Source organism: Streptomyces sp. NPDC101152, from assembly GCF_044768275.1.
Classification (GTDB): Bacteria; Actinomycetota; Actinomycetes; order Streptomycetales; family Streptomycetaceae; genus Streptomyces.
This window is the reverse complement of sequence record NZ_JBIWPO010000008.1, coordinates 114862-169464: the sequence shown is the minus strand read 5'-3', so window position 1 is coordinate 169464 and position 54603 is coordinate 114862. Positions and strand designations below refer to the sequence as shown.

Below are 54603 nucleotides of genomic sequence, written 5' to 3'. Positions count from 1 at the left end.
CGGGGTCGGCTGCTGCTGCGCCAGCTTGGCGAGCTCCATCGCGGCGAACGCCAGCTGCACGGCGGCTGTGTCGGTGGAGGCTTCTCGCACCGCGGCCTCGGCCTTGTCGAGCGGGGTGGGCTCGGTCATCGCGCCCACCTCCGATGGGTCAGGTGCGGGCGGGCGACCAGGCCCAGGCCGAGGCCGACCAGGAGCGGTTTCGCCAGGAGCCAGGCGACAGCGGCCGCGACGGCGGTGAGGAGCGGCGGGAAGAGGATCAGCAGCCCGAGGAGGGCGCCGAGGATGAGCCACTTCATGACCGGTCTCCTTCGAGGATTTCGTGCCGCAGGTCGGTGGCTTCGCGGCGGGACAGGCCGAGTGCGTCTTGGAGGGTTTTGATGGTCACCGGCCGGTTCGTCGACCTGACCGCCTTGCGGTTCAGTCGGCGGGCGCGTCGGCGCAGCTCAGACGGGGTGATCGTCACGGTCGCGGTGACCACCTGCCGGGGCTGCTCGGCCGGTAGCGCGGTGGTCATCTTGTTGGCCGCGTCGGGGTCGTTGACGTCCTCCCAGCGGAACGGGGCGGCCGTCAGTTCCGCGACGGGCGGCATGACCAGTTCCGGGGCGTTCGGGGCGTCCGCCTCTTGGTCGTCGTCGGCGCGTTCCACCGTGGTGGATACGGGCTGCGCGGCGAGGACCAGGGCGACCGCGACGGGGTCGACGGTGATGCCGTAGGTGTCGAGGATGACGGCGAGTTCGACGGCGTCCGCGTCCGGGCGGGCATCGGCCGCGAACCGGATGGCGTCGGCCGGGTCCATGCCCGTGAGGTGCGCCCGCAACTTCTCCGTCGCAGAAGCCCGATCCCCACTCACTTCCTTCGGGGAAGTCTGTGGCGCGGCCGTGCCGCCGTACATGCCGGCCAGGGCAGCGTCGGCGCCTTCGCGGACCCGGTGGCGCTGGACGTCGACGAGGCCGGCGCCGAGTTCCGTGTCGCCGACGCCCACGTACTTCGCGAGCCTCCAGTACCGGCGCACGGCCGCCTTCTGCTTGCGCTCGTCGGGGTGCCCGTCGGCGACGGCCCGGTTGAACGCCAACTGGCGGGCAGCGTCCGCGTTCCTGCGCATCACCTCGGCGTCAACGCCGGTGCGGTACACGACCACGGACCGGGCGATGAACCCGAGCCCTTCGGCGGCCCCGGACATCGCCAGCGGGGTGACGGCGTACACGGCGGCCTCGCGGGGACTGTTGGCGATCGCCACGCCGATGCTGGACGCGGACACCGGGGCGAGCCACAGGCCGCCCCGTACGACGGCGGGGGCGGCCTGGCCGAGCATGGTGCGGCCGAGGAGGACCAGGGCGAGGATCAGCGTCAATCCCTCGCCCGCGGCGACCACGCCGGCCGCCGTGGCTTGCCGGTGGAACGCGGAGACGGCGTTGGAGTAGGTGCCGACGCTGCCGACGGCTCCCACGGCGACCATCGCGACGGCCGCCGCGCCGAGCACAACGGCCTGGCCCCACGTCAGTTTTCTGGTGCTGGTCACTTCTTCCTGTCCTCACGGAATGTGGCGTAATCGCCGGGCGGGTGGACGTAGTTGGTGAGGGCGCCCTCGGCGGCCACGGCGGCGGCGCCGAGACTGGCGATCGCGGCGGCGGTCGTGGTGTGCCCGTGGTGGGCTGCGGCCTGGGCGAGGACCGATGCGGCCTGGGTGGCGCGGCGGGCGCCGGCCGGGCTGTCGTCGCTGGTGGTGGCCGCGTTGTACGCGGCATCCCGGATGCGGTCTCGGATGCTCACTCGCCCACCCCCGACGTCGCTGAGCGCACGACGCGGTGCGCAGCCAGGCAGACACCTTCACGGTCACGCCGGTCGTTCGCGTCGAGCAGCGCCGCCATCAAGGCCGGGACGGGCGGCAGGCGGCGCGCGGCGCGCTCGCAGGCCCGCAGGGCAGCCCGCTCCGTCGGGCGCGGCACGGTCACATAGCGCTTCACGCCTCGGCCCTCCGGATGCGGTCGAGCTCGTTCGCCTTGGAGTAGAGGCGGCCGACGTGCAGGCCGAGTTCGGCGCCCAGCTCACGCAGTTCGTCGGGCGTCATGCTGGGGAACTCGTCGACATCCGCCAGCGGCAATGGCTCCGGCCGCAGCTCGGCGAACGGGGCCCACGAGATGCGGGCCGGCAGGAACTCGACGCCCGCGTACTCGCCGGTCACCGTCACACCGACGTGCGTCACATCCGCGCGGTGCACGATCTGCTCGCCGTCATGGCCCGTGCACCAGATCGGCTCGTCGATGGTGATCCGGCCGTGGTCGAGGGTGTCGAGGGTGACCGTGCCGTCGTCGTACACCGGGCGTTGCACCGCGGCCGGCGGCGGACCCGACACGGGATAGGCCCGGTCCATAGCGCGACGCAGGGCCTCGAACTGCGCATGGTCCTCGCCGCGCTCGACCTTCGACGCCACTTCCTCGACCATGGCGTCCAAGTCGCGGGCGGACGTGTCGGCGAAGAACGCCTCAACGTCGTAACGGATCTCGGCGACCGTCATCGTGTCCGGGTCCTGCATCTCGTTCGCCGTGGCGTATCCGGCCGCCAGCGCGGCCAGCAACTCGAAGCGGGACACCCGGTAGCCGACGCGGACCGTCACCCACGGCTCGGGCTGGTCATCGTGGTCGTTCTGCGGCTCCGTCGGCCCATAGACCGGGGCCGGGCCCTCGCCGCGCTCGGCGGCGAGGAACGCGGCGGCCTGCGGGAAGTGGCGCTCGACGAACGTGCGCGCCCTGTCCTGCTCGTCGCTCACCGGTCCTCACCCCCGCGACGGTTCTCGGCGCGGGAGAGCTGCTCGTCACGGGTACGCGGGCCGGGCACCCACGGGAAGGGGCGGATGCCGTCCGCGGCCCTGAAGACATGAATCGCGCTGCCCTCGGGAGCGTCGGGCAGGCCGTACACGCGGCCACCCTCCAACGAGGCGAGGAGGCGCGCCGCGTGGTGCTCGCACCCGTCCGCGCCCGCGTTCGTACGGTCGAGGACGGTCACGACGACCGGACCCCCGCACGGGGTGGGGTCGTTGGGGTGCGCGGCCGGGCAGCGCTGGTCACCGCCAGGGGTGCGGCAAATCGCGGTACCCTTCTCGCCCTCGTCGAGGAGTGCCTGTTCCTCGGCCGCGGCCTGCTCGGCGCGGGCCTGCCACGTCGGGTACAGCACGGGGTTCTGAGCAGTCCACTCACGCAGCCGCATCGCCGTGCGGGTGAGGTCGCCGTGGACCAAGCAGAGTTCGAGAAGGACCTTGGTGTCGGCCGCGCGGCGGGTGAGGAGGTCGGCGCGCTGCCGGTCGTCGGCCGGCCGGTCCGCCAACGGCACGTCGAGCGCGGCGTGGATCGCGGCCAGCAGGTTCGCGACGGGCCCGGGCAGGGCGCCCACCGGGGAGGTGGGCGCCTGCCGGATGCTGGACTCAGCCACGGCCGACCCCCGACTGAGCGCCATGCCAGGCCAGCAGCGCCTTACGGGTCTCGTCCTCCCGCAGCTGCTGCGGCAGCGCCGGGTGCACCTGCAGCAACATCTCGCCCGGCTCCCCGTACAGGGCGGCCACGGCCTCACGGCCGACGTCCTCGGTCTCGACGACCGTCACCCCGAACGTGCGGACCAGGTACGCAATCGGCATCGACATCAGGTCGGTGCGGGTCAGGGACGCCCACGGGGCCTCGTCACTCTGGTGGATACGGGCGTGGTCGTCGGCCTGCGCCTCGGCGAGCCGGTCGGCCATTTCCTTCAGCGCCCGCAGATGCCCGCGGACCTTGCGGATCTCCTCGTCGAGGACGAGTGGACTGTCACAGATCCGGCCGACACCGGTACGGCCCTCGGGGATCAGCTCGACGTAGGGCGCCGTGTCGCCGTCCCGGTCGAACGGCCACGAGACGATCCGCGCCTGCAGGATGGACTGCTCGATGCCCTCGATGCCGTAGTCGAGGCCGGCCTTGTCGCCCTGGTGCATCAGGTCGGTGCGGTTGATGCCCTGGGTGACGTCGTCGGTGTGGTCGTAGGTGCAGAAGTCGGGGCAGGTGTGGGTGAGGGTCCCGCCCGTCTTCAGCGGGTAGGTGATGGTGCGCGATTCCTCGGCCGGGACGCTGGTCGCGTGGGTTCCCGCGCGGAGGCGGGCGGCCATGTGGTCGGCGAACTGGCGGGCCAGCTCGGGCGTGTAGCCGGCCCAGGTCTCACGCATGGCCTCGTCGAGCGCGGCGGGCAGTTCAGCGATGACGCGGTCGAGCTGGAGGCTGGCGGCGGGCGCGGGCGTGATGGTCTCGTTGCTGCTCATGGTGGTGATCCCCCGGTTCAGGCTGCGGTGTTGGCGAAGGCGGCGATCAGCGCGACCGCGGCGACGTACTCGGCCTTACGAGGCCGGTAGGCGGCGGTCAGCGTGCAGATCTGGCCGAGGGTCCAGCGGCTCACCGGGTGGCTGCGGCGGCCGTGGCCGCGGGTGACGGTCCGCTTGGTGCGGGCCGTGGCGGCGGGGGTGAGGTTGCAGCGCTTCGCCACGGAGCGGAGGCCGTTCGCGATGCCGGGGACGACGTCCTTGGTGACGCCGGCCGCGATGGCGACGGTGGCGAGGGAGCGGGGGCGGCGGCGGCACGAGGCAGCGAGACGAGTCGCAGCCGAACGGCGGCGAAGCTCAGCAGAGAGGACACGCCGCGTAGCGCGGCGCTCACGACGAATGGCAGCATGTGCCATAGCGGGCTCCTTGGTTGAGTCAAGGTGTTCCGTCAGGCCCCGGCTGGTGCTGGTAACACCGCCGTGGGCCGTTTGTGCTTAAGAAGCGTCTCAGCTCAACTGTTGCCCTGGCCGTGGCCTGCGCCGTGCTGGGCGCCTCCGAGCGCATCGACCCGCGGGTGCTGGCGGACATCGTGATGATCGGCGAGCTGGGCCTGGACGGCCGGGTACGTCCGGTGCGGGGCATCCTGCCGGCGGTGCTGGCCGCGGCGGACGCGGGCTACGAACAGGTGGTCGTCCCCGAGTGCGCGGCGGCCGAGGCCTCGCTGGTGCCCGATGTGTCCGTCCTGGGGGTGCGCAGTCTGCGCCAGCTGATCGCCGTGCTGGCGGACGAGCCCGTCCCCGACGAGGAACCCGATGAACCGGGCCGTCCCGATCCGCTCCTCGCCGGCCTGCGGATGCCCGGTACGGGCGCGGCCACGGGCATGCACAGCATGGGCGCGGCCCAGCACGACCAGGGCCACGACCTGGCCGACGTGGTGGGCCAGATCTCGGCCAGGACGGCGGTGGAGGTCTGCGCGGCGGGCGGTCATCACCTCTTCCTGGAGGGGCCGCCGGGAGCGGGCAAGACGATGCTCGCGGAACGGCTGCCGGCCATCCTGCCCCCGCTCGACCGGACGGAATCGCTGGAGGTCACCGCCGTCCATTCGGTGGCCGGCCTGCTGCCTCCGGGCAAACCCCTGATCGACGTCGCCCCGTACTGCGCCCCGCACCATTCGGCGACCATGCAGGCCCTGGTGGGCGGCGGGCCGGGCATCGCCAGGCCGGGAGCCGTGTCGCTGGCGCATCGCGGTGTCCTCTTCCTGGACGAGACACCCGAGTTCAGCAGCCACGCCCTCGACGCCCTGCGGCAGCCGCTGGAGGCCGGGCACGTGGTGATCGCGCGCAGCGCGGGGGTGGTCCGGTTCCCGGCGAGGTTCCTGATGGTGCTCGCCGCCAACCCCTGCCCTTGTGGACGCTTCTCCCAGGCCGACGACTTCTGCGAGTGCCCGCCCTCGGCCGTCCGCCGCTACCAGGCACGGCTGTCCGGACCACTGCTCGACCGGGTCGACCTGAGGGTCGAGGTCGACCGCGTCACGCGCGGCGAGCTGACCGGCCGCGGGGCGCGGGGCGAGTCCACGGCGACGGTCGCCGACCGGGTGCGGGCGGCCAGGGAACGCGCCGCCGCGCGGCTCGCCGGCACCCCGTGGCGGACCAACAGCGAGGTCCCCGGCCGGGAGCTGCGCAGCAGTTGGCACGCCATGAGCGGCGCCATGGACGAGGCCGAACGCAACCTGGAGCGAGGTGTGCTCACCGCCCGGGGACTCGACCGGGTCCTGCGCGTCGCCTGGACCGTCGCCGACCTCGTCGGCCACGACCGCCCCGACGCGACCGACGTCGCGCTGGCGCTGCAACTGCGCACGGGCGTGCCGCGTGGCGTGCCGATGGCCATCGGAGCGCTGACGTGAGCGCGGCCGACGCCCCCGGCCGCGAGGTACTCGCCAGGGTGTTCCTCAGTCGCGTCCTCGAACCCGGCGACGAGGTCGCGGGGCGGTGGGTACGGGAGCGGGGCGCCGTCGAGGTGGCCCGGTGCCTGCGCGCGGGCGGACCTCAGCTCGTCGGGGTGACGGACAAGCGGTGGGGCGGGCTGCTGACCCGGGCGCAGGAAGCCGACGCCGCACGGGACCTCGAGGTGGCCCGGGACGCCGGCGTGCGGTTCGTGGTGCCCGGGGACGCGGAGTGGCCCGGGCAGCTCGACGACCTCGGGGACGGGCGGCCGCTGGGACTGTGGGTGCGGGGACCGGCCAGTCTGCGGATGTGGGCGCTCAGGTCCGTCGCCGTGGTCGGCGCCCGCGCCTGCACCGAGTACGGGGCGCACATGGCGGCCACCCTCGCGGCCGGGCTCGCCGAACGGGGATGGGTGGTCGTGTCCGGCGGAGCGTACGGGGTCGACGGTGCCGCGCACCGGGGAGCCCTCGGCGCCGGCGGGGCCACCGTGGCCGTGCTCGCCTGCGGGGTCGACCAGGCCTACCCGCGCGGGCACACCCAGCTGATCAACCGGATTGCGGAACAGGGAGTCGTGGTCGGCGAGCTGCCGCCCGGCGACCACCCGACGGCCAGCAGGTTCATCGTCCGCAACCGGGTGATCGCCGCCCTCACCCGGGGCACCGTGGTCGTCGAGGCCGCCCACCGCAGCGGCTCCCTCGTCACGGCACGCGCGGCGCGGCGGCTCGGCCGGCACACCATGGGCGTGCCGGGGCCCGCCACCAGCAGCCTGTCGGCCGGTGTGCACGAACTGCTGCGCGACGACGCCGTCCTCGTCACCGACGCCGCGGAGGTCGTCGAGCTGGTCGGCGACATGGGCGAGCTGGCCCCGCAGCGGCGCGGGCCCGTGCTGCCCCGGGACCTGCTGGAACCCGGCGCCCGGCGCGTGCTCGCCGCGCTGCCCGGGCGGGGTACCGCGTCGGTCGCCGCGGTCGCGCGCGGCGCGCAGACCACGCCGGACGACGCGATCGCGAGACTGTACGAGCTCCGGGCACTTGGTTACGTCGAACGACATGGCGACAGCTGGAAGTTGACACGCCAGGCGATGATCTCCGTACGCGGCGGCCGGAGCTGATGCTGACCGAGCGTGTTCGGCCGTCCGGGGGAAGCCCCGCACCTGTGCAAACAGCCGCAGTCGGCGTCCGACGTCGATCACACAGCGCGACTGTTGTGACACGGAGGGACGCCTCGCGGAACGTATCTGCGCACGAGTCCCCCGTCGTCGTTCGCGCACCGCGACACTCCAGTCACGCTACGCTCACGGGGATTCCGACGCAGTACGCACTTCACGGCAGAACGGCACAAGGCGACGAATGCCCCAGCACACCTCCGGCTCCGACCGGGCGGCGATCCCCCCAGCCGCCCGTGACGGTGGCAGCGTGCGGCCGCCGGCTCCCTCGACGCTCGACGAACTGTGGCGGTCGTACAAGGACACGGGGGACGAGCGGCTGCGGGAGCAGCTGATCCTGCACTACTCACCGCTGGTCAAGTACGTGGCGGGGCGGGTGAGCGTCGGCCTGCCGTCCAATGTGGAGCAGGCCGACTTCGTGTCCTCCGGGGTGTTCGGGCTGATCGACGCGATCGAGAAGTTCGACATCGACCGGGAGATCAAGTTCGAGACCTACGCGATCACGCGGATCCGGGGCGCGATGATCGACGAGCTGCGGGCACTGGACTGGATCCCGCGGTCGGTGCGGCAGAAGGCGCGGAACGTGGAACGGGCCTACGCGACCCTGGAGGCGCGGCTGCGGCGGACGCCGACGGAGGGGGAGGTGGCCGCCGAGATGGGTATCGCGGTCGACGAACTCCACGCGGTGTTCAGCCAGTTGTCGCTGGCCAACGTGGTGGCGCTGGAGGAACTGCTGCACGTCGGCGGGGAGGGCGGGGACCGGCTGAGCCTCATGGACACGCTCGAGGACACCGCCGCCGACAACCCCGTCGAGGTGGCCGAGGACCGGGAGCTGCGCCGCTTCCTCGCGCGGGCGATCAACACCCTGCCCGACCGGGAGAAGACCGTGGTCACCCTGTACTACTACGAAGGGCTCACCCTCGCCGAGATCGGCAACGTGCTCGGGGTGACCGAGAGCCGGGTGAGCCAGATCCACACCAAGTCCGTGCTGCAGCTGCGGGCGAAGCTGGCCGGTTTCGGGCGCTGAGCCGAATGTGCGAGTCACTCCCGTCCGGGGTGGCACGTCCGTAAAGTGGTTGACGTGCCAAGGATTCGAGCGGCCTCCGTGGCCGAGCACCGGTCGATGCAGCGAGCCGCCCTGCTGGACGCGGCCCGGTCCTTGCTCTCCGAGGGCGGAACGGAGGCGCTGACGTTCCCGGCGCTCGCCGAGCGGACGGGGCTGGCGCGCTCGTCCGTGTACGAGTACTTCCGGTCCCGGGCGGCCGTCGTCGAGGAGCTGTGCCAGGTCGACTTCCCGGTGTGGGCGGCCGAGGTCGGCGCCGCGATGGAGGGGGCCGGGTCTGCCGAGGGCAGGGTCGAGGCCTATGTGCGGCGGCAACTGGAACTGGTCGGGGACCGGCGGCACCGGGCCGTCGTGGCCATCTCGGCGAGTGAGCTCGACGCGGGAGCCCGGGAGAAGATCCGGGCCGCGCACGGCGGGCTCGTGGCGATGATCGTCGATGCGCTGGGGGAGCTGGGGCACCCGGAGCCCCGGCTCGGCGCGCTGCTCGTCCAGGGCGTGGTGGACGCGGCCGTGCGGCGGATCGAACTCGGCGCGGCCGAGGACCCCACGGTGATCGCCGACGCGGCTGTGGCTCTGGTCCTGCGAGGCGCCCGCGGCTGAGAGCCCTCGGCCCGGTCGGCCCCCGAGCTACCCGGGCGACGGCACTCCCAGCACCGGCAGCAGTCTCGACGGCCCCCTGTGCAGCAGCCACGGAGGCAGCAGCGACAGCGGGTCCAGATAGGTGTCGCCCCTCAGCAGGCCCCAGTGCACGCAGGCGGTCGGGCAGTGCGACCCCGTCGGCTCCACCACTCCGACGACCTCTCCCGCCTCCACCTCGTCACCCTCCTGCACCGACGCGCCCACCGGTTCGTACGTCGTGCGCAGATCCGTGCCCGCCAGCTCCACGGAGACCACACCCCGTCCCGCCACGCGGCCGGCGAAGGAGACCCGGCCGGCCGCCACGGCTCGAACCGGTGTGCCCGCGGGGGCGGAGAGGTCGACGCCCCGGTGCCCGGGGGCGTAGACCGTCGCCGGGGGTTCCCAGCCCCGCAGGACCACGGGGTGGGTGCCGACCGGCCAGGCGCGGGCGACGGCGGGGACCCGCGGGCCCGGATCCGCCGGTGGAGGTGACGGGTCCGCCCATGCCCAGGGAGTCAGGACCGCCCAGGTCGAAGCCAGTAGTGCCGTCACCGTCAGACGCACGTATCGGTTCGCTCGCATGAGGGAAACCCTCCCGCGACCGCGCCGATCATGGCCGGGATCTGTGGACGACCGCCCGGTTGTGGACAGCGGCGTCACCCGGTGCCTCGCGGGTCCCGTACACTTCTTCTGGCGATCCGGGTCACCGGGTCGACTTCGCACGCCCCGACACCAGGCCGTGAAACAGCCGGTGTCAGCGCCTCTCGGTCCTCTGCGGCACGGCGCGTCGCGGGCGTCAGGCGCGGGTGCCCTCCGGTACCCGCGGTACAACCGAGAACACCAAGGAGAACGGCCATGGCCGTCGTCACGATGCGGGAGCTGCTGGAGAGCGGCGTCCACTTCGGTCACCAGACCCGTCGCTGGAACCCGAAGATGAAGCGCTTCATCTTCACCGAGCGCAACGGCATCTACATCATCGACCTGCTCCAGTCGCTGTCGTACATCGACCGCGCCTACGAGTTCGTCAAGGAGACCGTCGCCCACGGCGGCACGGTCATGTTCGTCGGCACGAAGAAGCAGGCGCAGGAGGCCATCGCCGAGCAGGCCACCCGCGTCGGCATGCCCTACGTGAACCAGCGCTGGCTGGGCGGCATGCTCACCAACTTCTCCACCGTCTACAAGCGTCTGCAGCGCCTCAAGGAGCTCGAGCAGATCGACTTCGAGGACGTCGCCGCGTCCGGTCTGACCAAGAAGGAGCTTCTCGTGCTCTCGCGCGAGAAGGCCAAGCTGGAGAAGACCCTCGGCGGTATCCGCGAGATGCAGAAGGTGCCCAGCGCCGTCTGGATCGTGGACACCAAGAAGGAGCACATCGCGGTCGGTGAGGCCCGGAAGCTCAACATCCCGGTCGTCGCGATCCTCGACACCAACTGCGACCCCGACGAGGTCGACTACAAGATCCCGGGCAACGACGACGCCATCCGCTCCGTCACCCTGCTCACCCGTGTGATCGCCGACGCCGTCGCCGAGGGCCTCATCGCCCGCAGCGGTGTCGCCACCGAGGGCAAGGAGAAGGCCGCGGGCGAGCCGCTCGCGGAGTGGGAGCGCGACCTGCTCGAGGGCGAGAAGAAGGCGGACTCCGAAGAGGCCGCCGAGAAGCCGGCCGAGGCCGCTGCCGAGGCTCCGGCCGCCGAGGCCGAGGCGCCCGCCGCCGAGGCGCCCGCCGCCGAGGCCCCCGCCGCCGAGGCGCCCGCCGCGGACGCCGAGCAGGCCTGATCAGTCAGCGTTGACGGCGGGGGCGGCGACATCCGGGTCGCCCCCGCCGTTCACCCGTAGGTCAGCGGAGAGTCGGCGGTCCCCGCTACATGAGGGCCGTGGACCCGTAGATCTTCGATCTTCCAGACTTCGAGAAAGATTCACAGACTCATGGCGAACTACACCGCCGCCGACGTCAAGAAGCTTCGTGAGCTCACCGGCGCCGGCATGATGGACTGCAAGAAGGCGCTGGACGAGGCCGAGGGCAACGTCGAGAAGGCCGTCGAGGCGCTGCGCATCAAGGGCCAGAAGGGCGTCGCCAAGCGCGAGGGCCGCTCCGCCGAGAACGGCGCCGTGGTCTCCATCATCGCCGACGACAACTCCTCCGGCGTCCTCGTCGAGCTGAAGTGCGAGACGGACTTCGTCGCCAAGGGCGAGAAGTTCCAGGCCGTCGCCAACGCGATCGCCGAGCACGTCGCCAAGACCTCCCCGGCCGACCTCGAGGCGCTGCTCGCCTCCGAGATCGAGGCCGGCAAGACGGTCCAGGCGTACGTGGACGAGGCCAACGCCAACCTCGGCGAGAAGATCGTCCTGGACCGCTTCGCGCAGTTCGCCGACGGCTACGTGGCCGCGTACATGCACCGCACGATGCCCGACCTGCCCCCGCAGATCGGTGTCCTCGTCGAGCTGGACAAGCCCAACGCCGAGGTCGCCCGCGGCATCGCCCAGCACATCGCCGCCTTCGCGCCGAAGTACCTCTCCCAGGAGGACGTGCCGGCCGAGGTCGTCGAGTCCGAGCGCCGCATCGCCGAGGAGACCACCCGCGCCGAGGGCAAGCCCGAGGCCGCGATCGCCAAGATCGTCGAGGGTCGTCTGAACGGCTTCTTCAAGGACGCCACGGTGCTCGGCCAGCCGTACGCGCTCGACGCGAAGAAGTCCGTCCAGAAGGTCCTGGACGAGGCCGGTGTCACCCTGAAGCGCTTCACGCGCATCAAGGTCGGCATCTGAGTCCTCACCGCGATCGGCGCGCGACCCCGATAGGGTCGTACGCAGTTGTCAGCGGGTGACGGACGACAGCAGATCTGACGAGGAGGCCATTGCCGAGCACGGGAACCCCACCCCAGCGGCAATGGCCTTCTTCGTATGTGCAACAGGTGAAAGAGGCGGGATCTCCATGACCACCAAGCCCCTCAAGAGCGACGACGGCAAAGTGTCCGGCCGGTTTCTGCTGAAGCTGTCCGGTGAGGCCTTCTCCGGTGGCGGGGGCCTGGGCGTGGACCCCGACGTGGTGCACAAGATCGCCCGCGAGATCGCGGCCGTCGTCCGGGACGGCGCCCAGATCGCGGTCGTCATCGGCGGCGGCAACTTCTTCCGCGGCGCGGAACTGCAGCAGCGCGGCATGGACCGGGCCCGCTCGGACTACATGGGCATGCTCGGCACCGTCATGAACTGCCTCGCCCTCCAGGACTTCCTGGAGAAGGAGGGCATCCAGTCCCGGGTGCAGACCGCCATCACCATGGGGCAGGTCGCCGAGCCGTACATCCCGCTGCGCGCCGTACGGCACCTGGAGAAGGGCCGCGTGGTCATCTTCGGCGCCGGTATGGGCATGCCCTACTTCTCCACCGACACCACCGCCGCCCAGCGCGCCCTGGAGATCGACGCCGAGGCGCTGCTGATGGGCAAGAACGGCGTGGACGGCGTCTACGACTCCGACCCCAAGCGCAACCCCGACGCCGTCAAGTTCGACTCCCTCGGCTACGGCGAGGTCATCACCCGCGACCTCAAGGTCGCCGACGCCACCGCGATCACGCTGTGCCGCGACAACAAGCTCCCGATCCTCGTCTTCGAGCTCCTGGCCGAGGGCAATATCGCCCGCGCCGTCAAGGGTGAGAAGATCGGCACGCTGGTGGGTGACCAGGACAGCCGGGACTGACAGGCAACACCGCGGACCCTGACCGGGGGATGGACAATGTCCCGCAGGTCGGGAACCGTGCAGGAAGAAGACGCGACGCAGCCGGCCGCCGCCCCCACAGGAACCGCAGCCGGGCCTTACTCAAGACACGCAGGAGCAAGTGGTGATCGAAGAGACCCTCCTCGAGGCCGAGGAGAAGATGGAGAAGGCCGTCGTGGTCGCCAAGGAGGACTTCGCCGCGATCCGCACCGGCCGGGCGCACCCGGCGATGTTCAACAAGATCGTGGCCGACTACTACGGCGCGCCGACGCCGATCAACCAGCTGGCTTCGTTCTCCGTGCCGGAGCCGCGCATGGCGGTCGTGACGCCGTTCGACAAGAGCGCCCTGCGCAACATCGAGCAGGCCATCCGCGACTCCGACCTCGGCGTCAACCCGAGCAACGACGGCAACATCATCCGGGTGGTGTTCCCCGAGCTGACCGAGGAGCGCCGCCGCGACTACATCAAGGTCGCCCGGGGCAAGGCCGAGGACTCCCGGGTCTCCATCCGCTCCGTGCGCCGCAAGGCCAAGGACGCCATCGACAAGCTGATCAAGGACGGCGAGGTCGGCGAGGACGAGGGCCGCCGTGCGGAGAAGGAACTCGACGACACCACGCACAAGTACGTCGCACAGGTGGACGAGCTCCTCAAGCACAAGGAAGCGGAGCTGCTCGAGGTCTGATGAACGACTCTTCCTGGGGAGCGCCGCCACACACCGGGTACTGGGGGCCGTCCGACCAGGGGCCTGTCCAGGGGGCTGCCCCGGCGGGTCCCGCGTACGATGCGCCAGAGGCGCAGCACACTCGCCCCATGCCCATCGTGCCCGACGGAACCGCTGTACACCGACACGGCGGCGACCAGGATGACGACCGGGGGGCTGCTCGGCTGAGCGGCCCCTTGTTCCGCGACGAGACGCCGCAGGCGCCGGCCCACGGGACGGTGCAGCAGAATCCGGAGCCCATGCCCGACGCCCCGCAGCCGGCGCCCCCGCCGCAGAAGAAGAGCGCGGGGCGCGACCTGGGCGCGGCCATAGGGGTCGGCGTCGGGCTTGGCGTGGTGATCATCGCCTCGCTCTTCGTCGTCAAGGCCGCCTTCGTCGGCGTGGTCGCGGTCGCCGTGGTCGTCGGTCTGTGGGAGCTGACCAGCCGGCTGCAGGAGCGCAAGGGCATCAAGGCGCCCCTGGTCCCACTGGCCATAGGCGGCGCGGCGATGGTGGTGGCCGGATATGTACGGGGCGCCGAGGGCGCGTGGGTGGCCATGGCGCTCACCGCACTCGCGGTCCTCGTGTGGCGCATGACGGAACCGCCCGAGGGCTACCTCAGGGACGTCACCGCGGGTGTCTTCGCCGCCTTCTACGTGCCGTTCCTCGCCACGTTCGTCGCGCTCATGCTTGCCGCCGACGACGGCCCCTGGCGGGTCCTGACCTTCCTGCTCCTGACGGTCGTCAGCGACACCGGCGCGTACGCGGTCGGCTGGCGCTTCGGCCGGCACAAGCTCGCGCCGCGCATCAGCCCCGGCAAGACGCGCGAGGGCCTGGTGGGCGCGGTGACCTTCGCGATGGTGGCGGGCGCGCTGTGCATGCAGTTCCTGATCGAGGACGGCGTCTGGTGGCAGGGCCTGCTCCTGGGCCTCGCGGTCGCGGCCAGCGCCACGCTGGGCGACCTGGGCGAGTCGATGATCAAACGCGACCTGGGCATCAAGGACATGGGCACCCTGCTGCCGGGCCATGGGGGCATCATGGACCGGCTGGACTCGCTGCTGCCGACCGCTCCGGTGGTGTGGCTGCTGATGGTGCTGTTCGTCGGGACCGGCTGACGGGTTTCGGGAGTCCCCTCCGCCGATGGCGTGGTCGTCGGTCGAGTGGGACGATCCGGGTGTAAGCCCTCAAAGGGGATTTCCCGAAGAGGAGGCGCCATGTCCGCCATCCATGAAGAGTTCGACGTGGACCGCCGTCCCGAGGATGTCTGGGCGTACCTCATCGACCCCTCCCACCTGCCGGAATGGCAGCTGAGCGCGGTCACCGCCGAACAGCTCGACGACAGCCCCTTCGGCCTCGGCTCCCGGGTCCGTGTCACCCGGCACCTGGGCCGACGCGAGGTGCCGATGACCATGGAGTGCACCGAGTACGACCCGCAGCACTCCTGGTCGGTGCACGGAATCGACGGCCCGGTCAGGGGCCGGTTCCACGGCGAGATCACTCCCATCGACGACGGCCGCCGTACCCATGTGACGATGGACCTCGACTTCGAGGGGCACGGCATCGGCAAGCTCCTGCTGCCCCTCGTCGTCCGGCCCCAGGCGCGCAAGGAGATGCCGCGCAACGAGCAAATGCTCAAGGAGCGGCTGGAGCACACGGCCGCCTAGCCGCGGCACTAGGAGCCGGCGAGGACGGCCCTGTTGTAGTCGGCGACGGCGCGGTCCAGGTCCTTCGCGGCCTTGCCGACCGCGCCGTCGTCGCGGTTCCGGCCTGTCTTGTCGAGGTTCTTGGCGAGGGTGTCGAGGGAGCCACCGGTCCGCGCGGGTCGCCGCGCGCCCCGCATCCACGTGATGCGAATCACTAAAGATCTGTATGCCGAACGCAACTACACCCCGCGTCGTTTCTGTCTGACAGGGAGCCAGGCCCTCCAGGGCCGGGGGAGCGAGAGAGCGGGGCAGGTCGTGGGACGGCGCAAGGGTGGCATAGCTATCGCACTCGTCACGGTCGCGACGCTGATGGGCGCGAGCGCCTGTGGCGGGGGCGGCGGTGCCAAAGCGAGCGGCAGCGACGCGAAGATCGTCGGCAAGGCGAGCGCCACCGCCTCGCCCACGCCGACCAAGCCCGCGGGCCCGCCGATGCTGCTGGACACGATCATGCCGCAGGCCGGAACCACGGTCGGCGTGGCCATGCCGATCTCGGTGATCTTCTCGAACCCGGTCGCGTCGAGCGCGCGCGCCACGGTCGAGAAGCACCTGAAGGTGAGCGCCTCCCAGCCGGTGGCCGGCGCCTGGCACTGGATGGGCGACCGGCGCGCCGACTGGCGGCCGAAGACGTTCTGGCCCTCCGGCACGAAGGTGAAGGTCGACGCCGACCTGACCGGCGTCAGCAACGGCAACGGACGGTACGGCGTCCACGGCTACACCCACACCTTCACGATCGGCGACGACGTGCGCGCGGACGTCTCCGTCACCGGCCACACCATGAAGGTGACCCGGAACGGCAAGCTGGAGCGCACCCTGTCGATCAACGCGGGCAGCCCCCAGTTCCCGACCTGGGACGGCACGATGGCCGTCATCGACAAGCAGCCGAAGGTCCACATGACCTCCTGCAGCGTCGGCATCAGCTGCGACAAGTCCAGCCCCAACTACTACGACCTGACGCTGCCCTGGGACATCCACCTGACCCAGTCCGGCACCTACGTCCACTACTCCACCGGCGACCCCTACCCGGGCAGCGGCAGCGCCCGCGGCTCGCACGGCTGCGTCCACCTGTCCATGGCGGACGCCAAGTGGTTCTACGGCCAGGTCAAGCAGGGCGACCCGATCACCATCACCGGCTCCCCCCGCGGCAAGGCACCGGCGGACAACGGCTACGCCGACTTCAACCTGGGCTGGAGCGAGTGGCTCGCGGGCAGCGCGGCCGGCGAACAGACGACCGCGACGCTGTGACGCATGGCTGAGCGCCGCTGAGGCTCCGGGTCACCCGTTTCGATCTGCGACACTGGTTGGGCCATGCCTAAGCCCGGAGAACTGGCAGTGATCCGGCAGCGACAAGCCCCCTACCAGCGCGTTTGGCGCGGATAGGGGGCCTGGTGTGGGCTACTGGGCCGTCTCTGGGCCGTCCGGCTCAGGTGGGCCGGGCAGTAGCACCCGGTCAACGGCTTTCCTCGTACGCTCCTGACTCGACGGCATCAGGTGGGCGTAGACCCGGAGCGTCAGTCCGGGGTCCGAGTGCCCGAGGTATTCGCTCACGGCCTTGATGCTCTCCCCGGCGTCGAGCAGCACCGACGCGTAGAAGTGCCTCAGCGCGTGCATGCCGTGTTCGCGAGCCGACGCGTACTTGCCGTCCTCCCCGGCTTCGGCGATCAAGCCAGCCGCAGCCAGCGCGGGCTTCCACTCCTGGATGTTGAAGTTGCTGCGCCAGACGAGCCCGCTTGCGGTGTTGGTGAAGAGGAGGCGAGCCGACACCTTCGGGCCGTCCGGCTTGCGCCACGGCAATGTGATCTCCACGGGCTTGCACGCGTCCATGTGGGCACGAAGCGCTTCGGCCACCGAGGGCGGCAACGGCACGTTCCGTTCCTTGTTGCCCTTGGGCGGGGCGAAGACGGCCTTCCCCCGAATGAGCTTGACCTGACGGACCACCCGCACGATGCCGCCCTCAAAGTCCAACGCGTCCTCAGCGAGACCGACGATCTCACCCTGTCGAAGTCCGCACCCTGCGCCCATGTCGACCATGGACCGGTAGCGATCGGGGAGCGCGGCACGGACAGCGCGAACCTGAGCGGGCAGCCAGGGCACAACGCGGCGCGCTTCAGTCGCCGGAGGGCGGACCGACCTCGCGGAGCACGGGTTTCGCGGCAACAGCCCGTCGTCAACGGCGGCACTGAGCACGGCCCGTACGTCGCCATAGATGTTCCGCGCGTAGCCGCCGCTCACGGCCGAGTCTTGCTCCAGCGCACTCACGAGCCCACGGATGTGCTCAGGCCGGAACGAGTCCAGTGGGCGTGAGCCGATCAGCCGGAACGCATGCAGGCGCAGCCGTTGTTCGATCACCACCAGACTCGCCGGGTCGATGCCGTGGGTCCTGAGCCACTTCTCCGCGTAGCTCTTGAAGGTGATCCGAGCGGCGCGAGGGTCGACGTACAGGCCGCGCGACATGTCCGACGCGGTGTCGATGAGCCACTGTTCAGCGAGGCGCTTCTGTCGGTCAGGGAAGCTCTTCGACTTCTCCGTACCGTCCGGACCGATGTAGCGGGCGCGGTAGCGCATGCCGGTGCCGTACCGATCGGTCTTGACCTTGACCGGCTTGCCGTCGGGACCGGTCTCGGTCTTGTACCAGCGGTCTTGGATGTGTCCGGCCATCAGGCAGCCTCCCCGATCTGGGAGTTCACCCAGGCGCGTACGTCCTCTGGGTCGAAGCGGAGATGCCGGCCCACGCGGAAGCCGCGGGGGCCGGTGCGCTTGCGGCGCCACTGGTAGACGGTCTCGACGCTGGGAAGCTCGAACATCTCGACCAGGTCCTCAGGCGTGAGGAAGCGGTTCGGCAGTGCCGCTGCCATGGTCACCACTCCCTCTCGTCGGCCAGCGTGCGCAGTTCCTCGCGGGCGGTTTCGCGGTTGAGTTGGAGATCACGAGCAATCGATGCGGCGAGGGCGGATTCGCCGGGGGAGTGGCCATGTCCGGCGTACTGCCAGTCGGCGAGGACGAGCACGGTGTCCGGCTCGATGTCGTCCAGGCCGAGGGCGGCACGTTCCTGCGCGGCCCGGAAGTCGGCCCGGACCTGGCGGAGAGCGCCGAGGGTGGTGGAGTAGCGGCGGGACTTCGAGGAGAAGTGGCCGCGGAAGCCGAGCATGTGTGCCCAGGCCCACAGCCGCTGGTCGGGATACAGGGGGTCGAGGTCGCGGCATGCGGTGATCAGGCGGCGGGCGTGGTCGGGGACCTGGTGGCGGTCGAGTTCGGAGAGTTCGCCGATGCGCCGGTCGAGGGTGCCGGTGTTCTCGGCGGCTTTGGTGGCGTACTTGGCGACGTAGGAGGCGACCGCCTGCTCGGTCAGCTCTGAGCCGTCGCCGAAGGCTTTGACGGGCCGTACGTCGAGCTGTCGTCCCCAGCGGAAGGTGCGGGCCGGTTGGTCCCCGGCGGCCGGGACGCTGACGCTGGTGTACGAGTGGGCGGCGGCGGCATGGATGGCGTCGGTGAGCAGGCCGACGGAGGCCCAGGCGGGCGGGGGCGAGTCGGGGCCGTCCGGTCCGTCGAGGCGGATCACGGCATGGAAGTGGACGGCGCCGCGTTTCTGGAACTCGGCGACCTTGCCGTAGGAGACGCGGCAGGCCTCTTTGAGTTCGCGCTGAGTGAGTCCGGCCCGGGCGGCGATCTCGCGGCGGAGCCGGTTGGCGAAGCGCACCCACAGCTCACCGGCATGGTTGTTGAACAGCACAGCGCTGGCGTAGTCGTAGGTCGCCGGATCGAGCGCCGTACCGAGGGCGGGGTCGTCCTCGCGGTGGCGGCGGCCGCAGCGGCAGGTGCCGTGGTCGGGCCGGTTGTGGACGGGGCCGAATGAGGGGGCGGTGAACGTGGCGAACACCCGCGGGTGATCGCGGACCGTGGCGGGGATGTCCTTGTCGGCGTCTCCGGCGAGCCCGGCGCGCATGAGGTGGTAGGTGTCTCCGGCGTAGGTCCAGGCGCAGGCGGGGCAGCGGGAGGCGCGGCGGTTGCCGCAGGCGACGCGGAGCCGTCCGCCCGGCTCGCCCTCGGTGGAGTATCGGTGCAGGGTCTCGCCGGTGGTTTTGTCCTTGTGCAGGGTCCAGCCGGTCAGGTGGATCGGGTCGGAGCAGCCGCCGGTACGGCGGATCTGGTCTTGCCAGCGGTCGAAGCCGTCGGACCCGGCCACCCTCAGCAGGTCGCCGAGGGTGATCGGGTCCAGGCCCGCGAGGGTCGCGGTGTCGGTCATGCGCGGCCCCCGGCGAGCTGGAGGGCGGGGGCGGGCACGGTGCCGGTGCCGGAGCAGACGCGGCAGTCGACGGTGATCGTGTTCAGGTGGCCGCGGGTGTCACGGCCGCCGGACGATATCGCGGCGGTGGCGAAGCCGTCGCAGTTCGGGCAGATCCGCGCGCTGGCGGGTGTGGCCTTGAGGGGGCCGGTCATGATGGAGGTTCCTTCCGGATCATTGGTTCGGAGTGGGACGGCGCCCGGAGCGGACGAAACTTGGCGGTAGAGGCCGCTCCGGGGGCCGGTTAGCGTCGGGTCTCGCTGGCGAGGATCGAGCGGACGACGACGGCGCATACGGCGACCGAGGCGCCGGTGATGGCGACCGCCAGCAGCAGCGAGACCAGGACGGCGCCGACGACGAGGACGACGGCGGTGCCGCCGCCGACGAGGGCGAGCATGGTGCCGGGCGTGAGCTGTACCACCGGCCGCGACGGAGCCGGTGCCGGGGCGGGGGCGGGGGCCGCGGGCGGTGGGGTCGGCTGGATGGGCGTGGCCGGGATGATCGTGGTGGGCTCCACGATGGCGGGCGGGAACGTCTGCCCGGTGGGGGTGGGCATGGTGGGGATCTTCGGTCGGAACACGGGTCAACTCCCTTCGGTGTGGGGTTACTTGATGAATGGGTTGATGGCGGGGGCGAACAGGCTGTCGGCGAGGAGGTAGCCGCCGGTCAGGAGGACGATCACGAGCCAGAGCGGGGGTCGGAGGGTCTTGATGCCGACCACGGCCAGGCAGGCGATGAAGAACCACAGGGGCACGGACATGGGTGGTCAGCTCCTTCGGTTCTCGTACTTGCTCTTGATCTCGCAGCGGTGGCTCTTGGCGGCCATGCAGGCGGGGCCGTAGTTGGCGTACTGGGCGGACCAGCCGCACTGGTCGGCGGTGCAGGTGGCGACGTAGCCCTTCTCGCCGTTCTTGGTCAGGGCGCGGCCGATCTCCACGGGGCCGTAGCGCTGGAGGCGTTCGAAGAGGAAGAAGCGGTGTCCCATCGGTCAAGGTCCTTTCGGGTCAGTGGAGTTGGGCGGTGATGGCGTCGGCCATGGTGGGCGGGACGCCGAGGCGGGCGCGCAGGGCGTCGGGGTCGATGTCGTGGCCGGTGCGGGCACGGTGTTCGTCGGCGACCTTGCGGGCGTGCGCGATCAGAGCGGGCGGCACCGGCACTACCGGAGCGGGGGCCGGGTCGGCGGCGGGCAGGGCCGGGGGTTCATCGGCGTCGATGGACTCCACGGCGGGAGCCGGTTCGGGCTCGGGTGCGGGGGCCGGGGCTGCGGGTGCCGGCGGAACCGGCACCCGGTCCCCGGCCGGAGCGGGTGAGGGTGCGGGCGTGTGGGCGAGGAGGGTGCCGCCGAGGAAGGCGAGGGCGGGCCATCCGGCGACGCCGAGGCGGAGGGGAGCGGGCGGGTTGGCCAGGTCGAGGAATCCGGCGGTGGCGACGTTGGCGCCGAGCGAGGCCACCAGGGCGACCAGGAACCAGCACCAGGCCAGCCGGGACGGGCCGTCGTTGCGCAGCCGTCGCCACGCGGCCACGAGCAGCAGGTCGACGCTGATGGGGTAGGCCCAGGCCTTCCAGCCGGTCTGTCCGGCCGCCGCGGCAAGGTCGTGCAGGTGGGCGAACGACAAGGCTCCGGCGATCACGGCCTGTATAAGGACGGCATCGGGGCGGATCGATCGGGACACGGTGGTCACCTCCTTCGTGCGGGTTGGGCCGGGGTGGGGCGGGGGAGCGGTGTCCGGCCGCCCCGTCCCGGCAGGTGTTCAGGTAGTGGGGGCTTCGCCGGAGCCCCAGCAGGTCAGGCACAGACCGGCTTGCCGGTCATCGGTGGCACGGCCCTTGCGGGCGCCGACCCGGACCACCTCGGTGATCTCTCCGTTGCCGTCGCAGTCCGGGCACTTGGCGGGCTGGGGCTTGGCCGGGGCCGTCTTGCGGCGGGTGCTGGGCTTGCGGGCGGCGGTCACGGCGTCCACCCCTCACCCGGGAACTCGGGGCCGTCGCCGGGCGGGAACAGGCCGGGCGGAGGCTCGGGGAGCGACAGGGCCAGGGCGTTGCCCACCACGTCGGCGAAGTCCAGGTCGGCACCGGGGGTTTCGGCGTAGAGGGCGAGTTGGCCGAGCATCGCCACGGTGACGACGAAGTCCTCGCAGTTCGGGCACATGACGGGTGATCTCCTTCTTCGGGCATGGCTCGGGTAGGGACCTGGCGCGAGGCGGTCACGCCGACCGTGGAACGGGGAGAGGTTCAGGCGGCTTGGGCCACCGGCGGCGCGGGCACCTTCGCGAGCGGCACCAGCGGCCTAAAGCGGGCCAGCTCGGGAAGATCCGGCGTCAGATGCGCGTACTTGGAGCAGGCGGTCACCGCCTCGCGCATCGAGGTGTAGGCGGAGCGGATCCGGGTCCACTCGCCGTTGGAGTAGCCGACCACGGCCATGCCGGGCTGGTCGTTGCGGATCTGCGTGGCGGCGAACACGGCGTGCGGGGAGATGTCCCCGAAGGCCATCTTGGCGCTGGACTCGTCGTTGACGCGGTGTGACATCCGGCCGGTGAGCTGAGCGCGCAGCATGGTGATGCCGTCGCCGAGTTCGGAGCCGAAGCGCTGGCCGTAGATGTCGAGGAAGATCCCGGCGGCGCGGCCGAGCTGAGCCAGCCGGACCAGGGCGACCACGGAGCGTTCCCGACGCTTCTTCTCCACCGCCGTGGTGAACAGCGCCAGCTCAGCGATCTCGTCAATGGTCAGCACCACGGGCACCGGCCGCAGGTGCTCGGGCAGGCCCCAGATGTCCGCGGTGATCTCCGCATCCGGGGTGTCGGCGCTGATGCGCTGTTCCCGCCTAATCACCTGATAGATGACCTCCATCCGGGTGACCAGGGCTTCCAGAAGGTCGGCGGCATCGTCGGGGTTGTCGGCCAGGGCCGAGAACCGGCGGGCCAGCGGCGCCAGTTCCACCCCGTTCTTGCAGTCGATGCCGACCAGCGCCACATGCTGGGAGGCGAGTTCGGTGATCACCCGGCGCTGGGTGACCGACTTGCCCGAGCCGACCGCGCCCAGGGTGATCGAGTGCGGTACCTGCTTGTAGTCGCGGTAGTGGACCGAGCCGTCCTCACGCAACGCCACCGGGATACGCAGCTCACCCCGCTCGACCCGGGCGGGCATCTGCACCCGCTTGAGGACGTCGTAGCCGGTCATGGCGATCTCAACGGTGCCGGGCTTGATCTCGCGTGAGGTGACCTGATGGACACCGAAGGCGTGCCGCAGCCGGTCGACCGCGGCCGAGTAGTCGAAGGCGTCCTGACCCGGCCGCATCCGCACCCGCAGCCGCAGCCCCGTCCGGGTCGGCCTGATCCACATCAGCCGCGGCACCCGCTGACGCGGAACGTCCCAGTTGAACCAGCGCGCCAGCGCCAGCCGGAACCGGGAAGCCGCCACGGTGAGGTCACAGGCATCCATCACGGACGCGTACCGGAGACGGACCTTGAGGATGGCGTAGACGACCCCGAAGGTCATCCAGTACCAGGCCGGACGGCGCCACCGCAGCAGCCACGCCGACCCCACCACGATCACGACGGCGGCGAGCAGTAACCACCGCATGATCAGGCCGCCTTCGGCTCGGCGGCACCGGCGACCAGCGACGTGACGGCGACCGCCCTGAAGGCGATCCCGTGCCGCTTCTGGCCGTTGAACTCGTTCTCCCACGGCCGCGCGATCAGACCGGTCAGGGCGACCGGCGTACCCATCTGCAGGTCACCGGAGATACCGGTCTCGGGCACCGTGAGGCTCAGGATCTCGACCTCGTCGTTGGCCGCGAACATCACGTCGACCGTCATCAGGGTGGCGCCGGTCTCGGCGTCGGTCGCGATCTCGCCGGTACGGCGGTCCTTGACCTTGGGCTGCGGGTTCTTGGCGACCATCACGGTCGCGGCGGAGGTGTCAACGGGAATCTGACGCATGATGGAGTCTCCCTGTTGGGACAAGCCCCGGGCTGCGTTGTGATCTTGGCGGATGGCACGCAGCCCGGGGCGGCTTGTTGTAGCGACACCATCGAAGCTACCCGCAGAAAAACTGCGAGTCAACAGAAAAACTGCGACTAGTAGGAGTTCTCCGAGTCTGCGAGACTGTGTGCGATGACAAGGAGGAAGAAATGGCCAACTTCGGGCTTTTTGTTCGCTTCACGCTGCGTGACGGTGCTGGCGAGGAGTTCGACGCGCTCATGCGTGAGACGACGGCAGGAATCCGGGCACACGAGCCCGGCACGCTGGTCTATGCCTGTCACGAGGTCGAGGGTGCGCCCAACGAGCGGGTCTTCTACGAGCTGTACGCCGATCACGACGCCTTCGAGGAGCACGAGCGTCAGCCGCACACGCGTCACTTCCTGGCCGAGCGCTCCAAGTACGTTGAGAAGACCGAGGTTGACCGCCTCCAGCCGTACACCGGCAAGTACCCCAACGGAGCGGAGAAGTGACGACTTCCGAGGCCAAGACCATCGGCCAGAGGGTCAAGGAGCTGCGCCGCGCCGCAGGCATGTCACAGAGTGACCTTGCCGTTGCCATGGGGCGCTCTGAGAGTTGGGTGTCACAGGTCGAGAGAGGCGTACAGCCGGTCGAGCGGCTGTCGGTCCTTCAAGCTCTCGCGAACGCGCTTAACGTGTCCGTGCACGAACTACGGCCAGACGCCGCACCGGCGGAGGAAGCCGAACCAGAAGAGCAGACGACGAACAACGATCTCGACGGTCTACGGGTGGCCCTCACCGGTCACCCGGCGCTGGGCAGCCTCTTCGACCAGCCTCCGGCCGAGCCGACTCCTTCACTTGCCGACTTCCGCCAGCAGGTTGACGAGGCGTGGGCCCTCGTGCACGCGTCGAGCTATGCCGCGCTGAGCGATCATCTCGCCAAGCTACTCCCGACCATCGAGGCGGCTGTACGCCACGCGCCAGCAGGCGAACGGGCCGAACTCCACTCCTTGCGCGCCAAGGCTTACCAGGTGGCCGCAGCGAGCTTCACCCGGCAGGACCAGGCGGACGCCGCATGGGTCGCGGCGGACCGGGCACTACAGGCAGCCGAGCTTGCAGGCCAGCCGCTGGAAGTCGTCGCGAGCTTGTTCCGCATGGCGCACGCCTTCATGCGTCAGCAGCACATGGACCAGGCCGAGCAGGCAGCGCAGTCGGCTGCGAGCGTCATGGGCCCGAGGACGGAAGCGCCGGCGTGCCCGCCAGAAGAGCTGTCGTTGTTCGGCGCCATGAACCTCGTGTTGGCAGTGATCAACGCGAGGGAGGGCAACCGAGGGCGGACCCACGAGCACATCGACCGGGCGCGGGGCGTCGCCGCGCGGTTGGGTGAGGACCGGAACGACTTCGACACGGAGTTCGGGCCGACGAACGTCGAGATCCACGCGGTGAGTACCGCCGTAGAGCTGGGAGATGCGGGGCTTGCCCTTGAGGTAGCTCAGCACGTTGACCCATCAGGGCTTTCGGCCGAACGGCAGTCACGTTTCCTGCTTGACGTGGCGCGAGCACACGCGCAGCGGCGACACGTCGGTGAGGCCACAGCCGCACTCTTGGAGGCCGAAGCCCTAGCACCCGAGCAGATCCAGGACCACCACTTGGCCCGCGAGGTCATCCGCGACTTGATCCAGCTCTCAGAGCCTCGCATCCCCGAATCGCTGCGCAACTTGGCCGAGCGAAGCGCCGTGATCTAGACGCGCCGAGCCCGGTGCGGTGGGAGTTTCCCTACATCATCAAGGCTCGCTGCGCTCGCTCGTACGGCGGCCGACGGGCTGATCTTCGGGCCGAAGACTCCTCCCAGGCGCATCAACAGCCACACCGGCCCACATGCCGCCGCCACCACGATCCGGCCTCAGGGATGGAAAAGATCAACAGCCGCTAGACCTCAACGCCCTCGTTCAGGGGCCACGTCGCACCCCTTTCCACCCGGTTGCCTACAGCAGTAGGTCGGATCACACCGAGGGCCGCGCCAAGCGCGGCGGCGCCGGTCGGTCGCCGCCGCGCCGCCTCCATGTCTTCGCCACCGGCCGCACGTCGCCGCCCGCCCGTCGCCGCCTGCAGCGGCCACATTCCAACACGGGCACGGGGACGAACGATGATCCCCAACAGTGCAGGTCAAAGACGCTTTGTGTTACCGAAAGAGGCCGGATCGTGGTGGCGGCGGCATGCGGACCGACGCGACCAGATGCTCGGGCGTTCGAACGGCCCGCTGATCCCGCACCGGGCCACCGGCCGGACGGCGGACGCGGCCATGCGAGGGGGAGAAACCCGCTGTGGCTGGGGCGGTCGGCTCCGCGACTTTAGCCAGCCACTTTGGCGCGAGCCTCGAAGATCATGGCCCCAACGTCGTGCTTTAACGGGCAGGTCCACAGACTGCCCGACGCGCCGGAAGCTTACGGGGCCATGATCACTCGCGCCAAAGCAGCTCCCGGCCAAAGTCGCTCCGCCAACCGCGCGAGCGCCTGCGCGCCTGTAGCTGGAGCCTCTGGCGAAGCTCGGTCGTGCTTATTAGGCAACCCTGCTGCATGATGGGTGCGGGGCCCCGCCCTCGATGAGAACGGGGCCGTAGTGAGTGGCTCGCTACTTGATCAGCTGATCTGGTTCCTAGGCCGATGTTCAGCCGATCAGGTAGCGGAGCCCGTCGAGGAGCATCGTGCAGATCACTCCACCGGCAACGGCGGCGAGGATCGCACCGGGCATAGTCGCAGCGTTCATGATCTGCAGCTTCCGTCTCGGGCGTGGCATGCTTCGCATCACCTCCTTTCGGCTCTCGTGGGGTCCCCTGGTGTGAACGGTCGTCGCATCATGCGGGCCGTCGGGCAAAACCGCCCAGGGGTGGGAAGACAGGACTCGGCTGGGAGAAGACGGGCTGTGCGCCAGGGAGTCCCGAGGTCGGCGTGTCGCCTGCGCTGTCGGCTCCACCATCGTCACGATCGGTCTTGTTCACGTTCAGGTGGTACGGGGGCCGGAAGGCATACAGGGTTCGCGTGCCCAGGCCCGTAGCCGTCTCGCCCGTGGTGAACACCTCCTGATCCACCTCGTCCAGGAGTTGAGCTTCGACTAGCTGATCAATGCCCCGTCGCAGGCTGGCCTGCGAGACTCCGTACCACTTTTGGTACGTCTCCGGAACGATCGGGAACTTCGCCTTGCGCAGGCTCATCCCGATCAGCATGACGACCTTCCCAGGCATCCTGAGCTTCTTGTGCAGCCCCTCGTCCCAGTACTGGTAGGGCAACTGGAAGTAGACGTCCTTCCGAGAGGTCTCCGAGCCGGTCGGCCGGGTGTAGGCCTTCCCGGAGCCGTCTTCCAGCAGCTTGGTCACCTTGAGCAACCGCCCCTCGAACGACCGCTCGATCAGCTGAAGATCCTCAAGCTTGCGCCACAGGCGAGATATGGGAGCACTGGCCGACCCATCGGTCGCGAAGCTCACGCCACTGGCACGCCCCCACGTCTCGGCACGCTCGGTGACGCTGAAATCACCGCCGGATGTCACCGCGTACATCAACAGCAGGAGATCCAAAGCTCGCTCGTGTCGCATCAGGCTGGCCAGCGGACCCGGTTTCTGCTGCAGGACGGGCCCATCCTCGGTGTCCTGCACGAACGCGCGGCGAATGGGCACAGTGCGGTTGGTGCGCTGTGAGCGGTTGAGGAGCCATTTGATCGTCTCCTCCTGGGTGAGCGGCACCTCGCTCGCGGAGCCGGGCCGGAATGCTGAACGTCGTGTCATGCGGACCAGTTTGCGGTACTCGGCCTTGTCGGGGCACTCGCCTGCCGCCGCATCGAGGACCCCCATCCTGCGGCCGGAGCGGGGGCCTATGACACCCTATGACGTCAATGACACCCACTATTAGCTCTTCTGGTCGGCGATCAACAAGGAAGTCCATCGTCGGTGGCCGTCCCGCGATTTTGATCATTGCCGTCTGAGATGGTGATCTTTGCGTAGAAAAGCGTCCTCTGTTGCTTGTTTCAGGCCGAGGTATTTGCCTCTCGGGAGGACTGGCGAGCAGGGAGCCTGAAGAGGAGGCGTGCTCCCGGCGTGCCCGTGATGAGGCCATCACTCCCGGGAACAGAGGGGAACGCCAGCGCAGGCTCCGAAAGCACAAGCTCACCGCTGCACCAGGTGAGCCCACGCCGGTACGTGATCTTCCAAGCTGGAGGCCTGCAGTCTCGCTGCCTGTGGCAATGACGAGTGCCCGCCCGCTCAGACGGGCTAGCTTGCGTCTGTGACCTCAACATCGAATCCGCTCTGGCAGCGCTACGAACTGTCCGTCCGCGAGATGCTGAAGGCGTTGGACCCTGATGCCACGGTCCTCCATGACGAGGACGTGCCTGGCCGCTTGAGTGGGGCGCAGCGGCAGATCGATGTTCTGGCGACCGGCAAGATCGTGGGGCTGGAGATCACGGTGGCCGTCGAATGCAAGCGCCACCGAAGGCCGTCCAGTATCGAAGTCGTGGACCAGTTCATCGGCAAGATCCTGGACATCGGGGCCGACCGAGGCATCCTCTATTCGTACTCGGGGTTCTCGAACAACGCGGTGTCGCGGGCTGTCGGTTCATCTAATCCGAGCATCATGGTCATTGCGCTTGAGACGCCGGAGATCATCAAGCAGGCAGGCGAGGCTCCGGGCTACCCGTCTGATCTCTTGATCCAGGACGAAGCGCCCCAGTGGGTGGAAGAGATGGACGAGGATGCGTTCAGGCGCTTCCTCGCAGATGGGGCGTGGTCCAAGTTCTGGTCATAGGGGATGCCGCATGATCGTTTCTGGGCCGCCTCCGGGCCGTCCGAGGCCGCTCAGCGACGACGCATGGCGACCACCAACGACAGGTGTCCCGGCTCGCAGCCCCAGGTCACCCGATTGGATCTGCGACACTGGTACGGCCATGCCTAAGCCCGGAGAACTCACTTTCGTCGCCCCGCGCGGAGCCAAGAAGCCGCCGCGGCATCTCGCCGATCTCACGCCCGCCGAGCGCAAGGACGCCGTGGCCGACATCGGGGAGAAGCCGTTTCGGGCCAAGCAGCTCTCGCAGCACTACTTCGCGCGGTACGCGCACGATCCGGCGGACTGGACCGACATCCCGGCCGCGGCGCGTCCCAAGCTGCGGGAGGCGCTGCTTCCCGAGCTGATGACCGTCGTACGGCATCTGTCGACCGACCAGGGGACGACCCGCAAGACGCTGTGGCGGCTGTTCGACGGGACGCTCGTCGAGTCGGTGCTGATGCGGTATCCGGACCGGGTGACCATGTGCATCAGCTCGCAGGCGGGCTGTGGCATGAACTGCCCGTTCTGTGCCACCGGGCAGGCGGGCCTGGACCGGAACCTGTCCACCGCCGAGATCGTGCACCAGATCGTGGACGGGATGCGGGCGCTGCGGGACGGGGAGGTTCCGGGAGGTCCCGCGAGGCTCTCCAACATCGTCTTCATGGGGATGGGGGAGCCGCTCGCCAACTACAAGCGGGTGGTCGGAGCCATCCGGGCGCTCACCGACCCCGCCCCCGACGGGCTCGGGCTCTCGCAGCGCGGGATCACCGTCTCGACGGTCGGGCTGGTGCCGGCCATCCACCGGTTCGCCGACGAGGGCTTCAAGTGCCGGCTCGCGATCTCGCTGCACGCCCCCGATGACGAACTGCGCGACACCCTCGTCCCCGTGAACACGCGGTGGAAGGTGCGCGAGGTGCTGGACGCCGGGTTCGAGTACGTCGAGAAGAGCGGGCGGCGGCTGAGCATCGAGTACGCGCTCATCCGGGACATCAACGACCAGGCCTGGCGCGGGGACCGCCTCGGGCGGCTGCTGCGCGGCAAGCCCGTGCACGTCAACCTCATCCCGCTGAATCCGACACCGGGGTCCAAGTGGACCGCCTCGCGGCCCGAGGACGAGAAGGCCTTCGTGGAGGCCGTCGCGGCACACGGCGTGCCGGTCACCGTCCGGGACACCCGAGGTCAGGAGATCGACGGGGCCTGTGGACAGCTGGCCGCCACCGAGCGGTAACCTGTGCCCGTACGTACATCCACATATCCGACAGGGGAGCGCAACAGCGCTGAGAGTGCGGCAACCGGGCCGCAGACCCTCTGAACCTCGCCCAGGTCATTCTGGGTAGGAAGTTCGGTCATCACCGTGAACACCAAGAAGCACTGGGCTGTCGTCGTCGGCCTCGGCCTGCTCACGCTGTCCGCGTGCGGCTCGTCCGGCGGCGCCTCCGCCACCGGTTCCAAGACCGTCACCCTGGTCAGCCACGACTCGTGGGCCGTCTCGAAGAACGTCCTCGCCGACTTCGAGAAGCAGTCCGGCTACAAGGTCCACGTCCTCAAGGACGGCGACGCCGGGCAGGCCGTCAACAAGGCGATCCTGACCAAGGACAACCCCCAGGGCGACGTCTTCTTCGGCGTCGACAACACCCTGCTCTCCCGGGCGCTCGACAACGGGCTGTTCCAGTCGTACGAGGCGAAGGGCAGCGACCTGGTCAAGCCGGAGTTCCGCGTCGACCAGACCAAGCACCGGGTCACGCCCATCGACTCCGGCGACATCTGCGTCAACTACGACAAGGCGTACTTCAGCAAGCACGGGCTGACCCCGCCGCAGTCCTTCGACGACCTGGTCAAGCCCGAGTACAAGAACCTCCTCGTCACCGAGAACGCCGCCACCTCCTCGCCCGGCCTCGGCTTCCTGCTCGCCACCGCCGCGCAGTACGGGGATGGGGGCACCTCCCGCTCGAGCGAAGCCGAGAGTGGGGGAGGATGGCAGGCCTACTGGACGAAGCTCAAGGCCAACGGCGTGAAGGTCGTCGACGGCTGGGAACAGGCCTACAACCAGGAGTTCTCCGGGTCCGCCGGGGGCAAGAAGGCCAAGGCCGACCGGCCCCTCGTCGTCTCCTACGCCTCCTCGCCGCCCGCCGAGGTCATCTACGCCGACCCGAAGCCCACGACCGCGCCCACCGGGACCTCGTACGGCACCTGCTTCCGGCAGATCGAGTACGCGGGGCTGCTGAGCAACGCCCGCAACACCAAGGGCGGCAAGGCCTTCATCGACTTCCTGCTCACCAAGGAGTTCCAGGAGGACATGCCGCTGAACATGTACGTCTACCCGGTTCGGGAGGGCGCGCGGGTGCCGGCGGAGTTCGAGAAGTACGGGAAGCAGGCCCCGCACCCCGAGACCATGGCCCCCACGAAGATCGCCGCCAACCGTGACCAGTGGGTCAAGTCGTGGACGTCACTCGTACTGAAGTAGCCACCCGCCCCTTCGGGAAGAGGGGCCGGCGCGGGAGCGCGGCGCGGCTCGGGCTCCTGGCCGTGCCCCTCGCGTTCTTCGCGCTGTTCTTCGCCTGGCCCGTCGCCGCGATCGTGGCACGCGGCCTCAAGGTCGACGGGGCGTGGCAGGTCGGCCGCATCGTGGACGTCGTCACCCAGGCCGACATCCGGCACGTGCTGTGGTTCACCACCTGGCAGGCGCTCGCCTCCACGGCGCTCACGCTCCTGGTCGCGCTCCCCGGCGCGTATGTCTTCGCGCGCTTCGACTTCCCCGGCAAGCAGGTCCTGCGGGCCGTCGTCACCGTCCCCTTCGTGCTGCCGACGGTGGTCGTCGGCACCGCCTTCCTCGCCCTCGTCGGCCGGGGCGGGCTGCTCGACGAACTGTGGGGCGTACGGCTGGACACCACCGTGTGGGCGATTCTGCTGGCGCACGTCTTCTTCAACTACGCGGTCGTCGTACGCACCGTCGGCGGACTGTGGGCCCAGCTGGACCCGCGCCAGGAGGAGGCCGCGCGGATGCTGGGGGCCTCGCCGCTCGGGGCCTGGCGCCGGGTCACGCTGCCCGCGCTCGCGCCCGCCGTTGCCGCCGCCGCACTGATGGTGTTCCTGTTCACCTTCACCTCCTTCGGCGTCGTCCAGATCCTCGGCGGGCCGACCTTCTCCACCCTCGAGGTCGAGATCTACCGGCAGACCTCCGAGATCTTCGACCTGTCCACCGCCGCCGTGCTCACGATCGTCCAGTTCCTGGCCGTCGGCGCGATCCTCGCCGTGCACGCCTGGACGGTACGGCGGCGGGAGACCGCCCTGCGGCTCGTGGACGCGTCCGTGACGGCCCGGCGGCCGCGCGGGGCGGGCCAGTGGGCGCTGCTGGCCGGCGTCCTCACCACCGTCGCCGTACTGCTCCTGCTGCCGCTGGCCGTGCTGGTGCAACGGTCCCTCGGCGCGCCGGAGTTCCGCTACTACCGGGCACTGACGAGCGAGGACGGCGGCACCTTCCTCGTCCCGCCGATCGACACGATCGGCAACTCCCTGCAGTACGCCCTCGCCGCCACCGCCATCGCCGTGGTGATCGGCGGCCTGGCCGGCGCCGCGCTGGCCCGCCGGGACGCAGGGCGGCTGGTGCGCGCCTTCGACGCGCTGCTGATGCTGCCGCTGGGCGTCTCCGCGGTGACCGTCGGCTTCGGCTTCCTGATCGCCCTCGACAAGCCCCCGCTGGACCTGCGCCAGTCCTGGATCCTGGTGCCGCTCGCGCAGGCGCTGGTGGGCGTCCCCTTCGTCGTACGGACCATGCTGCCGGTGCTGCGGGCCGTGGACGCGCGGCTGCGGGAGGCTGCCGCCGTGCTCGGAGCCTCGCCCTGGCGGGTGTGGCGGGAGGTCGATCTGCCGCTGGTGCGGCGGGCGTTGCTGGTCGCGGCCGGGTTCGCGTTCGCCGTCTCGCTGGGGGAGTTCGGGGCGACCGTGTTCATCGCCCGGCCCGACAACCCGACCCTGCCGGTCGCCGTGGCCCGTCTGCTCGGGCGGCCCGGCGATCTCAACTACGGCCAGGCGATGGCCCTTTCGACGATCCTGATGGTGGTGTGCGCGGTGGCGCTGCTGGTGCTGGAGCGGCTCCGTACCGAACGGACCGGGGAGTTCTAGATGCCGCAGAGCCTGTTGAGCCTGACAGACGCGACCGTCCGCTTCGGCGGGCGGGCCGTGCTCGACGCCGTCGGCCTCGACGTCGCCGAGCACGAGGTGGTGTGCGTGCTGGGGCCGAGCGGCAGCGGCAAGTCGACGCTGCTGCGGGCGGTGGCGGGACTGCAACGGCTCGACGGCGGGCGGGTGTTCCTCGACGGGCGCGACCAGACGGCGGTGCCCGCGCACCGGCGCGGGGTCGGTCTGATGTTCCAGGACCACCAGCTCTTCCCGCAGCGGGACGTGGGCGGGAACGTCGCCTTCGGCCTCCGGATGCACGGCGCGTCCAGGAGCGAACAGGCCGAGCGGGTACGGGAGTTGCTGGAGCTCGTCGGCCTGCCGGGTGCCGCGCGCCGGGCCGTGGCCTCGCTCTCCGGCGGGGAACAGCAGCGCGTGGCGCTCGCCCGGGCCCTGGCGCCCCGGCCCCGGCTGCTGATGCTCGACGAGCCGCTCGGCCAGCTCGACCGCTCGCTGCGGGAGCGACTGGTCGTCGAACTGCGGGAACTGTTCGGCCGGTTGGGCACCACCGTGCTCGCCGTGACGCACGACCAGGGCGAGGCCTTCGCGCTCGCCGACCGGGTCGTGGTGATGCGGGACGGGCGGATCGCCCAGTCCGGTACGCCTCTGGAGGTCTGGCAGCGGCCTGCGGACGAGTTCGTGGCACGTTTCCTCGGCTTCGACAACGTCGTGGAGGGCACGGTCGCGGGGGAGGCGGCGGACACGCCCTGGGGCAAGGTGCCGGTACCTGCGGACGCCCCGCAGGGCACCCGCGGCCTCCTCGTCCGGCCGGCCGGCGTCCGGCTCGTCCCCGCCGACGAGGGCCTGCCCTGCACGGTCGCCGCGCGCACCTTCAAGGGCACCCATGTCGCCGTACACCTGCAGCCCGAGGACGCGCCCCGGCTGGAGGCGGCGTGCGCGCTGCGGGAGGCGCCGGAGGTGGGGGACACGGTCTGGGTGGAGTTCGACGCGGCGGAAATCGTGGTGCTGGGCTGACCGGTCCGCGCATAGGGTGCGCCCCATGACCTTGCTCGCACACGACCGCTACTGCGGCGAACTCGCCCACCAGGTGACCCAGTTGCGGGGCGTGGTGACCTCCGGTGCCGATCTGTCAGCGAAGGTGCCGACCTGCCCGGACTGGACCCTCGAACAACTCGTTCTGCACATGGGCGGGGTGCTGCGCTGGGTGGAGGTGTTGGTCAGGACGCGGGCCCAGGAGGACGTCCCGGACGAGGACATCCCTCGCGGGGATGGGCCTCAGACGCCCGGTGACGCCGCCGAGCTCGACGCCTGGCTCGCGGAAGCCGGTGAACTGGTCGTCGGCGCGCTCCGGGAGGCCGGGCCGGACGCCAAGGTGTGGTCGTGGGCCGGGATGCTCGGCTCCGGTTTCTGGGCCCGGCGGATGGCCCACGAGATCACCGTCCACCGGGCGGACGCCACGCTGGCCGCCGGGCTGCGTTACGAGGTCGCCCCCGACATCGCCGCTGACGCGATCGACGAGTGGCTGCAGATCGTGGGCCTGGTGGCCGAGCGCCGGGAGACGGAGCCGCCGCTCGCCGCCGGGTGCAGTCTGCACCTCCACGCGACCGACGTATCACCCGAGTTGAACGCGGAGTGGCTCGTGGAGGGGACCGAGGGGGGCATCACCTGGCGCCGCGGGCACGCGAAGGCAGACGTGGCCCTGCGCGGCCCGCTCACCTCCCTGCTCCTCGCCTTCTACCGCCGACTGTCGCTGGACAGCCCCGAGGTGGAGGTCCTCGGCGAGCGGCAGGTCCTCGAACTCTGGCTGGAACGGGCGACGTTCGGCTGAACGACGAAGGCCCGTCCCCCGGGGATACGGGGTCGGGCCTTCGCGGTGTTATTGGGTGAGGCGTCAGCGGCCGCTGTTCGCCCCACGACGGCGCATGCCGTAGAACACGGCACCGCCGCCGACGACGACCAGGGCGCCCGCGACACCGGCGATCAGGCCGGTGTTGGAGTTCGCACCGGTCTCGGCGAGGTTGGAGCTACCGGCCGCCGGGGACGGGGCGTTGGACGGCGTGCCCGCCGGAGCGGAGCTGCTGCCCGTGGCCGACGGGGTCGGGGACGCCGAGGCCGGCGTCGACGCCGACGGGGTGGCCGACGGAGACGGCGAGCTCTTCGAGCAACCCTCGGCCGGGGTGGTCAGGTTCGGGTTGATGTCCTTGTCCAGGATCTGGCCGTTCGGGCCGGCCGAGACGTGGATGCGGTACTCGGCCTTCGGCGCCCAGTTCTCGTTGAAGGTAACGGTCGTCCCCTCGGCCGAGCCCTTGACCACCAGCGGCTGGCCGACCGGGGTCTCGCTGCCAGCAGGGCTCTTCAGGTACACGGTGATGGTGGCCGCAGTACCGAAGCGATCCTTGTCGGTGACGACGATGCTGCCCTTGCCGCCCTCGCACTTCGCTTCGGCGGAGAACTCAGTGATGGTGCAGGCGAGCGCGGAGCCCGCGGCGCTCACGGCGAGCGCGGTCGAGGCCGCGGCGACGCCCAGGATCTGAACGGAACGTCGGGCGGTACGGCGAGATATGGTCACTTTTGCCCTTCACGGGGTACGCAACTGAGGGGGGTTGTCAGAGATGTGAGGCAACAGTGAGGTGAGGCTTCACACTCCCCAGGAGGCTCACAGGTCTATAAGTGTTCCATAAGGAGTGTCAACGCATATGCTCTGCACGGTCGTTGGCTTTACTCCGTTATTAACCGCAGATACGTTTCAACGCCCCCGGTGCCTCCTCGATCCGGTCAACGAGGGCGATACGGGACTCCATCGAGCGTTCCCGGGCGAGTGACCGCAAGAGGGGCCAGGCCGGCAGCCGCTCCGTCCAGTGCTCCCTGTCGACGAGCACCATCGGCGTCGGCTCGCCGCGCGACTCGTAGTAGTTGGGCGTCGCGTTGTCGAAGATCTCCTGCACGGTCCCCGCGGCGCCCGGCAGGAAGACCACGCCGGCGTTGCACCGGGCCAGCAGACCGTCCTCGCGGGTGGCGTTGGCGAAGTACTTGGCGATGTGCGACGCGAAGGGGTTCGGCGGCTCGTGGCCGTAGAACCAGGTGGGGATGCCGATGGAGTGGTTGCCCTTCGGCCAGCGGGCGCGCACCTCGAAGGCCGCCCGGGCCCACTCGGTGATCGAGGGGGTGAACGAGGGCGAAACGCTGAGGAGTTGGCACGCCTCGTCCAGCATCGCGTCCTCGTACGGCGCCGCGTAAGCGCCCAGGTTCGCCGCCTCCATCGCGCCGGGTCCGCCGCCCGTCGCCACGGTCAGCCCGGCTCGGCTCAGCTCCCGGCCGAGGCGCGCGGCGCCGGCGTACGCCTCCGTGCCGCGTGCCATCGCGTGGCCGCCCATGACGCCCACCACCCGTGCGCCGCGCAGGAGTTCGTCGAGGGTGTCGGAGACGGAGTCGTCGTGGACGGCCCGCAGCATCGAGGCGTATATGTCGCCGTCGGCCTTGGTGCGCTGGAACCAGGCGTAGGCGAGGGCGTCCGGTGTCCGCTCGTAGCCCTTTTCCAGGGAGGCGAACAGTTCGTCGGCGGTGTAGAGACGGCCGCGGTACGGATCGAAGGGCAGGTGCGGGACCGGTGGGAAGACCAGGGCGCCGTCGGTCCTGATCTTCGACTCGGCCTCCGTCCGCATCGGGCACCCGAGGAAGACCGCGCCCGCGGTGTCCGTGCCGAGCAACTCCCGTGTCCGGTCCGTCAGATCGACGCCCTGGACCCGGTAGCCGGTGAGGGTGCCGCGGGCCGAGACGGTCGCGTCGAAGTCCTCGAGCGTCTCGATCTCGTGCTCGTCGTGGTGGGCCGCATGGGCCGGGCTCGTCTGCACGGGCCCATGCTAGGCACCACGTGGGTTCAGCCCTGGACCGCCGCCGGGTCCATCCACATGACCTCCCAGGAGTGGCCGTCGAGGTCGTCGAAGGAGCGGCCGTACATGTAACCCTGGTCCTGGACGTCGTCGTTTGCCCTGCCGCCCGCGGCGACGGCCTTCTCGACCAGCTCGTCGACCTTCTCGCGGCTCTCGGCGCTCAGACACAGCAGCACCTCGCTGGTCCGCGTGGAGTCGGCGATCTCCTTCTTGGTGAAGTTGGCGTAGTGCCGCTTGCTGAGCAGCATCACGACGATCGTGTCGCTGATCATCACGCAGGTGCTGTCCTCGCCGCTGAACTGCGGGTTGATCGCGAAACCCAGCTCCGTGAAGAACTTCTTCGACGCGTCGACGTCGTCGGTGGCCAGGTTCACGAAGATCATCTGCTGGTACATGTCGGGTCTCTCCCATCGGGCGGTGTGTGCTGTTCGGTGGGGTAGACGGGCGCCGCGTGCGGAAGTCATCGGCGGCAGCGGTTTTTCTTCGCGCGAGGTTTCGTGCGGGTTCTTCGCGCCGGGTTCAGTGGGTCAGGGGGAGGGCCGCCAGTTCGGCGACGACGAGGGTCAGGGGGCCGAAGAGGGCCAGCAGCGCGGCGGCGCGGAGGCCGGCGGCGCCGCGCAGCATCGTGGCGGGGGCGCCGAGGCGGAGCAGGGCGGCGGTGGTGTCGGCCCGGGACTGCCTCGCCTCCACGGTGGCGGTGAGGAGCGTGGCGACGGTGCAGCCGGTCACCAGGAGCATGCCGAGGGTGGTGAGGGGGCCGACGTCGGGTTCCGCGGGGTCGTAGAGCGCGGTCATGGCGTACGCGGTGGAGGCGACGGCGCAGACGACGCCCAGGGGGCGGCCGATGCGGCCGGCCTCCTCCATGAGGACGCGGCCCGCGAGGAGACGGAGGGCGCCGGGGCGGGCGGACTGGAGGAGGCGGCCGGCGAGGTGGGTGAGGGCGGGGGCGGCGAGGGCCAGACCGAGGGCGGTCAGGGCGACGCCGATGAGGATGGTGGGGGTACCGGTGATCAGGCCGCCGGGGAGTTTGACGGTGGAGGCTTGTGCGGTGCGGCTCGTGTAGGCCTCCACGGCCAGACCCGCGGCGACGGTGGCGATGCCCCAGGGGAGTCCGGAGGGGGCGGTGCGCGGGGTCGGGGGCCGGGTGGGGTCCGGGTCCGGTGTGGCCGTGTCCGCCGCGGGGGCCGGTTCACTCACCGGTGCCGGCGGGGTGTCCTGGTCCTGTCCCTCGGGAACGGCCTCGGCGGCGGGGCGCCGCCTCCGGGCGCCGAACCTGCCGTACGCCCCGAAGGTCTCCCGCGCGCCCGAGTGGCCGTACGCGTGTGCCGGGCCCCGCGTGGTGGCGGGGCGGGTGTCTCGCGGGCGCAGGACGAGGGCCACGGCCGTCGACGCGATGGCGGGGACCAGGGCCAGGAGGGTCAGGGACGCCGGGACGGGGAGCGGCATGCCGGAGGCGAGGAAGGACGCCGCGCCTCCGTCGAAGGGCATGCCGGTCAGGTCGCCCCGGAGGTGGAGGAAGAGGAGCAGGGCCAGCAGGGAGCCCAGGGTGGTGGACAGGGCCGTCGTCGTCGCGGCGATGACCATCAGGCGGGCCGGGCCCAGACCGATGGCCGAGAGACCCGGGCGGGGCTTGGTCGCCGGGTCCGTACGGGAGACCGCCACCGCGAGGTGGACCGTGGCCGCGAGGGGCGTCAGGCACCAGGCCAGGCGCAGGGCGGCGGAGGAGGGGGCGTCGGGGTGGCTCAGGGCGTAGCCGAGGCTGCTCAGCAGGAGGAAGCCCGTACCCGCCGCGGCCAGGGTCACCAGCAGGCGGCGCAGGTGGACGGCCGGGCGGGCGGTGCGCGTCAGACGGAGAGCGAGCACGCGGCCCCCTGGCCCTCCGGCTCGGCCCCTCGGGCCGCCGGCTGGGTTCTTCGGCTCTCCCGCCGGGTCCCGGGGCCGTCCGAGCCCCGCGCGTCCGCGTCGGCCATCGGGGGCAGATGGACCGTCTTCACCTGGCGGCCGTCCAGCAGGGACACCGTGCGGTCGGCGAGGGACGCCGTTTCCGGGTCGTGAGTCGCGAGGACCACGGTGATGCCGTGGGAACGGGCCGCGGTCGTCAGCGTCCGCAGCACGTGCGTCCGGTCCGCCCGGTGGAGGGGGGCCGTCGGCTCGTCGGCGAACAGGATCGTCGGCGCGAGAGCCAGGGCGCGGGCGATCGAGACGCGCTGGCGTTCCGCCTGGGTGAGTCGGTGCGGGCGGTCGCGGGCCCGGTCGCCGACGTCGAGGCGTTCCAGCCATTCCAGGGCGGCCGTCCTGGCGCGCCGACGGCTCGTGCCGCGCAGCATCAGGGGGAGAGCGGCGTTCTCCCAGGTGTTGAGTTCCGGTACGAGGACCGGGGCGGGGTCGATCCAGCCGAAGCGGTCGCGGCGCAGGCGTTCCCGGGTGAGCGGGCCCATCGTGTGGACCGGCACGCTGTTGAACCAGATCTCGCCGCGCTGGGCCGGCACCAGCCCGGCGAGGCAGCGCAGCAATGTCGTCTTGCCGCTGCCGCGCGGCCCGCTGACGGCGAGGATCTCGCCCTCCTGGACGCCGATGGAGACGCCGAGCAGAGCGGGCGAGCCGTCGCTGTGCTGGAAGTGCAGGGTGCGTGCCCAGAGCACGTCGTTGTCCGGCGGGGCCACCATGGGCGTACACCTCGAGTCAGATCCGTTTTTGCCGTGCCGTTCCCCCGTGCGGGGGAACGAAGGCAGGGCCGGTCGGTCACTCGCACGCTAGGCAGGCATCGCCCGGAGGCCGGAGAGCACACGGCCCCGGGCGCCCGTTTCTCACTCGAACGGGCGGCACCGGGGCCGTTGTTGATCACAGAGTCAGCTCATCAGAGCTTCGTCCACGCCTCCGTCAGGGTCGCGCGCAGGATCTGCTCGATCTCGTCGAAGGTGTCCTGGTTGGAGATCAGCGGCGGGGCGAGCTGGACGACCGGGTCACCGCGGTCGTCGGCACGGCAGTACAGGCCGTTGTCGAACAGGGCCTTCGACAGGAAGCCGTACAGGACGCGCTCGGTCTCCTCGTCGTTGAAGGACTCCTTGGTGGCCTTGTCCTTGACCAGCTCGATGCCGTAGAAGAAGCCGTTGCCGCGGACGTCGCCGACGATCGGCAGGTCGTGCAGCTTCTGCAGGGTGGACAGGAAGGCGCCCTCGTTGTCGAGCACGTGCTGGTTGAGGCCCTCGCGCTCGAACAGGTCGAGGTTGGCGAGGCCGACCGCGGCCGAGACCGGGTGGCCGCCGAAGGTGTAGCCGTGCAGGAAGGTGTTGTCGCCCTTGTAGAACGGCTCGGCCAGCCGGTCGGAGACGATGCACGCGCCGATCGGGGAGTAGCCCGAGGTCATGCCCTTGGCGCAGGTGATCATGTCCGGGACGTAGCCGAACTTGTCGCAGGCGAACATCGTGCCCAGGCGGCCGAAGGCGCAGATGACCTCGTCCGACACGAGCAGCACGTCGTACTGGTCGCAGATCTCGCGCACCCGCTGGAAGTAGCCGGGCGGGGGCGGGAAGCAGCCGCCGGCGTTCTGCACGGGCTCCAGGAAGACCGCGGCGACCGTCTCCGGGCCCTCGAAGAGGATCTGCTGCTCGATCTGGTCGGCGGCCCAGCGGCCGAAGGCCTCGGGGTCGTCGCCGTGGATCGGGGCGCGGTAGATGTTGGTGTTCGGGACCTTGTGCGCGCCCGGCACCAGCGGCTCGAAGGGGGCCTTCAGCCCCGGCAGGCCGGTGATGGACAGGGCGCCCTGCGGGGTGCCGTGGTAGGCGACCGCGCGGGATATGACCTTGTACTTGGTGGGCTTGCCGACCAGCTTGAAGTACTGCTTGGCGAGCTTCCAGGCGGTCTCCACCGCCTCGCCGCCGCCGGTGGTGAAGAAGACCTTGTTCAGGTCGCCCGGCGCGTGGTCGGCCAGCCGCTCGGCCAGTTCCACGGCCTTCGGGTGGGCGTAGGACCAGACCGGGAAGAACGCCAGCTCCTGGGCCTGCTTGAAGGCGGTCTCGGCGAGTTCCGTGCGGCCGTGACCGGCCTGGACCACGAACAGACCGGCGAGACCGTCGAGGTAGCGCTTGCCCTTGTCGTCGTAGATGTAGGTGCCCTCGCCCCGGACGATCGTCGGGACGGGGGAGTTCTCGTACGAGGACATGCGGGTGAAGTGCATCCACAGGTGGTCGTACGCGGTCTTGCTGAGGTCCTTCTGGCTCACGGTTATCGGGTTCCCCACATGTAGGTCTGCTTCTTGAGCTTGAGGTAGACGAAGCTCTCGGTGGAGCGCACGCCGGGCAGTGACCGGATGCGTTTGTTGATGACGTCCAGCAGGTGGTCGTCGTCCTCGCAGACGATCTCGGCGAGGATGTCGAACGAGCCCGCGGTCATCACCACGTACTCGACTTCCGACATGTCAGTCAGCGCGTCCGCGATCTTCTCGACATCGCCCTCGACGTTGATCCCGACCATCGCCTGCCGGCGGAAGCCCACGGTGAGCGGGTCCGTGACGGCGACGATCTGCATCACGCCCTGGTCGAGCAGCTTCTGCACGCGCTGGCGCACGGCCGCCTCGGACAGGCCCACGGCCTTGCCGATCGCGGCGTACGGGCGCCTGCCGTCCTCCTGGAGCTGCTCGATGATGGCGAGGGAGACGGCGTCCAGATGAGGGGTGCCGTTCCTGGACTCGCGGGTGGAGTCCCTGTGCTCTGCGCTTCGACTGGCCACGGCCTCACTGTGCACGACCTCTCGACAGTTCCGCAAGCCATGACCGATGAAATTCGTTGTTTACGTGACTGAGATCTGCGGAATTCGCAGGATCAATGCGAGTGGGGGTGTTGAAAACGTGGGCTCGCCGATTAGGCTGGTGTCTCAGCCAATGGACACCGAACTTGGAGGGCCGGCAGTGAGCACCGAGCTGCGTCGTCTGCGCAACTACATCAACGGTGAGTTCCGGGACGCCGCCGACGGACGGACCACCGAGGTGGTCAACCCCGTCACGGGCGAGGCGTACGCGACCGCGCCGCTGTCCGGTCAGGCGGACGTCGACGCCGCGATGGCGGCCGCCGCCGCGGCCTTCCCGGCCTGGCGCGACACGACCCCCGCCGAGCGGCAGAAGCACCTCCTGAAGATCGCCGACGCCTTCGAGGAGCGCGCCGAGGACCTGATCGCGGCCGAGGTGGAGAACACCGGCAAGCCGATCGGGCTCACGCGGTCCGAGGAGATCCCGCCGATGGTCGACCAGATCCGCTTCTTCGCGGGCGCGGCGCGGATGCTCGAGGGCCGCTCGGCCGGCGAGTACATGGACGGACTGACGTCCATCGTGCGCCGCGAGCCGGTCGGCGTCTGCGCGCAGGTCGCGCCGTGGAACTACCCGATGATGATGGCCGTGTGGAAGTTCGCGCCGGCGATCGCGGCCGGCAACACGGTGGTGCTCAAGCCGTCCGACACGACCCCGGCGTCGACCGTGTTGATCGCGGAGATCATCGGCGAGATCCTGCCGAAGGGCGTCTTCAACGTCATCACCGGCGACCGGGAGACGGGCCGCCTCATGGTCGAGCACGAGACCCCGGCGATGGCGTCCATCACCGGGTCCGTACGGGCCGGCATGCAGGTCGCCGAGTCCGCGTCCAAGGACCTCAAGCGGGTGCACCTGGAACTGGGCGGCAAGGCGCCGGTCGTCGTCTTCGAGGACACGGACATCGCCAAGGCCGTGGAGGGCATCTCCGTGGCCGGGTTCTTCAACGCCGGGCAGGACTGTACGGCGGCCACCCGCGTACTCGTCCAGGACTCCATCCACGACGAGTTCGTGGCCGCGCTGGCGAAGGCGGCGGCCGAGACCAAGACCGGTCAGCCGGACGACGAGGACGTGCTGTTCGGACCGCTGAACAACCCCAACCAGCTCAAGCAGGTCACCGGGTTCATCGAGCGGCTGCCCGCCCACGCCAAGGTCGAGGCCGGTGGCCACCAGGTCGGTGAGAAGGGCTACTTCTACGCCCCCACCGTCGTCTCCGGGCTCCGGCAGGACGACGAGATCATCCAGAAGGAGGTCTTCGGACCCGTCATCACCGTCCAGTCCTTCCGGGACGAGGACCAGGCCGTCGAGTGGGCCAACGGCGTCGAGTACGCCCTCGCCTCCTCGGTGTGGACCAAGGACCACGCCCGCGCCATGCGGATGTCCAAGAAGCTCGACTTCGGCTGCGTGTGGATCAACACCCACATCCCGCTGGTCGCCGAGATGCCCCACGGCGGCTTCAAGAAGTCGGGCTACGGCAAGGACCTGTCGGGGTACGGCTTCGAGGACTACACCCGGATCAAGCACGTGATGACCTCGCTGGAGGCCTAGGAAGCAGGGGCCGGCATCGACAAAGTGTCCGGCCCCGCCGCCTCCGCTTCACGCGGCGCCGATTGCCGGTGCGCGGGCGGGGCGGCATGCTGCGGCCATGCCGATCACACAGCGGAACCCCTCGCCCTCCCGCCGGTCCCTGCTGCGCGCGTTGGGCGCAGCAGCGGTGCTCGGCGGCCTGGCCGGCTGTGGGGTGCCCGCCGCGTACGTACGGCCCGGCGAGCGAGCCGTCACCGACACCTCGGCCGAGGACAAGCGGCTGACCTGGGCGAACTGGCCCCTCTACATCGACGTCGACGACCACGACCCCAACCGGCGGCCGACGCTCGACGCCTTCGAGAAGCGCACGGGGATCTCCGTCGAGTACACCGAGGAGATCAACGACAACGACGAGTTCTTCGGCAAGATCAGCCCCGCCCTGATGAACCACCAGCAGACCGGCCGGGACCTGATCGTGATGTCGGACTGGATGTGCGCGCGGTTCGTACGGCTGGGCTGGGTCCAGGAGATGGACCGGAGCGGGCAGCCGAACGTGGCCAAGTACCTTGACCCGCAGCTGCGTTCGCCCGCCTTCGACCCCGGCCGCACCTACACGGTGCCGTGGCAGTCGGGCATCACCGGCATCGCGTACGACCGCAGGAGGCTCGGCCGCGAGATACGGCACGTCTCCGACCTGTGGGCGAAGGACCTCAAGGGTCGGGTGACCCTTCTCTCCGGGCTGGACGAGGCGTTCGCGCTGCTGATGCAGGGCAACGGCGTCGACATCACCCGGTGGACCGCCGCCGACTTCGACACGGTGTGCGACCAGGTGGAGAGGTACGTGGCCGACGGCCGGATCCGCCGCTTCACCGGCAACGACTACACCAAGGACCTGGTCAGCGGTGACGTCCTGGCCTGTCAGGCCTACTCCGGCGACGTCATCCAGCTCCAGGCCGACAACCCCCACATCCGCTTCGTCGTCCCCGAGGAGGGCGCCGAGCTGTGGTCGGACTCCCTGATGATCCCCGACCGGGCCCGGCACAAGCGCAACGCGGAACGGCTCGTCGACCACTACTACGAGCCCGAGGTCGCCGCCCAACTCGCCACCTGGGTCAACTACGTCTGTCCCGTCCCGGCGGCCCGCGAGGTCCTCGCCGCCGCCAAGGACAAGGACACCGCCGCACTCGCCGAGAACCCGCTGATCTTCCCCGACGCCGGCATGCGCCAACGGCTGGCGATCGCGCGGGACATCACGTCCGCGGAGCGGGTGGAGTTCGCGAAGCGGTGGAACGGGATCGTGGGGTTGTGACGGCAACTACAGGCGAGCTTGCGGTAGTTGCCGCTCGTCCCGTCGTCGACGGGTTCCGTCCGAGGGCTTGACGGAAGCGGAGGGAGGGCTGACTCTTCCGACAGGGCCGAACATCCTTCAACAACATTCCCCCACAGTTCCCCCCGCGTTGGGGCTCGTCCCGCGGAGCCGCCATGTCCACTCGCCCCCTTACCCTGAAGACGCTCGGCCGTCTCCTCACCATGGCCGCCGTCATCTGCGCCACCCAGGTGGTCGTCGCCCCCGCGCAGCCGGCCGCGGCCGCCACCAGCCAGTTCAAGGGCGTCAACTGGGCGGACACCCGCGACAACTACAACACCGGGTGGGTGATCCCGGACGGCCTGGCCGCCTCGGACAGCTACGCGCAGGTCTACTCGGTCGCCGACACCTACATCAAGGTGTTCCAGTCCAACCTCGGTGCCAACACCGTGCGCCTGCCGATCAATCCGCCCAGCGTCAGCCAGTCCTGGTGGGGCGCCTACCGCGGGGCGATCGACGCCGCGCTCGCGGACGGCATGAAGGTGATCATCAGCGCGTGGACAGAGAAGACCAGCGTGGGCACGGTCACCGACATGACGGCGTGGAAGTCCATGTGGTCCACCGTCGTCGGCGCCTACGGCGGCAACGGCAACGTGTACTTCGAGCCGCTGAACGAGCCCTACGGTTACTCACTGAGCCAGTGGGTCTCGGTCTGCTCCTCCTGGCTCTCCCAGTTCTCCAACGTCCCCCGAAGCCGCGTCGTCATCAGCGGCACGGGCTACAACGACAACGTGACGGGCGTCGGCGCCTCCTCCGCCCTCAGCGGCACCCTGCTGTCCCTGCACTACTACGGCTACTGGAACAGCTACACCAGGGAATCCTCCTGGGTGTCGGACCTCAAGAACCGTATCGGCGGCTACACCGGCCGCACACTCGTCGACGAGTTCGGCGCCCCGATGACCACCGGCACCAACTACCTGACCGACCACGACAACGGCCAGTTCCAGTCGTACCTCGCCGCGGTGACCGACACCGCCCGCTCGGAGGGAATGGGCAGCGTCTACTGGCCGGCCCTGCGCACAGGTGACTCCTACTCGCTGCAAGCCCACAACGGCAGCGGCCTGTCGAACACCAACACCTCCGGCGTCGGCCAGGTCCGCTGGGGCTGGGGCTACTGACGCCCTGAGGGACTTCTCGTCCGGCCACGCGGTGCTCGACCCGCTCACGGGTGCCCCCGTACAGTTCGTCGACGAGTCCGCCCCGGCCCGCCTCGGTGCGGGCGGCCTCGGCGTCGACTCCCGCGGATTCGGCCTGCTGGACGCAGCCCGGCACGGGCTGGCGAGACCTCGTGATGGCCGGGGAAGAGGGGCCCGCTCGGGGTCTGCCACGGCCGCTTCCCGGGTACGGCCCCGCACACGACGGCGCCCCGGTGGTCAGCGACAGACGCCGACCGCCGGGGCGCGTGCGGACGCCCTGAGTTCAGGAGGAGTTGGCGTTGGACGGGCCGAAGAACTCGATCTCCGCGATGGCCACCTGCTTGGTGGCGTCGGCGCCGTAGGCCGACTCGATGGTGAAGCGGACCGCGGTGACCTTGCCGACGCGGAACGGCTCGCGCTGGCCGCCGGGCCCTTGGTCGAGGTTGAGTTGGCGGGTGATCTTCTTGCCGTCGGCCAGGGTGACGGTGGCCTCGATCCGGTGCGGGCGGGCCGACTGCTGGAGCTGCTCGGCGCGGGTCGAGACGCCCGGCGTGATGATCAGGTCCAGGAGCCGGGTCGGCTGGTCGAACCTGGCCTCGATCCACTGGCCCTGGCCCGACTCCGACACCCCCGGACCCCACCACGTGTTGCTGAGCTTGTCGAAGGCCAGGGCGGGCTTGTGGCCCGGGTAGGAGCGGGAGGCGCTGTAGCCGTCCGGGTCGACGGGGGCGCGCTTGGAGAAGTGGTCGCGGGTCGCCTGGATGCCCTGGGGGAGGTTCACGGCCCCCACGATCAGCAGGGTCAGCACGACCGCCGCGCCCACCCAGGTCAGCACGCGGTCGAAGGCGCGGCGCAGCCGGGGGCGGTCGCCGGCCCACGGGGTCTCCCGGTTGCCGGCCCCGAACAGCCGCCGCCACCAGGGCAGACGGCCCGGTGCCTGGGCCTCGCCGGCCATGGGCATCGCGCAGCGGGTGCAGAAGTGCCGGTCGGGGCGGTTGCGGGTGCCGCACCAGGGACAGGGGGTGCCGCCGTCGGCGCCGAGGTCCTCGCCGGGCGCCCGCACCACCTGCGGCCGCTGGGGGGCGGGACGTCCGGGCAGGACCGGGGCGACGGAGGGGGCCGCGGCGGGGCGGGGCTCCGGGTCGTCCACCGGGACGAGAAGCCGGCGCGCGCGGTCGGTCATGCCGTCGTCGGCTACGGGGGTGTCCGGTGCCGAGGAGACCTCGGGGATCGGCGTCGTGGCGGCCGCGGCGGGGACGGGTTCCGTGGAGGCCGTGTCGTCGGTGGGCGGGGTGGAGTTCGGCGGGGCGGGGGCCTCGGCGGACTCCGGTGCGGGCCGGGGGGCGGACGCAGGGGAAGGGGCCTCGGGGGCGGGGTGGTCGTCACCGGGGTCGGGGGCGGTCCGCGTCTCGGTGTCCGGGACCGCGCTGGCCGTGCCCGCGACCAGCAGGTCCCTCGGGGTACGGGCCAGCCCGGTGCCGCCGTCGGGCCGCGAGAAGGCGTCCCAGCCGGGGTCGGCGGAGGCGGGCGGGCCCGAGGGCGTGACCGGCGCACCGCTGTCCGGGGCTGCCGGGGAGGCCCCCGCACCCTCTTCGGATCCGGCCGTGGCGGTGCTCACCCGACCGGGCCCGCCGCTCGCCGCACGGGGATCGCCGCCGGCTCCCGGAGAGTCGGTCACCGTGTCGCGTCCCTCGCGCGGACCCGCCGTAGCGCCGGAAGGAGCGCCCGCCGCCCGGCCGGCCTTCCCCTCCCGGTCCGTCCAGCTGAGCACCGCTCCGCAGGCGTCGCAGAATGACTGGCCCGGTTCCGCGCGGGTGCCGCATTCGGCGCAGTTCTGGGTGGTCGTCATGGGGACGGGGTCCTTTCGGCGGGAGCGGTGGCGGTCACCTGGACCGTGTAGGGCATGTGGGCGGGGCGGGCGGCCGCCACGAGGGTGTCCAGGCGGTGCTGGTCCGCCGGGGTGGGCGCGGGCAGACGCAGATGGACGTGGAGGCGGGGGCGGGGCGTGCCGGGGAACGGGCCGAGGGGGCGGGCGCTCCAGGACGCCCCGCCGCTCTCCGTGATCTCCGGTTCCACCCCGAACGCCAGCCGGACGGCCTCCGAGAGCCCGCGGCGCGTACCGCGGATGCGGTGCAGGTACGCCGCCGCGGCCACGGCCGCCCGCAGCAGCGGCTCCGGTTCACCGCCGTCCGTCTCGGCGCCCACCCAACCGCCCAGCCACTGGACGAAGTCGAGCGGCGCCAGCGACGGCCGGAAGTAGGTGTCCAGGCAGTCCAGGACGCTGTGGATCGGCGCGACCACCTCGTCGAGCCCCGCGACGAACCGCTGGGCCAGGTCGTCCTCCGCGAAGACGGCCGGCAGCATCATGCCGATGGGCGCCGAGGAGTCGAGGCCGTCGATGGACCCCCTCATGCGCCGTCCCCGATCACCCTCACCCGGTGGTCGAACGAGAACACCAGCGACGGGGCGGAGAGGTCGATCCGGTCCGTCGCCTCGCCCCGCTTGCCCGTGAGCGGGTCCGCCGGATGCAGGACCACCTCGTCGACCAGTTCCACGCCGGGTACGCGCTGCAGCACCGCGAACACCTCCCCCGACTGGACGGGACGGCCGAACGGCCAGCCCGTGCCGTTCGCGCCGCCGGTCAGCGGGTCCAGGTGGCGGTACAGCGCGTCGTGGGCCTCGCGGCGCACCTTGTCCGTGTCGACGCCCCGGAAGGCGTGCACGGTGGCGACGACGGTCACGCCCTGGTAGTACGGCGGCCCGACCGCCAACCTGGTCCCGATCAACCGTCGTTCGTCCAGGTGGCGCGTGATGCGGTCCAACAGGGCGTCACCGGGCACCAGTTGCTCGAAGCGCAGCCGGCCGCCGGGGTCGGGGACCGCCTGCGGCACCACCAACACCCGTACGGCGTAGGCGCCGTGCTCACCCTCCTCGCCCTCCAGGCAGGTGATTCGGGCGGTCTCCGGAGCGGCGCGGCGGGCCAGCTCCTCGTAGTCCCTGAGCGTCACCGCCCGCTCCTGGGCGCGCAGCGTGATCGGCGCCCGGACCTTCGCCTCCTCGACCGTCTCGCCGTCCACCCCGCCCCGCGCGGCCTCGCGGTTGACGACCTCGGAGACGTACGGGATGGAGGTGCGCAGGATCTGCACCGCGCCCCGCGCCACGTTCCCGGCCCGGCCGCCGCCGGTGCGGTAGCGGCGGGCGCGGATCGGCGACCCCTTGGGCGCGACCGTGCCGTACTGGCGCAGGGAGCCGTCCGGTTCGCGCACCGCAGGGCCGAAGGCGATCTCGCCGGTCGTCGCGTCGAGGGTGATGTGCCGGTCGTACGGTCCCGAGCCCGCGAAGGTGGGGACGACCCGCCAGTCCACCCAGCCCTCGTGCTCGGCCGTCTGCAGCAGCACCGGCGGGTCGTCGCCGACCACGGGCGCGTTCGCGAGGCGCAGCCGCTGCCCGGGCAGGCCCGTCGACTCGCCGAGCGCCTCGTCGTACACCGTCTCCGCGTGCACGGCGGCCGTGGTGCCGCCGATGGTGAAGGCCTCGGCGGCACGGATGGTCGGCGAGGTCGTGTAGAAGGGCTGGCCGGGCAGCGGTTCGGTGACCCGGCAGCGGATCCAGCCGCCCTCCTGACCGGCGTTGCGGGACAGGACGTGCCCGCCGGGGACGTGCAGGACCACCTCACCCGGGCGGTTGAGGCCGCCCGTGCCGTCCCGGTCGACCTCGCAGGGCTGCCAGCCGTCCGCGGTCCACGCCTCCCACACCAGCGGCGGCTGCCGCGGGTCCACGCCGACGCCGTCCACCCGGCTGTCCAGGTCCAGCACGACCGCGCAGTGCGGCACGGCCGCGCTCAGCCCGAGCAGCATGCAGTCACCGGGGTCCGGCGACTCCGAGAAGCACAGCAGGTCCTTGTCGTCCTCGGCCAGGTCGTGCGTCCGGTCCGCCGCCGGCTCGCCCTGGTGCTGCACCAGCAGATGCCGCAACGCGCAGGGTACGACGATCAGTTCGCGTTCCGTGGCGAAGACCACCGCCTCCTCGCTCTCGGTGCGCATGGTCGCCACCTCGGTGCCCACCGGCACCGGGATCGCCTCCTCCTGGGGTGCCGACAGCCAGAACGTCACGTCCGTGCGGGCCGCCGACGGCGGGAACAGGGTGATCCCGACCAGGTCCAGGAAGGCCAGATGGTTCTTCTCCGGCACCCGGTTGAGCCGGTAGACGATCTGGTCCGCCATGTGCGCCACCGTCTCGACGAGGGTGACGCCGGGGTCGGAGACGTTGTGGTCGGTCCACTCCGGGGCGCGCTGCTGGATGTAGCGCTTGGCGTCGTCGACGAACTGCTGGAAGCGGCGGTCGTCGAGATTGGGGGAGGGCAGGGCCATCAGCGATCGCTTTCAGGAGCCGGACGGACCAGCGGTGCCGGCCGCGCCGGGACTGTCGGGCTCGTCGTGGGACGGAATGACGTAGAACGGGAAGACCAGGCTGCGCGGGTTGTTGGTGCCGCGGATCGAGTAGCGGACGTCGATGAACAGCACGCTCTGGTCGCCGCCGGCCGTGACCTCGACGTCCTCGACCTCGATGCGCGGCTCCCAGCGGTCCAGGCTGACGTGCACCTCGTGCTGGATCCGGCCCGCGGTCTGCTCGTTGACCGGCGCGAACACCAGGTCGTGGATCGCGCAGCCGAAGTCCGGGCGCATCGGCCGCTCGCCCGGCGCGGTCGACAGGACCAGCCGGATCGCCTCCTCGATCTCCCGCTCCCCGCTGACCAGCGCGATCCCGCCGGTCGGCCCGATGCGCAACGGGAACGACCAGCCGGAGCCGACGAACTGCTCGGCCATCAGGAACGCACCTGCCTTTCAGGGAGGGGGAGTCGAAGGACCCGGCTCACGGGATCACCATCGGCACCGGGATGGTCGTGACGCCGAACACGGGTGAACCGACGAGCGTGGTCGGCGCCTTGATGGTCGTGTTGACGGCCGACGTGATCTGCACGGTGCCCCCGCCGGTGAGGTTCGCGACACCGGCCGCGCTCAGGTTCAGGGCGCCCACCGCGTTCACCCCGATCTCGCCCGCGGCCCGTACGTTGACCATGCCGCCGCCCTCGATGCTCAGCGGGCCGCCGCTCTTGATGGTCAGCGCGCGCCGTGCACTGAGTGTGAGGTCGGTGCCGGCCTCCACGGACACCGACCGGCTGCCCTTGATGGTGACGGAACCCTTGCTGTCCACGACGATCTCGGTCTTCGTCCGGTCCAGGAACACCGTCAGCTGCTTGTCCCCGGAGATCAGCCGCACACCCTGCTTGCGCAGCCCGGTCTTCTGGCTGAGCAGGTCCATCCGGTTGCCGTCCCGGTCGGAGACGGTGTGCCGGCTCGCCTTCTTCCGCACGGTGTCGTGCAGCGGCACATCGCTCACCACGGTCGGCTTGTCCCGGCCGTTGTAGAGCCCGCCGATCACGAACGGATGGTCCAGCGCGCCCCGGTCGAAGGCGACCAGCACCTCGTCGTTCACGTCCAGCGGGAAGATCCCGCCCCCGTCGAGACCGCCCATCTGCACGGTCCGCGTCCAGTCACTGACGTAGGTGTCGTCCAGCCACGGGAACTGGAGCTTCACCCGCCCCTGCTTCAGCGGGTCGTTGACATCGGTGACCAGGGCGTTCGCCACACTCGGCAGCTTGGGCGCGGTGTCCGCCCCGCCCGAGGCCAGCCCGTACAGCGACCGCCACTGCCGGCCGCTGACCGTCACCCACGCCTCGTAGTGCTTGCCGTCGCCGAAGACGTGCCGGACCGACGTCACCGTGTACTTGCCCTCGAAGGGCACCCCGACGTCCGCGAGCGCCACCGGAACTCCCGGCCGCAGCTTGGGATTTCCGCGCGCGACGACCTCCAGCTCGGCGAACGAGCCGGTGACGTCGTCGGCGAGGGCGTCGGCCGCGAACTTCACCTCGGTCTGCTTGTCGTAGGGCGTGCCCGTCTCCACGAGCTTGGCCGAGGTGAACTTGCCGGCCGCCGCGCCCGGCGAAGTCCCGATGGTGATACCGGGGTTGGCGGTAGCGGGCGAGGTGGCGGTGAGCTTCTTCTTCGTCGTCACGTCCCACCCGCGCGACTCGACCTTGCCCACCTGGTCGGCGGCGGTGACCGCGGCCCGCAGCCGCAGGATGTCGTGCCCGGCCTGCAGCACGAACGGACTCTTGTCCCCGTCGGTGCTCGGAGAGGGCGCCCCGGAAGCCGACTTGGGCTTCACGAACTGGAACCTGCCGTCCGCGTCGACGGACATCACCATCTCGTTCTCGTCGGCGAGCCGCGCGAGGAAGTCCCAGTCCGTCACATTGGACTGGGAGATGAACTCGTACACGGTCTTCGTCGACTCGATCCGCCCGATCGGCACCCCGTCCTGGGCGGCCAGCTTGCGGGCGATGTCGGACGCGCTCTGGTTGCGGTAGGCGGCCACCCGGCGCTGCCGCAGCAGCCGGTGCCCGAGGTCGTAGCCGCGGATCACGGTGTACGAGCCGGTGCCGTCGTAGTCGGCCTCCAGCCCCGTCACCTCACCGGTCAGCAGCGGATCCCCGGCCCCCTCACCGTCCGCCACGGGCGCGAACACCACCTTGGTGCCGAAGGTGATGTTCAGCTTGCCCAGCAGCAGCCGGTACGGGTCACGGAAGGTGAGCCGGAACGCGGCCGGGACGCCGACGCCCTGGTCGACGTAACTGTCCACCAGGTCGGGCGCGAACTCCGGCGGCAGCTTGGCGCCACCGATCTTCACGTCGACGACATTGGAGAAGGCGGACTGCACCATCAGGTACGCACCTCCTCGGCGGCCGGCAGCACGAGTTCGATGCCGGTCGGCAACTGCCCCGGATCGTCGATGCCGTTGGCCTCGGCGATGGAACGCCAGGCGGCCGCGTTGCCGTACTCCCGCCAGGCCAGCGACTGCAGGGAGTCGCCCGCCACGGTCCGGTGCACGCGCTGCGCGGTGAGCGCGCCCGAGGTCGGGTTCTGCCCCTTGGTCTTGCTGGGGATCTCGTGCAACTGCAGCCTGCACGTGGCCCGGATGGGCACACCGGTCGTCGAGAACAGCGTGTAACTGGCCTCGACCGAGCTGACGTACGCCGTGAACCGGGCCGTCGAGAACGATCCCCACTGGAAGACCACCCACGGCGGCGACGGCTGCTTGGCGGCGATGCTCTTGCTCGTCACCTCGCAGCAGGCCAGCAGCGACTCGACCTTCTTCAGGACGGTGTTGCTGGTCGGCTCGTCGGAGGTGTCGAGGAAGATCTCCACGCTCATCTCGCGCGGCTCGGCCCCCATGAACTCCGGGAGCGGGCCGTCCCGTTCGATCTGTGCCGGGGTCACCTTCCACTGCGCGCGGCGGGTCAGCGACAGCTGCGCCGGATTGAAGTCGAAGCCGAACGTCTTGATGATCCCGCCGGGCGTCCTGCTCTTGCCCTTCGGCGGTTCGTGGATCGCGAGCGTGGCGCGCACGAGGCTCTTGCCGGCGCCGCCCTTGCTGCCCTTGGCCATGGTCGGTACCGCTCCTCAGTCCGTGAACCCGTGGTGGGCGATCTCCAGCACCTCGGTCGCGACGGCGGGGCTGGCCGGGTCGAGGGAGGGGCCGGTCCAGCTGACCGGCAGCACGTCGATCAGCCCCCACCGCGCGACTTCCGAACCGTCCGCCCTGAGCGCCGCGATCTGCGCCGTGGGGCGCTTGATGCCGGTCTGCACGGAGGAGATCCACTTCGCGACCTTCGCCGTGTCGGGCGTCAGCGGCCGGGTCAGCCGGATGTTGGAGAACGTCACCCGGGTCGGCAACTGCCACACGAACCCGTTGTTGCCGCCCTCCTGGCGCTGCTCGACCTCCACCTGCGACGACAGCCCCTCGCATCCGTTGAAGTAGCCGAGGCTCTCGCCGTCGATGCTGAGGGTGAACCAGATGGTGGAGCCCGGGTCCTGGCGGGACATCGCGGCGGGCCTTTCTGTCGTTCGGGATGGGCGGTCAGTGGCGCGGATCGCGGAGTCTGCCGATGCGTTCGCGGTCCAGACGGAGTTCGGTGCGGATCAGGCGGGTGATGCGGCCGATGATCCGGTGCACCAGCTCGTCGAGCTGGAAGTCGGTGAGCTCACGGGGGTCGAAGGCGCCGGCGGGGGTCTCCGTGTAGGCGGGCGGTGGGGTGGCCCCGGGGGTGTACGGCGGGGGCGGTTCGTACGGGGGTGGGGCGGCCGCGGACGCGGTGTACGCGGGCGGAGGCCCGGCGTGGCGAGAGGCGGAACGGTTGGCCGGGCTGGGCGCGGTGGCGGCGACCACGGCTGCCGCCGAGGCGGCGAGCGTGCCCGTGACGGACTTCGCCGGAGGCTTGGCCGGGGCCTTGGTTCTCTTGCCGAGGCGCTGGACGACGGGCGCGGGGGTGTGGGGCACGGCCGGGGGTGAAGTGAGGGGGGCCACGGGGAGGGGGGCGGGCGCGGCTGAGCCCGTGGTCCGGGGGGCGGGCTGACGCAAGGGGGCGACCTTGAGGGGGGTGGTGGCTGCCGCTGTGCGCTGGACGGGCGGGGTGGGGAGGGTGGGCGCGGAGGTGGTTGGGGTGGAGCTGCGTTGGACTGGTGTGGGGGGGTGGGGAGTTGGGGTCGTGATTGTGGTGGAAGGGGTGGTGTCCACGGGGAGCTGGGGCTCGAGGGGGGTGGGTGAGGAAGAGGCCGCGGGCCGGGGCGATGTGGGGGCGGTGGCAGGGGTGGGGCTGCCGAGGAGGGGAGTGGTGTCGGTCGGGGGCGTGCGCAGGGGGGCGCCCAGGGCGGGGCGGCGTGCAGTGGAAGCGGCGGCCGGGGTTGGGATCGGAGAGCTTTGTGCGGTGGTGGAGGGGGAGGGGGCGGATATGGCGCGTTGGATGGCGGGCAGTGGGGTGTGGTGCGTCGGCTCGGGCGAGGGAGTGGTGGTTCGTGCGGGTGAGCCGGGGCGGGGCGGGGTGGGGTTTGGTGGTGCCGGACGGCTCTGGACCGGTGCGGCGGGTGGAGTTGGGCTGGGAACAGCCCGGTTGGGGGTGACCGTTTCCGCGCGCGGATGTGCCGAGGGGGCCGGCTGGGATGCGATCGGGGCTCCGAGGCCCGGGCGGGGCGCTGGGCGGGTGGTGCTTCGCTGGATGGGGGGTGCCGGGAGGGGCGACGTGGGTGCGGGACGCGGGGAGTCGGCCTGGCCCGGGGTGGGGGGCTCGGGCGCGCGCTGAATGGGTGCGCTGACGGAAGTCGCCGGGGTCGAGGCGGAGTTGGTCGTGGGCTCTGTCGGGGAAGGGGCAGTTGGGGCGTTGGTCGGGGCGGAGGCGTGCCGCTGTACCGGTGTGGGAGCGGAGGTCGGCTGCGATGCGGGGCTGGTGTCGCTGTCAGGGGATGCGGCAGCCGTCGGGCCGGTTGCCGTGCGCTGAGCCGGTGCGCTGACGGAAGTCGCCGGGGTCGAGGCGGAGTTGGTCGTGGGCTCTGTCGGGGAAGCGGCAGTTGGGGCGTTGGTCGGGGCGGAGGCGTGCCGCTGTACCGGTGTGGGAGCGGAGGTCGGCTGCGATGCGGGGCTGGTGTCGCTGTCAGGGG

The 54603-nt window shown here is 70.7% G+C and carries 60 protein-coding genes, 1 pseudogene and 1 riboswitch (1 of these 62 only partly in view); of the genes and pseudogenes, 22 read left to right on the top strand and 39 right to left on the bottom strand.

Translation table 11 applies throughout. From position 1 onward, the window contains the following. The 9 genes in view from ACIRVK_RS13580 to ACIRVK_RS13540 are tightly spaced (at most 17 nt apart) and all read right to left on the bottom strand, a layout consistent with a single transcriptional unit that may run on beyond the window. Positions 1 to 129, bottom strand: the start of a protein-coding gene (locus tag ACIRVK_RS13580; RefSeq protein WP_404246423.1) for a hypothetical protein. It extends 198 nt beyond the left edge of the window; 129 of the gene's 327 nt are visible here — the first part of the coding sequence; it begins with the start codon at positions 127 to 129; the stop codon falls past the left edge of the window. After that, entirely contained in the window at positions 126 to 296 is a 171-nt protein-coding gene (locus tag ACIRVK_RS13575; protein WP_404246421.1) for a hypothetical protein, read from the bottom strand. Before ACIRVK_RS13575 ends, ACIRVK_RS13580 begins: the two co-directional genes overlap by 4 nt. Continuing rightward, entirely contained in the window at positions 293 to 1519 is a 1227-nt protein-coding gene (locus ACIRVK_RS13570) for a conjugal transfer protein (protein WP_404246419.1), read from the bottom strand. Before ACIRVK_RS13570 ends, ACIRVK_RS13575 begins: the two co-directional genes overlap by 4 nt. Next, entirely contained in the window at positions 1516 to 1770 is a 255-nt protein-coding gene (locus tag ACIRVK_RS13565) for a hypothetical protein (RefSeq protein ID WP_404246417.1), read from the bottom strand. Before ACIRVK_RS13565 ends, ACIRVK_RS13570 begins: the two co-directional genes overlap by 4 nt. Continuing rightward, positions 1767 to 1964, bottom strand: coding sequence for a hypothetical protein (locus ACIRVK_RS13560; protein WP_404246414.1), 198 nt, complete (start codon positions 1962 to 1964; stop codon positions 1767 to 1769). The genes ACIRVK_RS13565 and ACIRVK_RS13560 overlap by 4 nt, the downstream gene beginning before the upstream one ends. Further along, the gene (locus tag ACIRVK_RS13555; RefSeq protein ID WP_404246412.1) at positions 1961 to 2767 is read right to left on the bottom strand and encodes a DUF6907 domain-containing protein; all 807 of its coding nucleotides are present in this window, start codon (positions 2765 to 2767) and stop codon (positions 1961 to 1963) included. Before ACIRVK_RS13555 ends, ACIRVK_RS13560 begins: the two co-directional genes overlap by 4 nt. Then, positions 2764 to 3426, bottom strand: coding sequence for a hypothetical protein (locus ACIRVK_RS13550; protein ID WP_404246410.1), 663 nt, complete (start codon positions 3424 to 3426; stop codon positions 2764 to 2766). Before ACIRVK_RS13550 ends, ACIRVK_RS13555 begins: the two co-directional genes overlap by 4 nt. Continuing rightward, positions 3419 to 4279: a DUF6907 domain-containing protein gene (locus tag ACIRVK_RS13545; protein ID WP_404246408.1), complete on the bottom strand. Its 861-nt coding sequence runs from the start codon at positions 4277 to 4279 to the stop codon at positions 3419 to 3421. The genes ACIRVK_RS13550 and ACIRVK_RS13545 overlap by 8 nt, the downstream gene beginning before the upstream one ends. 17 nt (positions 4280 to 4296) lie before the next feature. Beyond that, positions 4297 to 4692, bottom strand: coding sequence for a hypothetical protein (locus ACIRVK_RS13540; RefSeq protein WP_404246406.1), 396 nt, complete (start codon positions 4690 to 4692; stop codon positions 4297 to 4299). Positions 4693 to 4796: 104 nt separating this feature from the next. Between ACIRVK_RS13540 and ACIRVK_RS13535 the strand changes: the two are divergent. The 4 genes and pseudogenes from ACIRVK_RS13535 to ACIRVK_RS13520 form a co-directional block, all read left to right on the top strand. Continuing rightward, positions 4797 to 6179 (top strand): annotated as a pseudogene (locus tag ACIRVK_RS13535) (YifB family Mg chelatase-like AAA ATPase); the annotation flags it as partial. Continuing rightward, the gene (dprA, locus tag ACIRVK_RS13530; protein ID WP_404246403.1) at positions 6176 to 7330 is read left to right on the top strand and encodes a DNA-processing protein DprA; all 1155 of its coding nucleotides are present in this window, start codon (positions 6176 to 6178) and stop codon (positions 7328 to 7330) included. The pseudogene ACIRVK_RS13535 and the gene dprA, both read left to right, overlap by 4 nt. Positions 7331 to 7568: 238 nt before the next feature. After that, on the top strand, positions 7569 to 8411 hold the full coding sequence (gene whiG / locus ACIRVK_RS13525) for an RNA polymerase sigma factor WhiG (RefSeq protein WP_404246401.1): 843 nt from the start codon (positions 7569 to 7571) through the stop codon (positions 8409 to 8411). Between the two features lie 78 nt (positions 8412 to 8489). Continuing rightward, entirely contained in the window at positions 8490 to 9047 is a 558-nt protein-coding gene (locus tag ACIRVK_RS13520; RefSeq protein WP_404246657.1) for a TetR/AcrR family transcriptional regulator, read from the top strand. 27 nt (positions 9048 to 9074) lie between these two features. On the opposite strand, the gene ACIRVK_RS13515 is transcribed toward ACIRVK_RS13520, so the two are convergent. After that, positions 9075 to 9647: a peptidoglycan DD-metalloendopeptidase family protein gene (locus tag ACIRVK_RS13515; RefSeq protein ID WP_404246399.1), complete on the bottom strand. Its 573-nt coding sequence runs from the start codon at positions 9645 to 9647 to the stop codon at positions 9075 to 9077. A gap of 273 nt (positions 9648 to 9920) precedes the next feature. On the opposite strand from ACIRVK_RS13515, the gene rpsB reads away from it, so the two are divergent. From rpsB to ACIRVK_RS13485, 6 genes are all read left to right on the top strand, one after another. Beyond that, the gene (gene rpsB, locus ACIRVK_RS13510) at positions 9921 to 10838 is read left to right on the top strand and encodes a 30S ribosomal protein S2 (protein WP_404246397.1); all 918 of its coding nucleotides are present in this window, start codon (positions 9921 to 9923) and stop codon (positions 10836 to 10838) included. A gap of 150 nt (positions 10839 to 10988) precedes the next feature. Beyond that, positions 10989 to 11825, top strand: a complete 837-nt coding sequence (gene tsf / locus ACIRVK_RS13505; protein WP_404246395.1) for a translation elongation factor Ts — start codon at positions 10989 to 10991, stop codon at positions 11823 to 11825. Positions 11826 to 11991: 166 nt separating this feature from the next. Then, positions 11992 to 12750 (top strand): UMP kinase, encoded by a 759-nt coding sequence (gene pyrH / locus ACIRVK_RS13500; RefSeq protein WP_404246393.1) that lies wholly within the window; start codon positions 11992 to 11994, stop codon positions 12748 to 12750. A 142-nt stretch (positions 12751 to 12892) separates the two neighbouring features. After that, positions 12893 to 13450 carry a ribosome recycling factor gene (gene frr / locus ACIRVK_RS13495; protein ID WP_404246391.1) on the top strand — a complete coding sequence of 186 codons (558 nt, stop codon included), beginning with the start codon at positions 12893 to 12895 and terminating at the stop codon, positions 13448 to 13450. Continuing rightward, positions 13450 to 14583, top strand: a complete 1134-nt coding sequence (locus ACIRVK_RS13490; RefSeq protein ID WP_404246388.1) for a phosphatidate cytidylyltransferase — start codon at positions 13450 to 13452, stop codon at positions 14581 to 14583. The genes frr and ACIRVK_RS13490 overlap by 1 nt, the downstream gene beginning before the upstream one ends. 99 nt (positions 14584 to 14682) lie before the next feature. Next, positions 14683 to 15132, top strand: coding sequence for an SRPBCC family protein (locus ACIRVK_RS13485; RefSeq protein WP_404246385.1), 450 nt, complete (start codon positions 14683 to 14685; stop codon positions 15130 to 15132). A gap of 8 nt (positions 15133 to 15140) precedes the next feature. Here ACIRVK_RS13485 and ACIRVK_RS13480 read toward each other — a convergent pair whose 3' ends face one another. After that, positions 15141 to 15326: a hypothetical protein gene (locus tag ACIRVK_RS13480; protein WP_404246383.1), complete on the bottom strand. Its 186-nt coding sequence runs from the start codon at positions 15324 to 15326 to the stop codon at positions 15141 to 15143. A 100-nt stretch (positions 15327 to 15426) separates the two neighbouring features. On the opposite strand from ACIRVK_RS13480, the gene ACIRVK_RS13475 reads away from it, so the two are divergent. Next, positions 15427 to 16413 carry an Ig-like domain-containing protein gene (locus tag ACIRVK_RS13475; protein WP_404246381.1) on the top strand — a complete coding sequence of 329 codons (987 nt, stop codon included), beginning with the start codon at positions 15427 to 15429 and terminating at the stop codon, positions 16411 to 16413. Positions 16414 to 16563: 150 nt separating this feature from the next. Here the strand turns inward: ACIRVK_RS13475 and ACIRVK_RS13470 are convergent, their stop codons facing one another. From ACIRVK_RS13470 to ACIRVK_RS13415, 12 genes are all read right to left on the bottom strand, one after another. After that, positions 16564 to 17826, bottom strand: a complete 1263-nt coding sequence (locus ACIRVK_RS13470) for a tyrosine-type recombinase/integrase (protein ID WP_404246379.1) — start codon at positions 17824 to 17826, stop codon at positions 16564 to 16566. Beyond that, entirely contained in the window at positions 17826 to 18023 is a 198-nt protein-coding gene (locus tag ACIRVK_RS13465) for a helix-turn-helix transcriptional regulator (RefSeq protein ID WP_404246377.1), read from the bottom strand. The genes ACIRVK_RS13470 and ACIRVK_RS13465 overlap by 1 nt, the downstream gene beginning before the upstream one ends. A gap of 2 nt (positions 18024 to 18025) precedes the next feature. Further along, positions 18026 to 19411 carry a replication initiator protein RepSA gene (gene repSA, locus ACIRVK_RS13460; protein ID WP_404246375.1) on the bottom strand — a complete coding sequence of 462 codons (1386 nt, stop codon included), beginning with the start codon at positions 19409 to 19411 and terminating at the stop codon, positions 18026 to 18028. Continuing rightward, the gene (locus ACIRVK_RS13455) at positions 19408 to 19605 is read right to left on the bottom strand and encodes a hypothetical protein (protein ID WP_404246373.1); all 198 of its coding nucleotides are present in this window, start codon (positions 19603 to 19605) and stop codon (positions 19408 to 19410) included. Before ACIRVK_RS13455 ends, repSA begins: the two co-directional genes overlap by 4 nt. An 89-nt stretch (positions 19606 to 19694) precedes the next feature. After that, positions 19695 to 20030 (bottom strand): SpdD-like protein, encoded by a 336-nt coding sequence (locus tag ACIRVK_RS13450; RefSeq protein ID WP_404246371.1) that lies wholly within the window; start codon positions 20028 to 20030, stop codon positions 19695 to 19697. Positions 20031 to 20054: 24 nt separating this feature from the next. Further along, positions 20055 to 20210: a hypothetical protein gene (locus ACIRVK_RS13445; RefSeq protein ID WP_404246369.1), complete on the bottom strand. Its 156-nt coding sequence runs from the start codon at positions 20208 to 20210 to the stop codon at positions 20055 to 20057. 6 nt (positions 20211 to 20216) lie between these two features. Beyond that, positions 20217 to 20435: a mobile element transfer protein gene (locus ACIRVK_RS13440; RefSeq protein WP_404246366.1), complete on the bottom strand. Its 219-nt coding sequence runs from the start codon at positions 20433 to 20435 to the stop codon at positions 20217 to 20219. 19 nt (positions 20436 to 20454) lie between these two features. Next, a complete protein-coding gene (locus ACIRVK_RS13435; RefSeq protein WP_404246364.1) occupies positions 20455 to 21123 on the bottom strand; it encodes a DUF2637 domain-containing protein in 669 nt (222 codons plus the stop codon). A gap of 78 nt (positions 21124 to 21201) precedes the next feature. Next, positions 21202 to 21402 carry a hypothetical protein gene (locus ACIRVK_RS13430; protein WP_404246361.1) on the bottom strand — a complete coding sequence of 67 codons (201 nt, stop codon included), beginning with the start codon at positions 21400 to 21402 and terminating at the stop codon, positions 21202 to 21204. Further along, on the bottom strand, positions 21399 to 21599 hold the full coding sequence (locus ACIRVK_RS13425; protein WP_404246359.1) for a hypothetical protein: 201 nt from the start codon (positions 21597 to 21599) through the stop codon (positions 21399 to 21401). The genes ACIRVK_RS13430 and ACIRVK_RS13425 overlap by 4 nt, the downstream gene beginning before the upstream one ends. 83 nt (positions 21600 to 21682) lie before the next feature. After that, entirely contained in the window at positions 21683 to 23029 is a 1347-nt protein-coding gene (locus tag ACIRVK_RS13420) for an FtsK/SpoIIIE domain-containing protein (RefSeq protein WP_404246357.1), read from the bottom strand. A gap of 2 nt (positions 23030 to 23031) precedes the next feature. Then, positions 23032 to 23388, bottom strand: a complete 357-nt coding sequence (locus ACIRVK_RS13415) for a hypothetical protein (RefSeq protein WP_404246355.1) — start codon at positions 23386 to 23388, stop codon at positions 23032 to 23034. A gap of 191 nt (positions 23389 to 23579) precedes the next feature. On the opposite strand from ACIRVK_RS13415, the gene ACIRVK_RS13410 reads away from it, so the two are divergent. Next, positions 23580 to 23900 carry a putative quinol monooxygenase gene (locus tag ACIRVK_RS13410; RefSeq protein ID WP_404246353.1) on the top strand — a complete coding sequence of 107 codons (321 nt, stop codon included), beginning with the start codon at positions 23580 to 23582 and terminating at the stop codon, positions 23898 to 23900. After that, positions 23897 to 25132, top strand: coding sequence for a helix-turn-helix domain-containing protein (locus ACIRVK_RS13405; protein ID WP_404246351.1), 1236 nt, complete (start codon positions 23897 to 23899; stop codon positions 25130 to 25132). Before ACIRVK_RS13410 ends, ACIRVK_RS13405 begins: the two co-directional genes overlap by 4 nt. A gap of 1109 nt (positions 25133 to 26241) precedes the next feature. Here the strand turns inward: ACIRVK_RS13405 and ACIRVK_RS13400 are convergent. Continuing rightward, positions 26242 to 27231 (bottom strand): hypothetical protein, encoded by a 990-nt coding sequence (locus tag ACIRVK_RS13400; RefSeq protein ID WP_404246349.1) that lies wholly within the window; start codon positions 27229 to 27231, stop codon positions 26242 to 26244. Between the two features lie 430 nt (positions 27232 to 27661). Between ACIRVK_RS13400 and ACIRVK_RS13395 the strand changes: the two genes are divergently transcribed. From ACIRVK_RS13395 to ACIRVK_RS13370, 6 genes are all read left to right on the top strand, one after another. Continuing rightward, positions 27662 to 28180: a restriction endonuclease gene (locus tag ACIRVK_RS13395; protein WP_404246347.1), complete on the top strand. Its 519-nt coding sequence runs from the start codon at positions 27662 to 27664 to the stop codon at positions 28178 to 28180. Positions 28181 to 28319: 139 nt separating this feature from the next. Next, positions 28320 to 29426, top strand: coding sequence for a 23S rRNA (adenine(2503)-C(2))-methyltransferase RlmN (gene rlmN / locus ACIRVK_RS13390; RefSeq protein ID WP_404246345.1), 1107 nt, complete (start codon positions 28320 to 28322; stop codon positions 29424 to 29426). Positions 29427 to 29448: 22 nt separating this feature from the next. Then, positions 29449 to 29556, top strand: a riboswitch (TPP riboswitch). Then, a complete protein-coding gene (locus ACIRVK_RS13385; RefSeq protein WP_404246343.1) occupies positions 29553 to 30662 on the top strand; it encodes a thiamine ABC transporter substrate binding subunit in 1110 nt (369 codons plus the stop codon). Its footprint overlaps the riboswitch before it by 4 nt. A gap of 56 nt (positions 30663 to 30718) precedes the next feature. Further along, positions 30719 to 32320, top strand: coding sequence for an ABC transporter permease (locus tag ACIRVK_RS13380; RefSeq protein WP_404246655.1), 1602 nt, complete (start codon positions 30719 to 30721; stop codon positions 32318 to 32320). Beyond that, the gene (locus ACIRVK_RS13375) at positions 32321 to 33349 is read left to right on the top strand and encodes an ABC transporter ATP-binding protein (protein WP_404246341.1); all 1029 of its coding nucleotides are present in this window, start codon (positions 32321 to 32323) and stop codon (positions 33347 to 33349) included. Positions 33350 to 33374: 25 nt separating this feature from the next. Further along, on the top strand, positions 33375 to 34163 hold the full coding sequence (locus ACIRVK_RS13370; RefSeq protein WP_404246339.1) for a maleylpyruvate isomerase family mycothiol-dependent enzyme: 789 nt from the start codon (positions 33375 to 33377) through the stop codon (positions 34161 to 34163). Positions 34164 to 34226: 63 nt separating this feature from the next. On the opposite strand, the gene ACIRVK_RS13365 is transcribed toward ACIRVK_RS13370, so the two are convergent. From ACIRVK_RS13365 to ACIRVK_RS13335, 7 genes are all read right to left on the bottom strand, one after another. Beyond that, positions 34227 to 34904, bottom strand: coding sequence for an LAETG motif-containing sortase-dependent surface protein (locus tag ACIRVK_RS13365; RefSeq protein WP_404246337.1), 678 nt, complete (start codon positions 34902 to 34904; stop codon positions 34227 to 34229). Between the two features lie 160 nt (positions 34905 to 35064). Continuing rightward, positions 35065 to 36186: an LOG family protein gene (locus tag ACIRVK_RS13360; RefSeq protein ID WP_404246335.1), complete on the bottom strand. Its 1122-nt coding sequence runs from the start codon at positions 36184 to 36186 to the stop codon at positions 35065 to 35067. Between the two features lie 26 nt (positions 36187 to 36212). Next, on the bottom strand, positions 36213 to 36620 hold the full coding sequence (locus ACIRVK_RS13355; protein ID WP_404246333.1) for a VOC family protein: 408 nt from the start codon (positions 36618 to 36620) through the stop codon (positions 36213 to 36215). 124 nt (positions 36621 to 36744) lie between these two features. Further along, positions 36745 to 38088, bottom strand: a complete 1344-nt coding sequence (locus ACIRVK_RS13350; protein WP_404246331.1) for a hypothetical protein — start codon at positions 38086 to 38088, stop codon at positions 36745 to 36747. Then, a complete protein-coding gene (locus ACIRVK_RS13345) occupies positions 38070 to 38891 on the bottom strand; it encodes an ABC transporter ATP-binding protein (RefSeq protein WP_404246329.1) in 822 nt (273 codons plus the stop codon). The genes ACIRVK_RS13350 and ACIRVK_RS13345 overlap by 19 nt, the downstream gene beginning before the upstream one ends. 191 nt (positions 38892 to 39082) lie before the next feature. Next, on the bottom strand, positions 39083 to 40447 hold the full coding sequence (locus ACIRVK_RS13340; RefSeq protein WP_404246327.1) for an aspartate aminotransferase family protein: 1365 nt from the start codon (positions 40445 to 40447) through the stop codon (positions 39083 to 39085). Positions 40448 to 40449: 2 nt separating this feature from the next. Beyond that, positions 40450 to 40968, bottom strand: a complete 519-nt coding sequence (locus ACIRVK_RS13335; protein WP_404246325.1) for an Lrp/AsnC family transcriptional regulator — start codon at positions 40966 to 40968, stop codon at positions 40450 to 40452. 163 nt (positions 40969 to 41131) lie between these two features. On the opposite strand from ACIRVK_RS13335, the gene ACIRVK_RS13330 reads away from it, so the two are divergent. From ACIRVK_RS13330 to ACIRVK_RS13320, 3 genes are all read left to right on the top strand, one after another. After that, a complete protein-coding gene (locus tag ACIRVK_RS13330; protein WP_404246324.1) occupies positions 41132 to 42571 on the top strand; it encodes a gamma-aminobutyraldehyde dehydrogenase in 1440 nt (479 codons plus the stop codon). Positions 42572 to 42668: 97 nt separating this feature from the next. Beyond that, on the top strand, positions 42669 to 43859 hold the full coding sequence (locus ACIRVK_RS13325; RefSeq protein ID WP_404246321.1) for an extracellular solute-binding protein: 1191 nt from the start codon (positions 42669 to 42671) through the stop codon (positions 43857 to 43859). A gap of 173 nt (positions 43860 to 44032) precedes the next feature. Further along, positions 44033 to 45034 carry a cellulase family glycosylhydrolase gene (locus ACIRVK_RS13320; RefSeq protein WP_404246318.1) on the top strand — a complete coding sequence of 334 codons (1002 nt, stop codon included), beginning with the start codon at positions 44033 to 44035 and terminating at the stop codon, positions 45032 to 45034. Between the two features lie 301 nt (positions 45035 to 45335). On the opposite strand, the gene ACIRVK_RS13315 is transcribed toward ACIRVK_RS13320, so the two are convergent. Genes ACIRVK_RS13315 through ACIRVK_RS13280 form a run of 8 tightly spaced genes read right to left on the bottom strand, consistent with a single transcriptional unit; the run spans position 45336 to position 53449 of the window. Continuing rightward, positions 45336 to 46901, bottom strand: a complete 1566-nt coding sequence (locus tag ACIRVK_RS13315; protein WP_404246316.1) for an NADase-type glycan-binding domain-containing protein — start codon at positions 46899 to 46901, stop codon at positions 45336 to 45338. Further along, positions 46898 to 47464, bottom strand: coding sequence for a phage tail protein (locus ACIRVK_RS13310; protein WP_404246314.1), 567 nt, complete (start codon positions 47462 to 47464; stop codon positions 46898 to 46900). The genes ACIRVK_RS13315 and ACIRVK_RS13310 overlap by 4 nt, the downstream gene beginning before the upstream one ends. After that, a complete protein-coding gene (locus ACIRVK_RS13305; RefSeq protein ID WP_404246312.1) occupies positions 47461 to 49422 on the bottom strand; it encodes a putative baseplate assembly protein in 1962 nt (653 codons plus the stop codon). Before ACIRVK_RS13305 ends, ACIRVK_RS13310 begins: the two co-directional genes overlap by 4 nt. A gap of 12 nt (positions 49423 to 49434) precedes the next feature. Beyond that, entirely contained in the window at positions 49435 to 49878 is a 444-nt protein-coding gene (locus ACIRVK_RS13300) for a GPW/gp25 family protein (RefSeq protein WP_404246310.1), read from the bottom strand. 46 nt (positions 49879 to 49924) lie between these two features. Next, positions 49925 to 51832 (bottom strand): VgrG-related protein, encoded by a 1908-nt coding sequence (locus tag ACIRVK_RS13295; protein WP_404246308.1) that lies wholly within the window; start codon positions 51830 to 51832, stop codon positions 49925 to 49927. Beyond that, positions 51832 to 52557: a peptidase M23 gene (locus ACIRVK_RS13290; RefSeq protein WP_404246305.1), complete on the bottom strand. Its 726-nt coding sequence runs from the start codon at positions 52555 to 52557 to the stop codon at positions 51832 to 51834. Before ACIRVK_RS13290 ends, ACIRVK_RS13295 begins: the two co-directional genes overlap by 1 nt. Before the next feature lie 15 nt (positions 52558 to 52572). Beyond that, the gene (locus ACIRVK_RS13285; RefSeq protein ID WP_404246303.1) at positions 52573 to 52995 is read right to left on the bottom strand and encodes a phage tail protein; all 423 of its coding nucleotides are present in this window, start codon (positions 52993 to 52995) and stop codon (positions 52573 to 52575) included. A gap of 34 nt (positions 52996 to 53029) precedes the next feature. Then, complete coding sequence (locus tag ACIRVK_RS13280; protein ID WP_404246301.1) at positions 53030 to 53449, bottom strand: hypothetical protein; 420 nt, start codon at positions 53447 to 53449, stop codon at positions 53030 to 53032. Between the last annotated feature and the right edge of the window lie 1154 nt (positions 53450 to 54603).

Excerpts from the sequence above, each read along its gene's own strand:
- ACIRVK_RS13575 (WP_404246421.1), bottom strand. The coding sequence starts at position 296 with ATGAAGTGGCTCATCCTCGGCGCCCTCCTCGGGCTGCTGATCCTCTTC.
- ACIRVK_RS13545 (WP_404246408.1), bottom strand. The coding sequence starts at position 4,279 with ATGAGCAGCAACGAGACCATCACGCCCGCGCCCGCCGCCAGCCTCCAG.
- ACIRVK_RS13540 (WP_404246406.1), bottom strand. The coding sequence starts at position 4,692 with ATGGCACATGCTGCCATTCGTCGTGAGCGCCGCGCTACGCGGCGTGTC.
- whiG (WP_404246401.1), top strand. The coding sequence starts at position 7,569 with ATGCCCCAGCACACCTCCGGCTCCGACCGGGCGGCGATCCCCCCAGCC.
- ACIRVK_RS13515 (WP_404246399.1), bottom strand. The coding sequence starts at position 9,647 with ATGCGAGCGAACCGATACGTGCGTCTGACGGTGACGGCACTACTGGCT.
- rpsB (WP_404246397.1), top strand. The coding sequence starts at position 9,921 with ATGGCCGTCGTCACGATGCGGGAGCTGCTGGAGAGCGGCGTCCACTTC.
- tsf (WP_404246395.1), top strand. The coding sequence starts at position 10,989 with ATGGCGAACTACACCGCCGCCGACGTCAAGAAGCTTCGTGAGCTCACC.
- pyrH (WP_404246393.1), top strand. The coding sequence starts at position 11,992 with ATGACCACCAAGCCCCTCAAGAGCGACGACGGCAAAGTGTCCGGCCGG.
- ACIRVK_RS13490 (WP_404246388.1), top strand. The coding sequence starts at position 13,450 with ATGAACGACTCTTCCTGGGGAGCGCCGCCACACACCGGGTACTGGGGG.
- ACIRVK_RS13485 (WP_404246385.1), top strand. The coding sequence starts at position 14,683 with ATGTCCGCCATCCATGAAGAGTTCGACGTGGACCGCCGTCCCGAGGAT.
- ACIRVK_RS13470 (WP_404246379.1), bottom strand. The coding sequence starts at position 17,826 with ATGGCCGGACACATCCAAGACCGCTGGTACAAGACCGAGACCGGTCCC.
- ACIRVK_RS13465 (WP_404246377.1), bottom strand. The coding sequence starts at position 18,023 with ATGGCAGCGGCACTGCCGAACCGCTTCCTCACGCCTGAGGACCTGGTC.
- repSA (WP_404246375.1), bottom strand. The coding sequence starts at position 19,411 with ATGACCGACACCGCGACCCTCGCGGGCCTGGACCCGATCACCCTCGGC.
- ACIRVK_RS13455 (WP_404246373.1), bottom strand. The coding sequence starts at position 19,605 with ATGACCGGCCCCCTCAAGGCCACACCCGCCAGCGCGCGGATCTGCCCG.
- ACIRVK_RS13445 (WP_404246369.1), bottom strand. The coding sequence starts at position 20,210 with ATGTCCGTGCCCCTGTGGTTCTTCATCGCCTGCCTGGCCGTGGTCGGC.
- ACIRVK_RS13440 (WP_404246366.1), bottom strand. The coding sequence starts at position 20,435 with ATGGGACACCGCTTCTTCCTCTTCGAACGCCTCCAGCGCTACGGCCCC.
- ACIRVK_RS13425 (WP_404246359.1), bottom strand. The coding sequence starts at position 21,599 with ATGTGCCCGAACTGCGAGGACTTCGTCGTCACCGTGGCGATGCTCGGC.
- ACIRVK_RS13420 (WP_404246357.1), bottom strand. The coding sequence starts at position 23,029 with ATGCGGTGGTTACTGCTCGCCGCCGTCGTGATCGTGGTGGGGTCGGCG.
- ACIRVK_RS13415 (WP_404246355.1), bottom strand. The coding sequence starts at position 23,388 with ATGCGTCAGATTCCCGTTGACACCTCCGCCGCGACCGTGATGGTCGCC.
- ACIRVK_RS13410 (WP_404246353.1), top strand. The coding sequence starts at position 23,580 with ATGGCCAACTTCGGGCTTTTTGTTCGCTTCACGCTGCGTGACGGTGCT.
- ACIRVK_RS13400 (WP_404246349.1), bottom strand. The coding sequence starts at position 27,231 with ATGGGGGTCCTCGATGCGGCGGCAGGCGAGTGCCCCGACAAGGCCGAG.
- rlmN (WP_404246345.1), top strand. The coding sequence starts at position 28,320 with ATGCCTAAGCCCGGAGAACTCACTTTCGTCGCCCCGCGCGGAGCCAAG.
- ACIRVK_RS13375 (WP_404246341.1), top strand. The coding sequence starts at position 32,321 with ATGCCGCAGAGCCTGTTGAGCCTGACAGACGCGACCGTCCGCTTCGGC.
- ACIRVK_RS13370 (WP_404246339.1), top strand. The coding sequence starts at position 33,375 with ATGACCTTGCTCGCACACGACCGCTACTGCGGCGAACTCGCCCACCAG.
- ACIRVK_RS13355 (WP_404246333.1), bottom strand. The coding sequence starts at position 36,620 with ATGTACCAGCAGATGATCTTCGTGAACCTGGCCACCGACGACGTCGAC.
- ACIRVK_RS13345 (WP_404246329.1), bottom strand. The coding sequence starts at position 38,891 with ATGGTGGCCCCGCCGGACAACGACGTGCTCTGGGCACGCACCCTGCAC.
- ACIRVK_RS13325 (WP_404246321.1), top strand. The coding sequence starts at position 42,669 with ATGCCGATCACACAGCGGAACCCCTCGCCCTCCCGCCGGTCCCTGCTG.
- ACIRVK_RS13320 (WP_404246318.1), top strand. The coding sequence starts at position 44,033 with ATGTCCACTCGCCCCCTTACCCTGAAGACGCTCGGCCGTCTCCTCACC.
- ACIRVK_RS13315 (WP_404246316.1), bottom strand. The coding sequence starts at position 46,901 with ATGACGACCACCCAGAACTGCGCCGAATGCGGCACCCGCGCGGAACCG.
- ACIRVK_RS13310 (WP_404246314.1), bottom strand. The coding sequence starts at position 47,464 with ATGAGGGGGTCCATCGACGGCCTCGACTCCTCGGCGCCCATCGGCATG.
- ACIRVK_RS13305 (WP_404246312.1), bottom strand. The coding sequence starts at position 49,422 with ATGGCCCTGCCCTCCCCCAATCTCGACGACCGCCGCTTCCAGCAGTTC.
- ACIRVK_RS13300 (WP_404246310.1), bottom strand. The coding sequence starts at position 49,878 with ATGGCCGAGCAGTTCGTCGGCTCCGGCTGGTCGTTCCCGTTGCGCATC.
- ACIRVK_RS13295 (WP_404246308.1), bottom strand. The coding sequence starts at position 51,832 with ATGGTGCAGTCCGCCTTCTCCAATGTCGTCGACGTGAAGATCGGTGGC.
- ACIRVK_RS13290 (WP_404246305.1), bottom strand. The coding sequence starts at position 52,557 with ATGGCCAAGGGCAGCAAGGGCGGCGCCGGCAAGAGCCTCGTGCGCGCC.
- ACIRVK_RS13285 (WP_404246303.1), bottom strand. The coding sequence starts at position 52,995 with ATGTCCCGCCAGGACCCGGGCTCCACCATCTGGTTCACCCTCAGCATC.